Genomic DNA, 45,515 nt, shown 5'->3' on the forward strand with positions numbered 1-45,515 from the left:
GTCACTGGATTATCGAAATGTCGGAAATGATGGCAACCGCCAACGCCAAGAGCATTGAGGAAATCAAGTCATTTTTAAGCCGGCAGAAAGAGGTTTACAAGATACCCTATGAAACCCACCCGGCAGACCGCCCCCGTCAGTGCGTGTTTGGCGGCACTTCCAATGCCCTTGACTTCCTGCCCCTTGACCGTTCCGGCAACCGCCGCTTTATCCCCGTCATGGTGTACCCGGAGCAAGCCGAGGTTCACATTTTGGAGGACGAAGCTGCTTCCAGAGCCTATATCGAGCAGATGTGGGCGGAAGCGATGGAGATTTACCGAAGCGGCAGGTTCAAGCTGGCTTTCAGCCCCGCCATGCAGCGGTATCTCAAAGAACACCAGCGGGATTTTATGCCGGAGGACACCAAAGCCGGGATGATACAGGCGTATCTTGATAAGTACACCGGGAGTATGGTCTGCTCCAAGCAGCTCTACAAGGAAGCCTTGAACCATGCCTTTGACGAACCGAAGCAATGGGAAATCCGGGAAATCAACGAGATTATGAACCAGTGCATTGACCGCTGGCGGTACTTCCCGAACCCAAGAATGTTTTCAGAATATGGCAGACAAAAGGGCTGGGAGCGTGAAAACCCGGCAACGGACTCCGGCAACCCGTCTGAAAAAACGATGGACGGTTTTGTGGAGGTCACAGAACAGATGGAGCTTCCATTCTGAAAATGACAGCCCGTTGCACCCCCTGTTGCTATCCCGTTGACGAGCCGGTTGCCGGGGAAAATCCCGAAACTATCGGCTTTTCTCCCCTATGACAACCAAAACAACAGAAAAATAAAAGAAAAATATAAATAGTAACCATCGCCAGATTGAGATTGTTTGCAAGGTCTTTTGAAGCCCGTTGCCGGACTTCGTTGCCGACACCCTCTGTCTGGCTATTTTCATGCATGGAGGATAACTGCCTATGGCGAATAATAAGATGAATATTGAAGGAAAAAATTACTCGGATATTCCGGTGTGGCGTAGATATACGCTTACCATTGAGGAAGCAGCCAGATATTATCATATCGGCGAAGGAAAATTGAGAACGCTTATTGACACACATCCCAATGAGGATTTTTATGTGATGAACGGCAATCGTGCCCTCATTAAGCGTGAGAAATTTGAGAGGTATCTGGATCAGGCTACTGCTGTGTAAACAGAGCTGACAGATTTACCGATTTCACATGATATAACTATGCGGAGAGCTGGATTTGTGCTATGATAAGAGCGCAAGTCTGGCTCTCTTTTTTGAAAGGAGAGTTCACGATGAGTGAGAAAAGACGAGATAACCGTAATCGGATTTTGCGAGAGGGCGAGTACCAGCGTAAAGATGGGAGGTATCGGTTCCGCTATATTGATGAGGACGGAAAAGAGAAAAATGTATACAGTTGGCGTTTAGACAAGAATGACCCAATGCCAAAGGGGAAGAAGCGGGAGCCTTCCCTGCGTGAGAAAGAAAAACAGATTGAAGCGGATTTGTTTGACCGTATCGTAACCAACGGTGGCAACTATACTGTTTTGGAACTGGTAGAAAAGTATGTTTCATTGAAAACAGGAGTTCGTCACAATACGGTTGCCGGATATAAAACGGTCATCAATATGCTGAAAAAAGAGAGTTTTGGGAATCTGCGAATTGATAAGGTGCGTTTGTCAGACGCCAAGGCATGGTTGATTAAGCTCCAACAAATTGATGGGCGGGGATATAGTTCCATTCATTCTATCAGGGGAGTTCTCAGACCGGCATTTCAGATGGCGGTAGATGATGATTTGCTTCGTAAAAATCCATTTGAATTTGAGCTTGCCTCCGTCATTGTCAATGATTCTGTTACCAGAGAAGCGATCACCCGAAAGCAGCAGAGAGATTTGTTGAAGTTTATTCAGGAAGATAAACATTTCAGCAGATACTATGATGCAATCTATATTCTTTTTCACACAGGGCTTCGTATCTCAGAGTTCTGTGGATTGACGGTTTCAGAAATCGAGTTTGGAGAAATGCGTATTAAGGTAGACCATCAGTTACAGCGTACTGCACAGATGCAGTATGTAATTGAAGAGCCAAAAACTGACAAAGGCATCCGCTATGTGCCGATGACGGAAGCTGTCGCAGCGTGTTTTCGCAGAATCATTGCCAACCGCAAGACACCAAAAGTTGAACCGATGGTGGAAGGATATGCAGGATTTTTGTTTCTGGATAAAAACGATATGCCGATGGTTGCCCTTCACTGGGAAAAGTATCTGGAGCATATCATTCAGAAATACAACAGGATTTACCGTATCCAGATGCCGAAAGTTACCCCTCATGTATGTAGGCACACCTTTTGCTCTAATATGGCAAAATCCGGGATGAATCCGAAAACCTTGCAGTATATCATGGGTCACGCAGACATCAGTGTAACCTTGAACACTTACACCCATGTGAATTTTGATGATGCAAAGGAAGAAGTGTATCGGATAGCGAATAGTTAAAAAAGCCCGTTGGTAAGGACGCTTGCTTTACCAACGGATTTACCAAGATTGCAGGGAAAAACATAAGAAAATACGAGAAGATTTGAGAAGATACCTTGAAAAGAAAGGACAACTCAAAAGTCGGAAAACCCTGAAATATCAAGCGTTTGGGAAGAAATACAAGACTTAAATGGAGATATGAAAAGATGATTAAAGTACTATTTATTTGCCACGGCAATATCTGCCGTTCCCCTATGTCCGAGTTCATCCTCCGGGACATGGTTGCAAAACGCGGCATAGCGGATCAGTTTGAAATCGCATCGGCTGCGACAAGTCGGGAGGAAATCGGCAATCCGGTCTATCCGCCGGCGGTGCGGAAGCTGCGGGAGCATGGCATTGACCCGTCCGGGAAGCGGGCACGCCAGATGACGAAGCAGGATTACGAATATTATGATTATCTGCTGGCAGCGGAGCAGTATAATATTCAAAATATGCTTCGAATCGTTGGCGGAGACCCGGAGCATAAAATCCATCGGCTGCTGGATTACTCAAAGCATCCGCGCGATATTGACGATCCGTGGTACTCCGGGGATTTCGAAACCGCGTACCGGGACATCGTGGAGGGCTGCGAAGCATTCCTGGAGAGTTTCAAATGAACAAAAATGACTGCGAAGCAGCGGAAAGTATCGCAGATTCGTTTCTGCGAATGGCGTGTGTGAACTGTAACTTTGCAGATGCTTCAGGAAAGAGAACCTCAGATTCCCCTACCTATTTAAGGAAATGTATGCTACAATAAAAAAGATATCAGGATCAAAAACTCTTTTGCCTCTGATATCAGGACAACAGTATCCGTCGCGGGATGACTGATTATCAGATTGCTGTTCCAAGGGTGCTGCGGGCAGCGAATAAGATCGGAGTTTTTGAATGAGTATCAATTCCATGATTTTTCTGACGGCTTTTTTGCCGGTTGTATTTGTGTTGGACAGGCTGTGCGTGCGCAAAACAGCGCTGAAAAATATCCTGCTGCTTTTGGCAAGTCTTGTGTTTTATGCGTGGGGCGATCCGGTTTATATTGTCCTTTTACTTGTTTCGATTGCGGCAAATTACGGTATCGGACTGCTGCTTGGATGTCAGCGGGATGAAAGCGTGGCGGCGAAAGCCGTTCTGGCGGCGGGCATTTTGGTAAACCTGGGGATTCTTGGGTATTATAAATATTTTGACTTCTTTTTGCGGATTGTGAACCGGCTGACGGGAAGCGAGCATGAGATGCGCAATATCCCGCTTCCGATTGGTATTTCGTTTTTTACGTTCGGAGCGATTTCGTATCTGATGGATTTATACCGCGGTCATTATGAGGCGGAGAAAAATCCGCTCAATATGGCACTGTATCTGTCCTTTTTTCCAAAAATTTCAGTCGGACCGATTGCGCGGTATCGCGATTTTGCCCCGCAGCTGACAAACAGACAGGAAACCGTGGAAAAGACAGCGGAGGGAATCCGGCGCTTTGCCTATGGACTTGGTAAAAAGGTGCTGGTCGCAAACATTGTCGGCGCAAGTGTAGATAAGATCTATGCGCAGGACATTACAAATGTTACGGGCGTTATGGTGTGGTGCGCGGCGATTCTGTATGCGATTCAGATTTACTATGATTTTTCCGGTTTCACGGATATGGCCATCGGTCTGGGCAAAATGTTCGGATTCGATATTTGTGAAAACTTTAATTATCCATACCTGTCCGGTTCGATTCAGGAGTTCTGGCGCAGATGGCATATTTCCCTGAGCAGCTGGTTTAGGGATTACCTCTACATACCGCTTGGCGGAAACCGGAAAGGAAAGGCTCGGACATATTTGAATCTGGCGATCGTCTTTTTTGCGACCGGGTTATGGCATGGCGCGACGACAGCGTTTATCGCATGGGGCGCGCTGCACGGATTTTTCATCATTGTGGAGCGGATCGGCTTTAAGAAAATTCTGGACAAAATCGGCTTTTTGCGTTATGTATACACGGGGCTTGTGGTGTTGTTCGGCTGGGTGATTTTCCGGGTGGCAAATCTGCAGCCGGCGCTGCAGTACATCCGCAGGATGTTGACGCCGTGGCAGTATACGCAGAGCACCTATGCGCTGCGGGAGCTGGTCGGAAACCGCTGCATTGTGATGACGGTCATCGGCATCCTTGGCATGGGGCTGATACAGGCAGGCATCAAAAAGTTCTGCCCGGCAGCGGAGAAATTAAAGGGCGGCGTATTGGAACTGGTTTACTGCATGTTCCTGATCGCAGCGTCGATGCTGCTTTTGGTCAACGGAACCTACAGCCCTGCAATTTATCTGAATTTCTGAGTGGAGAATGCATATGAATAAAAAAATGGCGGCGGCATGGCTGATTTGCTTTGCGCTTTTGCTTTTGATGCCGGGAGCTGTGTGGGCGGTAACAAAGGATCGTTTCCAGACGGATGCGACGGAAAATACGGTTTCAACAGAGATTCCGAAGCTGACGAAGGACAATTACAGAGATTATCCGGGATTGGTGGAGAGCGCGTTTAACGCGGCGGTTCCGTTTCGGAGTCAGCTGATTTCCTTTTCCAGCCTGACAAATTTAAAGCTGTTTTGTGAAAAATCCATCAACGACAAGGTTGTGATCGGTTCGGACAACTGGCTGTTTTACAGCATGGAATCGGACATTGATGATTATAAGGGAACGAACCTGTTTACAGAAGGACAGCTTGCACAGATCGCATCGCAGCTTACGACATCGGAGCAGTGGCTTTCCAACCGGGGCAGTGAATTTGTCCTGATGATTGCACCGAATAAGGAGACGATTTACGGAGAAGAGCATCTTCCTTCCTATTATAAAAAGGCGGAAGAAACGCGGACAGATCAGCTGATCGCTTATCTGAAGAAGAATACAGATATCCGTATTGTATATCCGAAAGAGGAAATGCTGAAATATAAGAAGGAATATTCCCTGTACTGGCACTATGACACGCATTGGAACGCTGCTGGCGGCTATATTGGGGCAAAAGCGCTGTTAAAGGAGTTGGGAGACGAGCTTCCAGAGGTGGAGGACATTACCTTTACTCCGGATACCTTTTCCGGATATGATCTTGCAAGAATGATGAATCTGCAGAGCTACTACGAAAAAAATATGCCTGCGGAAGAAAATTATATCGTGACCGGTTACAACGGCAACAATTTGCAGGCAGTCTCTATTGACGATGCGACGGCTCTGGTGTATCATTCAGATGCGCCGGATACGAGAAAGCTGTTCATGGTGAGGGATTCCTTCGCCGGAGGAATGGCGGGACCGGTGGCGAGCAGCCTTTCAGACTGCTATATGGCTCATTGGAACGGATTTTTTACGCAATCTATGGTAGAAGAACAAAAGCCGGATGTTTTTGTTCTGGAGCTGGTAGAGAGACGGCTGGATTATCTGCTTTCTTTCTGCCTGACAGACTGAGCAGAAAGGTAACGGATGGGAACAAAAAATAAGGGAGAAGGCAGTTCCTTTGTAAAACAGGCCGGCATTTTGGCTGCTGCCGGCATTATCTGTCGAATTATCGGCCTATTGTACAGAAGCCCCCTGACGGGAATTATCGGAGAGACAGGAAACGGCTATTATGCGCCGGCGTATCGCTATTATCAGATGATTTTGCTGATCTCTTCCTATAGCATTCCGTCGGCGGTATCCAAAGTAATTTCACAGAGACTGGCAACCCACCAGTACAAAAATGCGCAGCGGATTTTTCACTGCTCGATTATTTATGTTGTTGTCGTGGGCGGAATCGCCAGTCTGTTTGCGTTTTTTGGAGCAGATTTTCTGATTCCGGGACGGGCGGCGATGGTGCTTCGGACGCTTGCACCGACAATTTTCTTTTCCGGTCTTCTCGGCGTTTTGAGAGGATATTTTCAGGCAAACCGAAGCATGGTGCAGACGTCCGTTTCACAGATTCTGGAGCAGATTTTAAATGCGGCGGTCAGCATGCTGGCGGCATGGGGGCTGATGCAGATATTTGCTGGGGAAGACGAGCTGACCCGTGCTGCGTGGGGGGCAGTCGGAAGTGCAGTCGGAACCGGTGTCGGCGTGCTGATAGCATTGGCGTTTATGCTGATGATTTACCATATGAACCGGAAAATAATCCGCCGCAGGATAGAGCGGGATCGTTCCAGAGATTTGCTGGAAACCGGCGAGATTTTCAAGATCATTCTGTTTATGGTAACGCCGGTTCTGCTGAGTACGTTTGCATATAATGCGAGCGCACTGATCAACCAGACCCTGTATCTGAATCTGATGCAATCGGTACACAACGCTTCTTATGATGATATTACGATTATTAACGGTATTTACGATACGGAAGCGGTCGGACTTTCCAATATTCCGATTGCAATCGCGTCTGCGATGGCTTCCGCGATCCTGCCGAGCATTGCAGGAAGCTTTGAGACAAAGAAGAAAAAAGACGTCCGGCACAAAATCAGCGTGGCAATCAAGACGATCATGTTTATCGCGATTCCGTCTGCAGTCGGCATGACGGTATTATCCAGACCGATCGTATGGCTGTTGTATAATACGAATACGGACAGCATCCGTCTGGGCGGATGCCTTCTGGCGGCGCTTGGTGCGAGCATCGTGTTCTATTCCCTTTCCACACTGAGCAATTCGATTCTGCAGGCAGTCGGCAAGGCGTCGAAGCCGGTTACAAACGCGGTGATTGCGCTGGCGGTGCAGACTGTGGTGGCGGCAGCCCTCCTGATCTTTACAGATATTGGTATTTACAGTTTGCCGATCGCCGTTACGGTATATTCTTTTATGATGTGCCTGTTAAATGGCATCGCGGTGAAAAAAGCGACCGGCTATCATCAGGAAATCGAGAAGACGTTTGTCCTGCCGCTGGTATCCTCTGCGATCATGGGGCTTGTGGTTGCAGGTATTTATTATGGGCTGACGCTGACAGTGCTGAAAGGATATCTCGGCAATGCGGTTGCACTGCTGCTTTCGGTGGCAATCGGCGGACTGACGTATTTTGCGGCGGCGTTAAAGCTTGGCGTCATGTCGAAAAAAGAACTGCTCGGAATTCCCGGAGGCAGTATGATTGTGAAATTTGCGGTAAAATTGCATTTGCTGAAGAATTAGGCCGTAAATTTGTAATAGAATTGTAATAAATGCAGAAAAAGGCTGGATTTTTACCGCCTGCGGGAGTACAATATTTAAACTAGGTTGGTTTAACCTTTTCAAAAAAGAAAAATATTCAGGAGAATGATATATGAAAAAAACCAGTTTGTTCTGTCTGGCGCTGGGATTATCTGCAGCATTATGTGCATGTGGCTCTGCAGCGACAGAAACAACCCCTGTACCTGAAACGGATTCAGCTGTTGCAGCAACGGAAAGCAACGATACAACCGGAACAGAAAATGCAGCAGCGGAGACGGAAAGCGTTGTTACAGAAGACGCAGTTCCGACCAGCTACCTGACCGGTCTGGAATGCACCGAAGAGGAACGCGAACAGCGCCCGATGGCAGTTATGCTGAACAATATTAAGGCAGGAACCCCGCAGGCAGGAATCGGACAGGCATCCGTGATTTATGAAGCGCCGATGGAAGGCGCGGATGTGACCCGTCTGATGCCGTTGTTTGAAAACTGGCAGAATCTGGATACGATCGGCTATATCAGAAGCAGCCGCGATTATTTTGTATACAGCGCACTGGAATTCGATGCGATTTATGCGCATTTCGGACAGGCTACCCCTTATGTCGGCGATCTGTTAAACAGCGATCTGGTGGACAACATCAGCGGCGCGGTTGCAGGAATTGACCGTCCGGCTTCCAAAGCGTTCATGCGGACGGATAAGCGGAAAGCACCCCACAATGTGTATACAACCGGTGAAGCGCTGGCAGAAGCGGCAGAGAAATTTGAATACAGCCTGACTTATCACGATACGCATAAGCAGAAATTTGCCTTTGCACCTCTGGGCGAAAAGGCAGACTATCCGGATAACGATACCGTTGTCCTGATGTATCCCGGCGGTGAAAAGACCGGTGTTGGAAACGGCTATTCCAATGTGCAGGCTTATTTTGAATATAACGATGAAGACGGAAAATATTACCGTTATCAGTACGGTGACAAGCATATTGACGAGACAACCGGCGAACAGCTGACAGTCGATAACGTTATTTTCCAGTATTGTCACGGCGAGTTCCGGGATTCCAAAGGCTATATGGCATTTGATGTGCACGGCGGCTGGGAGCCTGGTGCAGATCTGAACAATTACAAGGTTCAGGTATTTACCGGAGGTAAGATGGTAGAAGGAACCTGGTCAAGATATTCGGATACCGATCCGGCGCTGTATGTGGATGCAGACGGTAACCCGATCCGGCTAAATCGCGGAAAAACATGGGTTTGCCTGATCTGGAACGAACATGCGGATGACGTTGTACTGAAGTAATCCGAAAATCTGAGAGGTACACGATAGTATGAAAGAAGTTTGGGCAAGTTTTCGTCTGGCTTTTTCGATGTATTCGATTTTTCCTGCCAGGCAGATCAAAAAAACCCGTAGAAATATGAAGTATATTTTGATTTTCGTACCGCTAGTCGGCGCGATTATCGGGTTCATTCTAAAACAGTGGCAGGTGATCAGCCCGTATCTGATCGATAAAGATCTGCTGGGCGCGGTTATCTGTGCGATGCTTCCGATCTTTTTATCGGGCGGCGCGTTTCTGGATGGTTTCTTCCGGACAGTAGATGCGCTCAGTTCCCATCAGCCGAGGGAAGTCAAGCTGGAAATTCTGCGGGATTCCCACAGCGGATACTTCGCAATTATTATCTGTGTCTGCTATTTCTTCCTGATCGTCGGTCTTTGGAGCGAAATGCCGCTGGACAGCTGGCCGGTTCTTGCATATGGCTTCATACTTTCCAGAGCGCTCTATGGTCTTTCGATCGAATGCTTCCCGCATTCGCAGGAAAGCAAATGCTCCCTGTATGTCGGAAAAGGCAAAAGCAGAGGAATTGTGATCGCATTTATGATCGCTTATATCGTGATCTCTGTAGTGGGCATGCTGATGTGCGACATTCAGGTAGCGATTCCGTGTCTGGTCGGTGCACTGCTCGCATTTTTGTACTATTGCTATGTGGCGTTCCATCATTTCGGAGGAATTACAGAGGATATCGCATGCTTCTTTGTTCAGGTGTGTGAAATTATGATGCCGCTCGTTGTACTGCTGACCAGCATTGCGACGAGACTGGATATTGCAGGGGAACTGTAAACAATAGAATGCACGCTCTGAGAGCATTCTATTGTCATGAATTAAAAACCGTTACGAGCCGGTGCAGATGTTTTAATCTGTACCGGCTCGTTTATGTTGTAGAGCGTGCCTGCACCGCAGATTGCCGCAGTGTATCGCACCTGCCTTTCATTTTTTTAGTTTTGTCCGTTGTTCGCCGCGCTCAGCCTAAACTGCTCCTTCGCATAGACCGCTGCGCCCAGCATTCCGGCAGCGTCTCCGAGAACTGCAGTGACGATCGTACAGCAGCCATAGGGAATCCGCAATGCATGGGTATCCAGAATTTCACGGGTGTACTGAAGCAGGCGATCGCCCATACGGGACATGCCGCCGCCGACGATGATGATTTCCGGATTGTACAGGCTGAAAACGGCGCACAGACCGTAGCCGAGCAGCTCTCCGGTTTCTCTCATGGTCTCAATAGCAACAGCATCCCCGTCATCGTAGGCACGGGAAAGCATGTCTGCAGTGGCCTTATCAAGGTCATTATTTACCCAGTCACAGATGATGCTGTGCTGTCCCAGTTGGACTTTCTCCCGGAAGGTGCGCAAAATACCGAGGGCAGAAACATAGCGCCCAAGGCAGCCGGAGCTTCCGCAGCGGCATTCCCGTCCTTCACGGAACATATTGATATGCCCGATTTCGCCTGCGGAACCTGTAGCGCCGTAGATCACGCGTCCGTCGATGACCGCAGCGCCGCCAAGCCCGGTTCCGAGGGTGATCATCAGGACGTTATTGCGGTTTTTGCCGGCGCCGAATTTCCATTCCCCATAGAGATTGACACGCGCATCATTATCGATATAGGTCGGGATATGAAGATGGCTCTCCATCCAGGCGACGATTGGAACCTCCTCCCATTTCGGAAAATTCGGGGAAAAACGGGAAATACCGTTTTTGATATCGAGGATGCCGGGGACGCCGATGCCCATGCAGGTGATATCCTGACAGGTCAGGTGCAGCTCATCGAGAAGTGCCAGAACAGCATCATAAATGCGATTGAGGACGTGCTCCGAGCCGAAACGAACCTCGGTGGGGGTGCGTTTTTCCCCGAGCTTATGAAAAAAATCATCGAAAACAGAAATTTTGATATTGGTTCCACCGAGATCAAGCCCGATATAGGTTGCCATAAAATCCTCCTATTTACAGGTGCGTTTGCCGGAAAGCAGGAACTGCACCGTGGTTTTGACAGCTGAAAAACGTTTATATCCATTCTTTTTTCAGTATAACATATGCCCTGTGGAAGAAAAAGTGGAACTGTCAAAAATAGTGTGATAGAATATGGACAGATTTCAAACTCACAAAGATGCAGAAAAGAAGGATAATACTATGATTGCAGAACAATATCGAAAAATGCTGGATGCAAAGTCAGTGATCCGGCAGTTGTCCGAGAAGGCGACGAAGCGGGCGCAGATAATTGGTGCAGAGAATGTATTCGATTACAGCCTGGGAAATCCGTCCGTACCGGCACCGGCAGAGTTTAAGCAGGCACTGCTGGACCTGATTGAGAAGGAAGATCCGATGACCCTGCACGGCTACAGCCCGACGCTCGGTATCCCGTCTGTAAAGACGGCGATTGCGGAGTCCTTAAACTGCAGATTTGACATGAACTACGGACCGGAGCATATTTTCCCGGTTTCCGCAGCAGCGGCGGCAATCGCGCATGCGCTGCGTGCAGTGACTGTGCCGGGGGATGAAGTGCTGACCTTTGCTCCGTTTTTTCCGGAATATCATCCATATGTAGATCTGACCGGAGCCGTTTTAAAGGTTGTTCCGGCGGACACGAAGAGCTTCCAGATCAATTTCGAAGCGTTTGAAGAAATGTTGGGACCGAGGGTTGCGGCAGTGTTGGTGAATACACCGAACAATCCGTCCGGCGCAGTTTATTCGGCGGAGACGTTGACGAAGCTGGCGCAGGTTCTGACGAGAAAAGCAGAACAATACGGGCATGATATTTTCCTGATTTCGGATGAACCGTATCGGGAAATCGTATTTGACGGCAAACAGCAGCCGTATGTATCGAAATTTTATGCCAATACGATCAGCTGCTACTCTTTTTCCAAGGCGCTGTCGCTGCCGGGCGAGAGAATCGGCTATCTGGCGGTCAATCCGGCGTGTCCGTATGCGGCGGAGATCGTAAATATGTGCGGACAGATTTCGAGGGGAATCGGCCATAACTGCCCGACGTCCCTGATGCAGCTGGCGGTATCGAAGGTGCTCGACCTGACCTCCGATTTCTCCGTCTATGAAAAGAACCGCAACCTGCTCTACGAATGCCTGACGGACTGTGGCTTCGAGGTTGTGAAGCCGGAAGGAACCTTTTACATCTTCCCGAAAGCCCCGGAAGCAGACGCGGCGGCATTTTGTCAGAAAGCGCTGCAGTACGATCTGGTGCTCGTTCCGGCGGATTCGTTCGGTTGTCCCGGATATTTCCGCATGGCATATTGCATCGATACAGAGAAGGTGGAGCGTTCCCTGCCGGTGCTGCGCAAAATGATGAAAGAAATCTATGGTTGAATGGAAAGCCCTGATATCATAAAATGAGTGAAACGACAAATGAGACAGCAGGAGTTTTGCAGCAAGGAGGCGCATATCTATGATGTATCAGGCGGGATTGGTGCTGGAGGGCGGCGCGATGAAGGGCGTTTACACCGCCGGCGTGCTGGATTTTTTTCTGGATGCAGGAATCGACTTTGCCAAATGCTACGGCGTTTCGGCGGGAGCGTGCTGCCTGTGCAGTTATCTTTCCAGACAAAAAGGCAGACAATACAGCGTTTTTACCGACTATCTTGAGGATAAAAACTATTGGGGACTTTCGAGCTTGTTAAGGACCGGCGATTATTTCAATGTCCAGATGTGTTATCACGATATCCCGGAGCGCTTAAATCCGTTCGACTACGAGACGTTTGATAAAAATCCGAGTAAAGGATACGCGGTCGTAACCAACATTGAAACCGGACTGGCCGAGTATCTTCCGATGAAGAATATGCACAGGAATATCGATGCAGTGCGCGCATCGGCATCGATGCCGCTTGTGTCAAGGCCGGTAGAGATTAACGGAAAGCTGTACTTAGATGGCGGACTTGCGGATTCTATTCCACTGCTGCATGCCGTGACGGACGGATGCCGCAAAAATGTCGTTGTGATGACAAAAGAGACGGGCTATCGTCGTGTCCAGCCGAAGCATCTGGAACTGATCAAAGCCAGATATGCGAAATATCCGAAGGTATACGAGCTGATGGCAAACCGCGCAGCAGCCTATAACCAGCAGCTGGATTATCTGGAAGCGGAGGTAAAAAATGGCACTGCGTTTTTGATTCAGCCATCCCACCCAAATGAAGTGGGACGCATCGAAAAAAACAGGAAAAAGCTGCGCGCGCTTTATGAAGAAGGATATCAGGAAGCAGCGCGCCGCAAGGAAGAGCTGATCGCTTTTCTGGAAAAATAAAGGAGGCAGAAAATGTTATCATTTATTGAAATTTTAAAGGCGATTCTGTTCGGAATCGTAGAGGGCATCACCGAGTGGCTGCCCGTCAGCAGCACAGGTCATATGATTCTGTTAAATGAGTTCGTTCATATGAACGTTTCAGAGGAATTCTGGGATATGTTCCTGGTTGTCATCCAGCTGGGCGCGATTTTAGCGGTTGTGCTGCTGTTCTGGAAACAGATCTGGCCGTTTAATTTTACCGGAAGGTCCAAAACAAACGGCATTGTGAAAAAGGACATCATGAAAATGTGGTTCAAGATCATTGTTGCCTGCATTCCGGCGGCAGTAGTCGGTCTGCTGTTCGACGATATCCTTGAAAAATATCTTTACAACCCGATTACGGTTGCAGTGATGCTGATCCTGTTCGGTATCGGATTTATCCTTGTAGAAAATGGTCATAAAGGAAAACGTGCAAGAGTCCGCAGTCTGGCACAGCTTACCTATAAGGATGCGATTATCATCGGTCTGTTCCAGCTGATTGCGGCAATCTTTCCCGGAACCTCCCGTTCCGGAGCAACCATTCTGGGCGGCCTGATGATCGGTGTTTCCAGAACCGTTGCAGCGGAGTTCACGTTCTTTCTGGCGATCCCGGTTATGTTGGGGGCGAGCCTGTTAAAGGTGATCCGCTTCGGCTTTGCTTTTTCAATGGCGGAGGCAGTGATCCTGCTGGTTGGCATGGCAATTGCTTTTATTGTATCCGTGCTTGTGATTCGCTTCCTGATGGGCTACATCAAAAAACATGACTTCAAGGTGTTTGGCTGGTATCGAATCGTACTAGGTATCCTTGTGCTTCTGTATTTCTTTGTAATTAAATAATAGAATGCACGCTCTGCGAACATTCTATTGTCATGAATAAAAGATTGCAAAAGCTGCTTTGCGGCGGGCAATTGGTAGAAACTGATCTGAATTGTGGACTGTCCGGTGCGACAGTCCCTTTTTTTGTTCCTGATAATAGAATACATGCTCGTAAGAGTCACATCTTGCCGGGAAATGTAAAAAATTTTACATGAATTTTACAAAAACGGTGGGCAGATTTTACGGACGCCTGTTACAATGGGCTGGAAATGAAGATCAGATCAAAAAGGAGAGAGTTATGCAACTGGAAGGAATTTCGGTATTGTTTTCATTTATCGGCGGCCTGGGGATGTTTCTGTACGGCATGCATGTAATGGCGAACGGCCTGCAGCATTTTGCGGGCGGAAAGATGCAGCGGCTGATGAGCTTTCTGACACAGAACAGGCTGATGGCAATCCTGGTAGGAACCCTCGTCACGGCAGTGATTCAAAGCTCTTCCGCGACGACGGTTATGGTAGTTGGCTTTGTCAATGCCGGAATGCTGAATCTGTCGCAGGCAGTCGGCGTTATCATGGGTGCGAATATCGGAACAACGATCACCGCGTGGCTGGTATCCCTGAGCGAGTTCGGCAGTTTTTTGAACCCGGAATTTTATGCGCCCCTGCTGCTGGGGATCGGTGCATTTGTTATTCTGTTTACAAAATCAGAGAAAAAGAAGCAAATTGGTGAAATCCTGATCGGTTTCGCGATCCTGTTTATCGGACTTTCCTTTATGTCCGACGCGATTAAGCCCTATCGGGATTCCCCGGTGTTTTCCAATGCCTTTACGGTGCTCGGTAAAAATCCGGTATTGGCGATACTGACTGGTACGGTTGTCACTGCAATCATCCAGAGTTCTTCGGCTTCCGTCGGTATTTTGCAGACGCTGGCGATGAACGGGATCGTCAACTGGAGATCTGCGGTGTTTATTACACTCGGACAGAATATTGGTACTTGCGTGACAGCGCTTTTGTCCGGTGTTGGTTCTGACAGAAACGGCAAGCGCGCGGCGGTGATTCATCTTTTGTTTAATGTCATCGGCGCAGTGCTGTTTGGAGTGGCTATGTACGTGCTGTTTTTGATTTTCCCGGCATGGGGAGCGTCTACGATGAACAGTGTAGATATTTCCATTTTCCACACAGTATTCAACATTACCTGTACGGTTGTGATGCTTCCATTTGCAGAAAAGCTGGTATGGATTTCCGGAAAGCTTGTGCCTGGCAGCGACCAGACAGCAGGAGAACTCGAAGGCAGCGAAGCAAAAAAGATGGCGAAACGCTTAGACAGCAGAGTACTTGGAAATCCGCTCTTTGCGCTGGCAACGGTAGTGCAGGAGGTTTCTGTGATGGGGCATGCGACCTGCCAGAACCTGGAGCTTGCGCTTGCGGCCGTGTCAGAAGAAAATCCGCAGAAGGCGCAGAAGGTATACGAGCGGGAAAAAGATATCAACAGTATGGAAAAAATCCTGACGGAGTTTTTGGTAGAGGTAGATAATCTTTCCTTGACAGAGGGGCAGCAGGAGCAGGTGAAAAACCTGTTTTATACGGTCAGCGACATCGAACGGGCCGGCGATCATGCAGAAAATATCGCAGAGCTGGCGGAGACGCTATCGAAAAATTCCGGCAGTTTTTCCAAAAAGGGAAAAGCGGATCTGGAACTGATTTCCGCACAGGCGATGCAGTCCTTGCAGATTGCGGTAGAATCGAGGGAAACAGGTTCTGTTAAGTCTGCAAATGCAGTCCGTGTGCTGGAGCAGAGCGTGGATCAGCTGGAAGGGGAGATGCGGGAAAAACATATCCGCAGACTTTCTAAAGGAAAATGTGACCCGGAGAGCGGTGTGATCTTCCTGGATATTATAAGCAATCTGGAACGTATTTCTGACCATGCAGTCAATGTTGCAGACTATGTAAAGGCAGAAGCTGAGGCCGGGATACCGGCGATCCGGATCTAAGGCTGACGGTATGGCGGAGAAAGCAGAGCATATCACACAGATACCTGGCAGAGCTTATCGAACGGAGCTGAGATTACACTGTGCAGCACATCGTACACGACATGCGCAGCGGGTATCATGCATATAGGAGGAGAATCCGGAATGATCTATATTATAGAGGACGATGAAAATATCAGAAATCTGGTTCAGGTGGCACTGAACGGTTCCGGCTATGAGACTGCGGCATTTGAAACTGCGGAGGAAGCACTTGGCGCATTTAAAGTAAAGGCTCCCCAGCTGGCGATTTTTGATCTGATGCTGCCGGGAATGGACGGACTGGAAGCAATCCGTAAAATTCGCGCAAACGATGCATGGAAAAAGCTTCCGGTGCTGGTGCTGACGGCGAAGGATAAGGAATACGACAAGGTAGCAGGACTGGATGGGGGCGCAGACGACTATATGACCAAGCCCTTCAGCGTGCTGGAGCTGCTGGCACGGGTGCGTTCCCTGCTGCGCCGTACTAAAGAGGAGGAACCGGAACAGCCGAAGCTTTTCGACTGCGGTGCCCTGCATCTGGATCTGGAAACGCGGGAGGTAAAGGTAAATGGAAGTGAGGTTCTTTTAACCTACAAAGAATATGAGCTGCTTGTTTATCTGGCAGAAAATCAGAACCGTGTGGTATCGCGGGATGAGCTTTTGGATAAGCTCTGGGACTGGCGGGCGGACGTGGAGACGAGAACGCTCGATATCCATATCAAAACCCTTCGCCAGAAGCTGGGGGAAGAGGCGGGACACTACATTAAAACGGTGCGCAGTGTCGGCTACCGTTTTATGAAGCCTCAGGAATAGGAAAGCAAAAGGAAAAATGGGGAAATGAAAAAAATTATGATAAAAAATCCGGTACTGGTCCGCTTTGGCATGATCTTAGTATTGGCGCTGGCGATCAGCAGTATTGTTTCGTCTTTTTTTCTTGGAAGCCGGATGCGGCAGGAAAATGTGGAGATGATGGAAAAGACGATTTCCGTAGTCGAATACACACTCGATACGGATAAACCGTTGCAGGAGCAGCTACAGAAGGTTCATGCCTCTGCACTGGATGCGAATGTCCGGGTTACGATAATCGCAAAAGACGGGACAGTGCTTGCTGATTCTGATCTGAAAAATGTGGACGGTATGGAAAATCATCTTGACAGGCAGGAGGTAAAGGAGGCACTTGAAAAGGGTGAGGGCAGTTCGACCCGTTATTCTGAAAGTCTTGGTCAGGAGATGCTGTATGTAGCAAAGCTTTCAGAGGATGGAAAGGCTATTATTCGTATGTCGATTCCCTACACCGGCCTTTTCCGGTATATGATCGTAGTGCTTCCGCTTCTGCTTGTCGGAATGATGGTTGCGTTTGTTGTAAGCGTTGCAGTTGCAGCGAGATATTCCGGATATATCCGCTCTGATGAAATCAAACGGCAGATGGTGCAGATGGAGCGGGACCGTAAAATTCGCCAGGAATTTTTCAGTAATGCCTCCCATGAGCTTAAAACGCCGATTACGTCCGTGCGGGGCTATGCGGAGCTGTTGAGTCAGGATTTTGTCAAGGATGAGGCGACCAGGAAGGATTTCCTTGCGAGGATTTTAAAGGAAACAGAGCATATGACAAGTCTGATCGATGATATCCTGATGATCTCGCGGCTGGAAAGCAAGGATGCGGAGGTAACGCTGAGTAAGGTAAATTTAAAAAGTGTGATGGATGAGGTCCTGGAATCCCTGACACCACAGGCGGCATCCTGTAAGGTGGAAATTTCGGGCTCATGTGGAAATGTGATCCTCCAGGCAAGTCTGCAGCAGATGCGGGAGCTTTTATCAAATCTGATCAGCAATGGCATCAAATACAACCATCCGGGCGGACATGTCTGGACAAAAATCTGGCAGGAGCCAGAGGCAGTATATATAGAAGTAAAGGATGATGGCGTAGGAATCGATCCGGAGGATCAGAAACGTGTCTTTGAACGCTTTTTCAGGGTGGACAAGGGAAGAAGCCGAAAAATGGGCGGAACCGGCCTGGGACTGTCGATTGTGAAGCATATCACGGCGTATTATGGGGGCAGTGTAAGGCTTACCAGTGAGCCTGGAGCCGGAAGTACATTTTTTGTCGAAATTCCGATGTCCGGAATAAATAAAATGTAAAAATATTTTCTAAAAAGCGTTAATTTTTTCGGCGAAAACAGAGGAAAGGTTGACAATATCTGGTTTTAGAAGTAAACTAATCACTAAATTCAGGTAATTGCTAGATAATGATATGACAAGGAGAATGGATACCTGGGTGTTAAGGAGGAGATCATTATGAGAAAAAGCACAGTGAAGAAAACTGTAACAAAGGCACCCGTTAATAAAAAAGAAACCGTAAAAGCTGAGACTGTTGCGGCAGTAAAGACCGAGGAACCCAAGACAGAGGCTGTTGAAGCAAAGGCAGAAGAAAAAGCAGTTGAAGCAGAAGCAACAGCTGCAGCTAAAGCAGAGGAAAAGCCCGCAGCAAAGAAAACAGCTGCAAAGAAAACCACAACAGCAAAGGCAACCGCTGAAAAGAAAGCGCCGGCAAAGCGCGCAACAAAAGCAGCAGCTGTAAAGACTGAGGTAAGCGTTCAGTTTGCAGGCAAGGAATACACAACTGAGAGACTGGTTGAGATTGCCAAAGATGTATGGCAGTATGACCTGGGCAACGCACCGGAAGAGTTCAAGAGCGTTGAGCTGTATGTAAAGCCGGAAGAGAGCGCAGTATACTATGTGATCAACGGTACAACGAGCGGAAGCTTCGGAATCTAAGTGTCTGAGCAGACACCGCAATCGAAAGCAGGCGTCGCCATAATCTGAGCGGGCGCTGCAGAGTCAGAACGTACATAATACACAGAAATAAGAACAGCCGTATCGGGGACGAATCCTTCCCGGTGCGGCTGCTTTTTTCATAAATTCTCCATTCCGCAGGCGCTTTGCGCCGAAGGAATCGCGAGGCGAACGTCCAGTTCGGCTCTGCGATCCTAACTACTTTGTGACGCCTGTGGCACAAATAGCTGTGCGAAAAATAAGCGATCACGCTTATTTTTCACACTATCTTCACAAGTATTTTGGGAAAATCTGTTGACAATAGGATAGGGGAGTGGTAATGTAATCATCAGAAGGTGTTAGCACTCCAATTGATTGAGTGCTAACAAATCAGAAAGCAGGTGAGAACGTGGAACTCGATGAAAGGAAAAAGAAAATTCTGCAGGCAGTTATTCGGAACTATCTGGAGACAGGAGAGCCGGTCGGCAGCAGGACAATTTCCAAGTATACCGATTTGAATTTAAGTTCCGCGACCATCCGTAATGAGATGTCCGATCTGGAAGAGATGGGCTACATTTTACAGCCCCATACCTCTGCAGGACGGATTCCTTCTGATAAGGGTTACCGCTTTTATGTAGACACCATGCTGGGTGAGCGGGAACGTGAAGTGGAAGAGTTAAAAGGTCTGCTTCTGGAAAAGGATGAAAAGATGGACACTCTCTTAAAGAGAGTGGCGAGAGTGCTGGCGACCAACACCAATTATGCGGCGATGATCACCACACCCCAGTATCAGCGCAATAAGCTGAAATTCATCCAGCTTTCAAAAGTAGATGAGCATCAGCTTCTGGCAGTTGTTGTAGTAGAAGGCAATGTGATCAAGAACACGATGCTTCAGGTCGAAGAGGATCTGGATGATGCGACACTCCTGAAACTGAACATCCTGTTGAATACCCATTTGAATGGGCTGTCGATTGATGAAATCAATCTTGCAATGATTTCGGCGATGAAGCAGCAGGCAGGCGTTCACAGCGGCATTGTAAGTGGTGTGATTGATGCAGTTGCCGAAGCGATCCGGTCGGATGAGGATTTAAAGATCTATACCAGCGGAACCAATAACATCCTGAAATATCCGGAGCTGACAGATAACCGGGAAAAGGCAAGTGAGCTGATCAATGTTTTCGAAGAAAAGAAAGCATTGGGAGAATTGGTTCAGGATTCTCTTTCTGAAGAGAGCGGTACCGGTATTCAGGTTTATATCGGCAATGAGACACCGGTTCAATCCATGAAGGATTGCAGTGTTGTAACTGCAACCTATGAGCTGGGAGAGGGCATGAGAGGTACAATCGGAATCATCGGCCCCAAACGAATGGACTATGACAAGGTCATCGGTACCTTAAAAACACTGATGAGCGAGTTGGATACTTTATATAAGAAGTAGAAAGGGTGACAGGCGTGGCAGAAGAGAGAATGGAAGAGGAAGTAAAGCAGGACACATCGGAAACCGAAACGCAGGAAAAACGGAATACGGAAGAATGTGAAGAAACTGCGGAGGCTTCCGCAGAAAATACAGAAACCCCGGAAGATGGGGAAGCTTCTGAGGAAAAAGATAAAAAAGGCTTCTTTTCCGGAAGAAAAAAAGAGAAAAAGGAAGATGCCGTAAAGGCACAGATCAACGAGCTGCAGGATAAGGTAATGCGGCAGATGGCTGAGTTCGAGAACTTCCGCAAGCGCTCCGAAAAGGAAAAGTCTGCGATGTTCGAGACAGGCGCAAAGAGCGTGATCGAAAAGATCCTTCCCGTTGTAGATAATTTTGAAAGAGGACTTGCAACCGTACCGGAAGACGAAAAGGATGCTCCTTTTGTAGACGGTATGAACAAGGTTTACAGGCAGCTGCTGACAGAGCTTGAAAACCTTGGTGTAAAACCGATCGAAGCGGTCGGCAAAGAGTTCGATCCCAACTTCCACAACGCAGTGATGCAGGTGGAAAACGATGAGCTGGAACCCGGAACTGTAGCACAGGAGCTTTTAAAGGGCTACATGTACAGGGACACCGTGGTACGTCACAGCATGGTCGCTGTTGTGCAGGAATAAAAGCCTGCAGGCAGCTTTTCATAGATTTGAACAGAACATAAGACATTGCTTGAGATAGCCGATAAGGCAGAAGGAGAAAAGTTATGAGTAAGATTATTGGTATCGACCTTGGTACAACAAACAGCTGCGTAGCAGTTATGGAAGGCGGCAAGCCTACCGTTATCGCAAATGCAGAAGGAGCAAGAACAACACCTTCCGTAGTTGCATTCACAAAGACCGGTGAGAGACTGGTCGGCGAGCCTGCAAAACGTCAGGCAGTTACCAATGCAGACCGCACCATCGCTTCTATTAAGAGACATATGGGTACGGACTACAAGGTAGACATCGACGGAAAGAAATATTCCCCTCAGGAAATTTCCGCTATGATCCTGCAGAAGCTGAAAGCTGACGCAGAGAACTATCTGGGCGAGAAGGTATCCGAAGCAGTTATCACTGTTCCTGCATACTTCAACGATGCTCAGCGTCAGGCAACAAAGGATGCCGGCAAGATCGCAGGCCTCGATGTAAAGCGTATCATCAACGAGCCTACCGCAGCAGCTCTGGCATACGGACTTGACAACGAAAAAGAACAGAAGATCATGGTATACGACTTAGGCGGCGGTACATTCGATGTTTCCATCATCGAAATCGGCGACGGCGTTATCGAAGTTCTGGCAACCAATGGTGATACTCATCTGGGCGGCGATGATTTCGATAACAAGATCATTGATTGGATGGTTTCCGAATTTAAGGCTCAGCAGGGCGTAGACCTGTCTAAAGATAAGATGGCAATGCAGAGACTGAAAGAAGCAGCTGAAAAGGCGAAAAAGGAGCTGTCCAGTGCGACAACAACCAACATCAACCTGCCTTTCATCAGCATGAACGCAAACGGACCTCTGCACTTTGATATGGATCTGTCCAGAGCAAAATTTGATGAACTGACAAGCGATCTGGTAGAGCGTACTGCAATTCCGGTTCAGAACGCATTAAAGGATGCAGGCATTACCGCTTCCGAGCTTGGCAAGGTACTGTTGGTCGGTGGTTCTACCCGTATCCCGGCTGTACAGGATAAGGTAAAACAGCTGACCGGTCATGAACCCAGCAAGTCCTTAAACCCTGACGAGTGCGTTGCACTGGGTGCTTCCATCCAGGGTGGTAAGCTGGCAGGCGATGCAGGCGCAGGTGATATCCTGCTGCTGGATGTAACTCCTCTGTCTCTGTCCATTGAGACAATGGGTGGTATCGCAACCAGACTGATTGAGAGAAATACAACCATTCCTACTAAGAAGAGCCAGATCTTCTCTACTGCAGCTGATAACCAGACAGCCGTTGATATCAACGTTCTGCAGGGTGAGAGACAGTTTGCAAAGGACAACAAGTCCCTTGGACAGTTCCGTCTGGATGGTATCCCGCCTGCAATGCGTGGCGTACCGCAGATCGAGGTTACCTTCGATATCGATGCAAACGGTATCGTAAATGTATCCGCTAAGGATCTGGGCACAGGCAAGGAACAGCATATCACCATTACCGCTGGTTCCAACATGTCTGATGACGATATCAACAAGGCAGTGAAGGAAGCTGCTGAGTTCGAAGCACAGGATAAGAAGAAGAAAGACGCAATCGACACCAGAAACAGCGCAGACTCCTTCGTATTCCAGACCGAGAAGGCTCTGAATGAGGTTGGCGATAAAGTAGACGCAAGCGCAAAGGCAGGCGTTGAAGCAGATCTGAATGCACTGAAATCCCTGCTGGAGTCCACCAAGGATCAGGAGCTGACAGACAGCCAGGTAGCTGACATCAAGGCAGCTCAGGAGAAGCTGATGCAGTCCGCTCAGGCAGTATTTGCAAAGGTTTATGAGCAGGCGCAGGGCGCAGCTGGTCAGGCAGGTCCTGATATGGGTAATGCAGCAGGTGCAGGCAGCAATGCAGGTGCAGGCAGCAATCCGGATGATGATGTTATTGACGGAGACTTCAGAGAAGTATAAAATAATACCCGGTAAATCGGCACAGTGTCAGATGACGCTGTGTCGGACCGGAAGAATGTACAATGGGGGCCGGATTCTTTCAGGCCCCTATCCGTGTGTAAACGCATATCTGCAACCTATGCAGGACGGATGCTTTGCAGTATTTTTGCATATGCTGCAGATATGCGTTATATGAAGATAAGCTTTAATAGAGGAGTTTGAATTATGGCGGAACAGAAAAGAGATTATTACGAAGTCCTCGGTGTTGACAAAAATGCCGATGACGCCGCTCTCAAAAAGGCATATCGTGCTCTTGCCAAGAAATATCATCCGGATATGAACCCTGGAGATAAAGAAGCAGAAAAGAAGTTTAAGGAAGCATCCGAAGCATATGCTGTTTTGAGTGATCCCGAAAAGAGACGTCAGTACGATCAGTTCGGACATGCGGCATTTGACGGTGGCGCCGGCGGAGCTGGCGGCTTCGGCGGTTTTGATTTTAACGGCGCAGATTTTGGAGACATTTTCGGGGATATTTTCGGAGATCTCTTTGGCGGACGCAGAGGTTCTGCCGGCGCAAGAAGCGGTCCCATGAAGGGAGCAAACCTGCGCACCAGCGTCAGAATCACCTTTGAAGAGGCCGTATTCGGTACGGAAAAAGAAATCGAGCTGACGGTGAAGGAAGAGTGTAAGACCTGTCACGGCACAGGCGCGAAGCCGGGAACCAGCCCGGAAACCTGTCCGAAGTGCGGCGGCAAGGGTCAGGTTGTATTTACGCAGCAGTCTTTCTTTGGAACAGTCCGCAACGTTCAGGCGTGCCCGGACTGCGGCGGTACCGGTAAGATTATCAAAGAAAAGTGTACCGATTGTCACGGAAGCGGTTTTGTTCCGATGAAGAAACGGTTTGCAGTCACGATTCCGGCAGGTATCGACAACGGTCAGTGCAAGAGACTGGCAGGACAGGGCGAGCCCGGTATCAATGGCGGTCCGAGAGGTGATGTCCTGGTAGAAGTTATCGTTGGACAGCATCCGATTTTCCAGCGTCAGGATACCAACATCTACTCCACTGTTCCGGTTTCCTTTGCAGTGGCGGCGCTGGGCGGCGAAGTTGTCATCGATACCGTGGATGGTAAGGTGATTTATGACGTCAAGGCAGGCACCCAGACTGATACGAGAGTTCGTTTAAAAGGCAAGGGCGTACCGTCTCTGCGTAACAAGGATCTGCGCGGCGATCATTATGTAACTTTGGTTGTACAGACTCCCGAACATCTTTCTGCAGAAGCAAAAGAGCTGCTGCGCAAGTTTGACGAAGTGACAGAAGACAGCTTGCATGCGGCAGAACGCGTCAACAGCGGCGAAGCTCCGCATAAAGAAAAGAAAAAGCGCGGATTTTTCAACAAAGACAAATAACGCGAGTGGACTGTAACATGTAATTCAGGAAGTAGCAGGCGTTTTGTGCATTTTGCGGATGCACAAGCGCCTGTTTTTGTGTTATAGTAAAAACTGAGTTAGTGTGTTTTCGGGAGGTGTTTCAGATGAAGTGGAAAAAATTTAAAATAAAAACCGTGACAGATGCAGAAGATATTATTATCAGCACCCTGTACGATATCGGGCTGGAGGGTGCGCAGATCGAGGACAAGGTTCCGTTGACAGCGCTGGAAAAGGAGCAGATGTTTGTAGACATTCTGCCGGACGGTCCTGCGGACGACGGCATTGCATACCTGAGCTTTTTTGTGGAAGAAAAAGAGGACGGCAGTCTGGAATTAAACGGCGAGCCTGTGACCGAAGCGCAGATCTGCGAAAAGGTGAAGGAAGAGCTGGACGGTCTGCGCATGTTCTGTGAGATCGGGGAAGGCAGCATTGCGGTAGATGAAACCGAGGATATCGACTGGATCAACAATTGGAAGCAGTATTTCCATCAGTTTTACATCGACGATCTTCTGGTAATTCCGTCCTGGGAGGAAGTCAAACCGGAGGATCAGGGCAAGATGATCCTGCACATTGATCCGGGCACGGCGTTCGGAACCGGTATGCATGAGACAACGCAGCTGTGCATCCGTCAGCTGAAAAAATTTATCACACCGGAGACAGAGCTTCTGGATGTGGGAACCGGCAGCGGTATTCTGGCAATTCTATCTCTGATGTACGGCGCAAAGCATGCGGTCGGAACAGACCTCGATCCCTGCGCGGTGGATGCGGTTGCGGACAATATGGCAAACAACGGTATTGCACCGGAGCAGTTTGAAATGATGATCGGAAATATCATCAATGACAAGGCAGTCCAGGATCAGGTGGGCTATGAAAAATACGATATCGTCGTTGCGAATATTTTAGCGGACGTTCTGGTTCCGCTGACACCCGTGATTGTAAATCAGCTGAAAGAAGGCGGCATTTACATCACATCCGGCATCATCGATGATAAGGAAACGGTTGTAACGGAGGCGGTAAAGGCAGCAGGCCTGGAACTGCTCGAGGTAACATATCAGGGCGAATGGGTCAGCGTGACCGCACGGAAGAAGGAAACGCAGCGCGCTGATTCATGACAATAGATGCTCGCAGAGCGTGCATTCTATCGTTCATGACAATAGAATGTTCGCGGAGCGTACATTCTATTGTTTAAATGCAACACAGGTTGAAGCGCGTCGTACAGACGAAAAGAAACCAAAAGGGGCGTCAGGAATCAAATGTATCAGTTTTTTGTGGAGCCTTCCCAGATCCAGGGCAATCGGATTGTGATAACGGGAAGCGATGTCAACCATATTAAAAATGTGCTTCGGATGAAGCCGGGCGAAGAAATTGCAGTATCCAACGGTACAGACGGCAAGGAATACCGCTGCGGGATCGAAGAGCTTCTGGAGGAAGAAGTTATCTGTACGCTGCGGTTTATCAAAGAAGATGGGCTGGAGCTGCCGGCGCGGGTGACTTTTTTTCAGGGACTGCCCAAGGCGGACAAGATGGAATTTATCGTGCAGAAGCTGGTGGAGCTCGGCGCATACCGGATTGTGCCGGTGGCGTTGAAGCGCAGTGTCGTTCATCTGGATGAAAAAAAGGCGAAAGCGCGGCAGGCGCGCTGGCAGTCGATCGCAGAAGCAGCAGCGAAGCAGAGCAAGCGCCGGATTGTGCCGGAGGTTGGGGCAGTCTGCACTTTAAAGGAAGCGCTGGAACAGACGAAGCAGATGGATTTAAAACTGATTCCCTACGAACTTTCCGAAGGGATGATGCGGACGAGGAAGCTGATCGAAAGCGCAGCGCCCGGTCAGGAAATCGGTGTGTTTATCGGTCCGGAGGGCGGCTTTGAAGAGGCAGAGGTAGAGCTTGCGATGCAGTCCGGATTTATGCCGGTAACGCTGGGCAAACGGATTTTGCGGACGGAGACAGCGGGGCTGACCGTGATGGCGTGGCTGATGTACCAGTTGGAAGACTCCGGCATATCATAAAGCAGGGAACGGTTTGCCCCTGTGGCGACCGGGTTCAAACGGATTTTTTCGAGATTTTGGAAAAAGCAGGTGAAAGGTTATGGAATGTTATCTGGACAACTCGGCTACAACGCGGTGTCTGGACAGCGCGGCAGCGCTGATGGCCGGGATTTTATGTACGGACTACGGAAATCCGTCCAGTTTGCATCATAAAGGGGTGCAGGCGGAGGAATATGTCCGCCATGCGCGGGAAGTGATTGCAAAGACATTAAAGGTTACGCCCAAGGAGATCTTCTTTACCTCCGGCGGGACGGAGTCGGATAATCTGGCGCTGCGCGGTGCAGCGTATGCAAATGCACGGCAGGGCAAGCATCTGATTACGACATCGATCGAGCATCCGGCGATTCTCAATACGATGCAGTATCTGGAGCAGCAGGGCTTTGAGGTGACGTATCTGCCGGTCGATGAAAACGGAAAAATCCGTTTGTCCGATCTGGAAGCGGCGATCCGTCCGGATACGATTCTGGTTTCGATCATGCACACGAATAATGAGATCGGAGCCCTTGAGCCGATCGCAGAGGCGGGCGAGCTGATCAAACGCGTCAATCCGAACACGCTGTTCCACGTGGACGCGGTGCAGGGCTATGGCAAGGCAAAAATTCTGCCGAAACGGATGAAAATCGACATGCTGTCTGTTTCGGGACACAAAATCCACGGACCGAAGGGAATCGGATTTTTGTATGTCGGGGATCGCGTGAAAATCCGTCCGATCGTGTTCGGCGGCGGACAGGAGCGGGGACTGCGCTCCGGTACAGAAAATGTTCCGGCAATCGCAGGCATGGGAAAAGCTGCAGAGGAGATGTATCAGAACCTGGATACCGATCTGGATCGGATGTATGCGCTGAAACAACGACTTGCCGATGGTATTTCCACGATGGAAAACGTGCGGATCAATGGACTTTGCGGACGGGACAGCGCACCGCATGTGTTGAGCGTGTCGTTTGCAGGGGTGCGCAGCGAGGTGCTTCTGCATGCGCTGGAGGAACGGGAAATCTATGTGTCCGCAGGAAGCGCGTGCGCATCGAACCACCCGGATACGTCAGGAAGCGCGACGCTTCGGGCGATCGGTCTGCCGAAGGAACTGTTAAATTCGACGATCCGTTTCAGCCTTTCCGTCTTTACGACAGAGGAAGAAATTGATTATACAGTACAGGTGCTGCACGAGCTGGTTCCGATGCTGCGCCGGTTTACCAGAAGATAAGAGGATACCTCCGCTTTTGAGGTGCAGACGACCGGGAAAGCGGGAGAGCAATACGCTGCAGCCTGCCTGCGGCCGGAGGACAGACGGCAGGCAAATGCTGCGGATGAAGAAAGGAAATGAGCATGTATAAAGCTTTTCTGATTAAATATGCAGAAATCGGCGTAAAGGGCAAAAACAGGGATCTGTTTGAGGAAGCGCTGGTTCGCCAGATCAAGTATGCATTAAAGCGCTGCGAAGGAGAATTCCGGGTACGTCGAACGAGAGGACGTATCTATATTGATGTATTATCGGATGATTATGACTATGAAGAAACCATCGATAACTTGAAGACTGTCTGTGGCGTCAGCGCGATCTGTCCGATGGTTCAGCTCGAAGACGAAGGCTTCGACAAACTGTGCGAGAGTGCGGTTTCCTATATGGACGAGCACTATCCGGACAAAAACATCACCTTCAAGGTCAATGCGCGCCGTGCCCGCAAAAACTATCCTGTGGAGTCGATGGAGATCAATGCATCTGTCGGTGAAAAGATCCTGCAGGCGTTCCCCGAGATCCGCGTGGACGTCCACAATCCTGACGTGATGCTTTATATCGAGGTACGCGAGCATATTTATATTTATTCGATCGAAATTCCCGGTCCCGGCGGTATGCCGGTCGGCACCAACGGTAAGGCAATGCTGCTGTTATCCGGCGGTATCGATTCTCCGGTTGCCGGATTTATGGTTGCAAAGAGAGGCGTCAAGATTGACGCGGTTTATTTCCATGCGCCTCCGTACACCAGCGAGCGCGCAAAGCAGAAGGTTGTAGATCTTGCAAAGCTGGTAGCACGTTACAGCGGACCGATCTATCTGCATGTCATCAATTTTACGGAGATTCAGCTGGCGATTTATGAAAAGTGCCCGCACGATGAGCTGACGATCATTATGCGCCGTTACATGATGAAAATCGCAGAAGACATTGCGAAAAAGACGGAATGCCTCGGGCTGATTACCGGTGAGAGCATCGGACAGGTTGCAAGCCAGACGATCCAGTCCCTCGCGGTAACGAATGAAGTATGCACCCTGCCGGTATTCCGTCCTTGTATCGGGCTGGACAAGCAGGAGATCGTGGAGATTTCCGAAAAGATCGGTACCTATGAGACGTCAATCCTGCCGTTCGAGGATTGCTGTACGATTTTCGTCGCAAAGCATCCTGTTACCAAACCGAATCTCGCAGTGATCAAGCGCCATGAAGAGAACTTAAAGGACTGCATCGATGAAATGATGCAGCGTGCACTGGATACAGAAGAACTGATTGTGGTCGAGGCGCAGTAAGGCGCCTTTGGGGCGCGTGCGGCAAGTCGCATAAGCGACAAATTTCAAATTGCCGCACTGCGCATTCAGGAGGTATTGCTGCCAGTTCACCCGCGCCATTCGCAAAAGCGCATCTTCGATGCTCTCCGCTGCTTCGCAGCTCTTTTTGCTCATGAAATGGCGCTCCCTTCGTACCTTTCTGCAAGCAGATTTTCATGCGAGCATGAAATCTGCTCCCAGAAAGGTACGAGTGAACTGGGAGGGACAAATTAAAAAGCCCCCCGATCTCTCGGAGAGCTTTCTGATCCGTTTTGAATTAGATCATGTAGGGCTTAAGAACTTCCAGTACAGCATCAACATTGGTGTCTTCTGCATGGATGTTTAAGTCGATCGGCTTGGAAAGATCCAGGCTGAAGATACCCATGATAGATTTAGCATCGATAACGTATCTGCCGGATACCAAGTCGAAATCGTAATCGAATTTGGTAATGTCGTTTACAAAAGATTTTACCTTATCGATAGAGTTTAAGGAAATCTGAACTGTTTTCATGATAACTACCTCCTTTGGGTTCACACTTTCTGATCTTATATTAGCAAACTATCGTCACAAAAGTCAATTATCAAACGTAACAAAAATGGTGGAGAATAATATGAAAAGTGTTGCATTACATAATTTAGGTTGCAAAGTGAATGCGTATGAGCTGGAGGTTATGCAACAAAAGTTACAAGATCGGGGATATAAAATTGTGCCTTTTGATTCCGATGCGGACATTTATATTGTAAATACCTGTACCGTAACCAACATTGCAGACCGGAAGAGCCGTCAGATGCTGCACCGGGCAAAGCACAAAAATCCGGACGCGGTTGTCGTTGCGGTCGGGTGCTTTGTACAGGCGGGCGAGGAAAACAGAATGGACGACTGCATTGATCTGGCGGTGGGAAACCAGCATAAAAAGGATATCGTGGAGATTCTGGAGGCGTATCTGGAGGAGCATACTGCAGACGCCAGCGCCGTGACAGACATCGGCGCTGTGCGGGAGTATGAGGAAATGCGCATGGAGCAGAGCACGGAGCACACGCGCGCGTATATCAAGATTCAGGACGGCTGCAACCAGTTCTGCTCGTATTGTATTATTCCATTTGTGCGTGGACGCGTCCGGAGCAGAAAGCAGGAGGATGTGTTGGCTGAGGTAAGAGGGCTGGCGGAAAAAGGCTTTCAGGAGGTAGTCATCACCGGTATTCATTTGAGCTCCTACGGCATGGATTTTATCGGAGAGACGGACGGAGATTACCTGAAAAACGGAAAAGATCTGCGGGGAACGGCGTTTGAACGCGCCTATCTGGTTTCTTTGCTGGAGGAAATCGCAAAGGTGGACGGCATCCGCAGAATCCGTCTGGGTTCGCTGGAACCCCGTATCATCACAGAAGAGTTTGCCGGACGGCTGGCGGCGATTCCGCAGCTTTGTCCGCATTTTCACCTGTCCCTGCAGAGTGGCTGCAATGAAACGCTCAAGCGGATGAATAGACACTATACGGCGGAGGAATACTATGAAAAAGTGCAGATTCTCCGCAAGTATTTTGAACATCCTGCGATTACGACGGATGTAATCGTCGGTTTCCCTGGAGAAACTGCGGAGGAATTTGCGGTGACGAAGACATTTCTGGAAAAGGTTCATTTCTTTGAAATGCATATTTTCAAATATTCCCGCAGAAAAGGTACGGTTGCAGACAAACTGCCCGGACAGCTGACGGACGCTCAGAAGACGGAACGCAGCGGACAGCTGCTGGCGCTGGAAAAGGAACAGTCCAGAGAATTCCGTGCGCATTATCTGGGACAGGAAGTGGAAGTCCTGATCGAAGAACAGAAGGAGATCGGCGGAAAGGTATACTGGCTCGGTCATACGGATACCTATGTAAAGGCTGCGTTTGCGGCGGACAGTGCAGAATGCATGGATTATTCGAACCGGCTGGTGCACGGACGAGCGGTTTCTTTCCTGTCGGACGAGGTTTTGGAAATTGCATTGAATTTTTAAGAGAAGTAGGGTAAGATAAGATATAGAGCTTTGAACAAAGGACGTGACAATATGCAGGATTTGGAAAATACACAGTATTTTAAAGTAGAAGTAGAACCGGAAAATGGCGTAAAAATGATCCTTTCTGAAGTGTATGAAGCACTTTCTGAAAAAGGCTATGATCCGGTGAGTCAGATTGTCGGCTATATTATGTCCGGAGATCCGACCTATATTACCAGCTATCGCAACGCACGCGGTCTGATCGGACGGGTGGAGCGCGACGAGCTGGTAGAGGAAATGCTCAAGGAGTACATCGAGAAGAATCACTGGAAGCGCTGAGCGACCAGAGGAACAACAAGGAGAAGCGGGATGCGAGTGATGGGGCTTGATTTCGGTTCCAAGACAGTGGGAGTTGCCATCAGCGACCCGCTTTTTGTGACTGCCCAGGGAATCGAAATCATCAGAAGAAAAGAAGAGAATAAGCTGCGCCATACGCTGCAGCGAATTGAAGAACTGATCGGAGAATACGAGGTCGGGCAGATTGTGCTCGGTCTTCCGAAAAATATGAACGCCACAGAGGGAGAGCGCGTGGAGAAGACGAAGGAATTTGCGGATAAGCTGGCACGCAGAACCGGACTTCCGGTGGCATTTATGGACGAGAGACTGACGACGGTTGCAGCGGACCGGACGATGATGGAAGTCGGCGTGCGCCGGGAAAATCGGAAGGAATATGTGGATATGATTGCAGCTGTGCTGATTTTACAGGAATATCTGGACAGACAGCGGATGCAGACAGAGAACGGACAGGAGAATTAAGCTTTGGAAAAGATTACATTTTGCCCGGAGGACGGGGAAGCCGTTGAATTTTTTGTGCTGGAACAGACCAGACTCGGCGGAGTTGATTATATTCTGGTAACAGACAGTGAAGACGACGATGCGGAAGCGCTGATTTTAAAGGACGTTTCTGCGCCGGAGGACGAAGAAGCCATTTACAGCATCGTAGATGACGATAAAGAAATGGATGCAGTGGCTGCGATTTTTACAGATATGCTCGAGGATATTGAGCTTGAAAAGGAATAAATGCGAGCACCTTTTACGTGCAGCACAACGTGATTTATCCCTGCTATAAAAATAAAAATGGAGGTAATTTTGCTTGAAAAGAACAAAAAAAGTGAATATTGACGGCCCCAGCCTGAAGATTATACCATTGGGCGGACTGGAGCAGATCGGAATGAACATTACTGCCTTTGAATACGAAGACAGTATTGTTGTAGTTGACTGCGGCCTTTCTTTCCCTGATGACGATATGCTGGGAATCGATCTGGTGATTCCGGACGTGACTTATTTAAAGGAAAATGCGGATCGGGTAAAGGGCTTTGTGATTACGCACGGTCATGAGGATCATATCGGAGCACTTCCGTATGTGCTGCGGGAGTTGAATATTCCGATCTATGCGACCAGACTGACGATGGGACTGATCGAAAACAAGCTGCGCGAGCACAATCTGCTCGGTCACACGAAGCGTAAGGTGATCAAATTCGGACAGTCCGTAAATCTGGGACAGTTTAGGATCGAATTTATCAAGACGAACCATAGCATCGTAGACGCGGCCGCACTGGCGATCCATTCTCCTGCGGGAACGGTTGTCCATACCGGTGACTTTAAGGTGGACTATACTCCGGTATTTGGTGAAGCAATCGATTTGCAGCGGTTCGCGGAGCTTGGCAAAAAAGGCGTGCTGGCGCTGATGTGTGATTCCACCAACGCGGAACGGAAAGGCTTTACACAGTCTGAGCGGACGGTAGGACATACCTTTGATACGATTTTCCATGAGCATCAGGGCTCTCGGCTGATCATTGCGACGTTTGCATCCAATGTGGACCGGGTACAGCAGATTATCAATACGGCGCATAAATATGGACGAAAAGTCGTGGTTGAAGGCCGCAGCATGGTAAATATCATTGATACAGCCATGAACCTTGGCTGCATCAACATCCCGGAGAATACGCTGGTGGATATTGACCGCCTGAAGGATTATCCGGACGACAGAACCGTTATTATTACAACAGGAAGCCAGGGTGAGAACATGGCGGCGTTGAGCCGTATGGCATCGAGCGTTCACAGAAAGGTTTCCATCGGACCCAACGATACGATTATTTTCTCCTCGAATCCGATTCCCGGGAACGAAAAAGCTGTAACGAGAGTCATCAACGAGCTGGAGATGAAGGGTGCAGAGGTTATTTTCCAGGATGTCCATGTTTCCGGACATGCATGTCAGGAAGAGATCAAGCTGATTTATACGCTGGTTCATCCCAAATACGCGATTCCGGTGCACGGCGAATACAAGCACCTGAAGGCGCAGGCTGGCATCGCGCAGGAGCTCGGAATCCAGAAGGAAAATATTTTCATCCTGCGCTCCGGCAATGTTCTGGAATTAAATGAGGAAAAGGCTGGCGTGACCGGACAGGTTGCGGCTGGCGCAATTCTGGTAGATGGTCTTGGTATCGGTGATGTCGGAAACGTTGTGCTGCGCGACAGACAGCATCTGGCAGAGGACGGCATCATGATCGTTGTTGTTGCATTGGACAGCATCAGCGGACAGATCGCAAGCGGTCCGGATCTCGTATCCAGAGGCTTCGTTTACGTCAAAGAATCCGATGCACTGATGGACGAGGCACGCGACCTGATGGAAAACGTTATGGAGGGCTGCGTGAGCAGAGGCTGTACCGACTGGGGCAGAATCAAGACCGCGATCAAGGACAATTTAGGCGACTTTATCTGGAAAAAGACGAAGAGACGTCCGATGATTTTACCGATCATTATGGAAGTGTAAAGTAAGGGGAAACATGAGCAGAGTTGAGACAGCTTTGGAGGAACTGATTGCCGCGGTAATCGCTTCTGAAGAATACAGAGAATATGACAGACAGAAACAGATCATGAAGGAGCAACCGGAATTAAAAGCCCAGATCGACCGGTTCCGGCAGGAAAATTTTGAGCTGCAGAATTCGGTTCAGTCGGATGAGCTTTTTGACAGGACGGATGAATTTTCGAGGCGCCTGGAGGAGTTCCGCAAAAACCCGCTGGTGGACGCATTCCTGAACGCAGAGCTGGATTTTTGCAGGATGATTCAGGAGATCAACGGAAAAATCGTGGAGGCAGTGAACTTTGAGTAACAAGAAAAAAGCAAAGCATCAGTCGAAAAAAAGCTCTGTGGCCAAAAATATTGCAGGCGGTGCGGTCGGAACGATTTTTAATGTGGTTCTGATCATTGTCGCTGTGATGCTGATCTACTATTTCGCAGTTTCCGCGTATCAGTACGGTGTGCGGATTTACGGGGAGCCTGCAATTTCGGAGGAACCCGGAACCGAAATAAACGTAACAATTACGGACGGAATGGATTTTAAAGGGATTGCGAAGCAGCTCTGCGAAAAGGGCCTGGTCCGGGAAGAGAGACTGTTTTATATTCAGGAGCGCTTATCCAACTATTCAGAGGACGGCTTTGTGGCGGGCGACTATGTGCTTTCCACTGCGATGACGCCGGATGAAATGATGGATGTGATGGGCGCAGGCGGAGACGATAAATGATTGTAGAAGAGAGAATGCGAACGTTTATCAATTCTCTGGACCCCGGAGAGCCTGCATGGCTGGACGAGATTCGCAGCAGTGCGCTGCAGGATAACGTGCCGATTATCCGGATGGAGATGGGAAGTCTGCTGCGTTTTCTATTGACTCTCAGACGGCCGTCTTCTATCCTTGAGGTAGGGACGGCCGTTGGTTATTCCGCTCTTTTTATGAGCGAATACATGCCGGAGAATTGCCATATTACGACGATTGAAAAATATGAAAAACGGATTCCGATCGCAAAACAGAACTTCAAAACAGCCGGTCGGGAGGACAAGATCACGCTGCTGGAGGGCGATGCAGCAGAAATTCTGGCAGAGCTGTCGCAGCCGTTTGATTTTATTTTCATGGATGCGGCGAAAGGACAGTATATGCACTTTTTGCCGGACGTCCTGCGCCTGCTTGCGCCGGGCGGTCTGCTGGTTTCGGATAACGTGCTGCAGGAAGGCAATATCATCGAATCCCGCTATGCGGTGTGCAGACGCGATCGGACGATTCATGCGAGGATGCGGGAATATTTATACACCCTGACCCACCATGACGAGCTGGAAACAGTCGTGCTTCCGGTGGGAGACGGAGCGACGCTGAGCGTGAAGCTGCCCGAAAAAGAGCAGAACGCGCAGCCGTGAAATGGAGAATGAGGAGAGCAAATCAGATGAAAAAACCGGAATTGCTGATTCCGGCCGGCAGTCTTGAGGTGTTAAAGACTGCGGTCAATTTTGGAGCGGATGCAGTTTATATCGGCGGAGAGGCGTTTGGACTGCGGGCAAAGGCGAAGAATTTTTCCCCGGAGGATATGGCAGAGGGGATCGCCTATGCGCATGATCGGGGCGTTAAGGTCTATGTGACAGCGAATATTTTAGCGCATAACGGAGATCTGGAAGCGGCTTCGGATTATTTTATGGAACTGAAGCACTTAAAAACAAAAGACGGCAGACCGGTTCCACCGGATGCGCTGATTATTTCCGATCCCGGACTGTTCATGATTGCGAAGCGAGTGTGCCCGGAGATCGAGCTGCACATTTCCACGCAGGCAAACAGCACGAACTACGAGACGTGGCTGTTCTGGTGGAATCTGGGCGCAAAGCGTGTGGTTTCCGCACGGGAACTTTCCCTGGCAGAGCTGAAGAAAATCCGCAGCCATATTCCGTCTGATATGGAAATTGAGAGCTTTGTACACGGCGCGATGTGTATTTCCTATTCCGGCCGCTGCCTTCTGAGCAATTATTTTACCGGACGGGATGCCAACCGCGGCGCATGTACCCATCCGTGCCGCTGGAAATATGCGGTGATGGAGGAATCCAGACCAGGCGAATATCTGCCGGTTTATGAAAACGAAAGAGGAACGTTTATTTTCAATTCCAAGGATCTGTGTATGCTCGAGCATATTCCGGATCTGCTGGATGCGGGAATTGACAGCTTTAAAATAGAAGGACGGATGAAGACAGCGCTGTATGTGGCGACGGTGGCGCGGACATATCGGAAAGCGATTGATGACTGTCTGGAATCCGAAGAAAAATACCGCGCCAATATGGACTGGTACCACCGCGAAATTTCACGCTGTACCTATCGACAGTTTACGACGGGCTTTTATTACGGAAAGCCGAATGAAGAATCTCAGATTTATGATTCTAATACCTATCAAAGCGATGCAGTTTATCTGGGCACTGTTTACGAGACGGATCATAAGGGCCGTGCAAGAATCGAACAGCGCAATAAATTCTGCGTGGGCGATGTGATCGAGATCATGAAACCGGACGGAAGAAATGTGGCATGTCAGGTGCTGCAGATCCAGGACGATCAGGGGGAAAAAATGGAGAGTGCGCCTCATCCGAAGCAGGAGCTGTGGCTGACGCTTTCGGAGGCCGCAGAAACGGGAGATTTACTTCGTACAATTGTCGAAAAGGAGACGGACGAATGAGTGAAGTGCTGAATGTGGAAAAGCTGTTTGGAGAAAATGTATTCACCCTTGGAAAGATGCAGGAGCGTCTTCCTAAAAAAGCGTTCGCAGAAGTCAAACGCGTCATGGAGCATGGCGGTGAGTTAGACAACGCGACAGCGGACGTTGTGGCAAAGACGATGAAGGACTGGGCAGTGGAGCATGGCGCGACCCATTACACGCACTGGTTCCAGCCGCTGACCGGCATCACGGCGGAGAAGCATGATTCCTTCGTGACACATCCGGATGAGAACGGAAAGATGCTGATGGAGTTTTCCGGTAAGGAGCTGATTAAGGGCGAGGCGGACGCTTCGTCATTTCCCTCCGGCGGTCTGCGTTCCACATTTGAAGCGAGAGGTTATACGGTATGGGATATCACTTCCCCTGCGTTTTTAAAAGAAGATGCGACGGGTGTGATTCTGTGTATCCCAACGGCGTTCTGCTCCTTTACAGGTGAGGCACTCGATAAAAAGACTCCGCTGCTTCGCTCGATGGAAGCAATTTCCGAGCAGGCGATGCGAATCGTTCGTCTGTTCAACAAAAACACGACGGCGACAAAAGTTACTCCGTCTGTCGGCGCGGAGCAGGAGTACTTCCTGATTGACCGGGCAAAATATTTACAGAGAAAAGACCTGATTTTTTCCGGCAGAACGCTGTTCGGCGCGCCCGCACCGAAAGGGCAGGAGCTGGAGGATCATTATTTCGGCGTGATCCGCGAGCGGATCGGTGCGTTTATGAAGGATTTAAACGTGGAGCTGTGGAAGCTCGGCGTGACGGCAAAGACGCAGCACAATGAGGTTGCACCCGCGCAGCACGAGCTTGCCCCGGTCTATGAAACTGCGAACATTGCAATGGATCACAACCAGCTTGTCATGGAGACGATGAAAAAGGTGGCAGAGCGTCATAACCTGCGCTGCCTGCTGCACGAAAAGCCGTTTGCAGGCGTTAACGGCTCCGGCAAGCACGACAACTGGTCGATTACGACGGATACCGGCATGAATCTGCTCGATCCCGGTGAGACGCCCAATGAAAATATCCAGTTTTTATTGGTGCTTGCCTGCGTTATCAAGGCTGTGGATACACATGCCGACCTGCTGCGCAGAAGCGCCTCCAACGTCGGTAACGATCTTCGTCTCGGTGCAAGCGAAGCGCCTCCGGCAATCGTTTCCGTATTTCTGGGCACACAGCTCGAGGATGTGGTAAGACAGCTTGTGGAAACCGGCGAAGCCCGTTCCTGCCTGGAGGGTTCTACATTACATACCGGCGTTTCCACTGTGCCTGATCTGCCGATGGATGCGACGGACAGAAACCGTACTTCTCCGTTTGCCTTTACCGGAAACAAGTTCGAGTTCCGTATGGTTGGCTCTTCGGATTCGATCGGAAGCCCGACGACGACGATCAACGCAATTGTCGCAGAGGCGTTCTGCGAAGCTGCCGACCGACTGGAAGCTGCCGGGGAAGAAAATTTCGATATGGCGGTGCACGATCTGATTAAGGAATATATGACGGCACATCAGCGCATTCTTTTCAACGGAGACGGTTATTCGAAGGAATGGGAGAAAGAGGCGCAGCGCCGCGGCCTTCCGGTATTCCCGGGTATGATCGATTCGGTGGAGGCACTGACGACCGATAAGGCGATCCGGTTGTATGAGCGTTTCGGCATCTACAACCGTGCAGAGCTGGAATCCAGAAAAGAGATTGTTTACGAAACCTATGTCAAGACGATTCATATTGAGGCAAAGACGATGATCGATATGGCGTCGAAAGATATTCTTCCTGCCGTTATGCGGTACACAAAGACGTTGGCGGATACCATCGCTTCCCTGGAATCAGTCGGTGCAGACAGCAGCGTTTCAAAAACGCTGTTGAAGGATACCTCTGCTCTGCTGTCTCAGGCTTCCGCCGCGCTGGAAGACCTGAAACAAAAGGAAGCAGACGGAAACGTGCAGAAGAAAGATGCGAGAAAGCAGGCATTTTTTTATCGGGACGAGATCGTTCCTGCAATGGAAGCCCTGCGCGCACCGGTAGATGCGCTCGAGATGAAGGTAGACCGTTCGTTCTGGCCGATGCCCGGATATGCGGATTTGCTGTTTGAAGTGTAAAAACGCGTCAGCGGATTCGACGCAGGAAATCCTCGTGAATCCGCTGACGAAGCGGCAGGTGGATCTGGAAAAAATAAAAAATAAAAAATTTAAAAAAAGGCTTGCATTTTCTGTGAATGTGTTGTATATTAAATAAGCGCTGTGAGACAGGGAAACAAAATCACAGAGAACAAGACTTAGGGCTATCGCCAAACGGTAAGGCAACGGACTCTGACTCCGTCATTTTCCAGGTTCGAATCCTGGTAGCCCTGCTACAAACCCCGAAGGAAAATTCCTCCGGGGTTTTTGTTATAACGGCACAAAAAGGATGTCGGGTTGCCGAACCAAGTGATTCCTGCTATAATAATTGCAAAAGAGAGCACAGCCAGTACCGGAGGAAAGACGGATATGTATACATTTGACAGCAGAGTGCGCTACAGCGAAACCGGGGAAGACGGATTACTGAGCCTGCCGGCGATCGTGGATTATTTTCAGGATGTTTCGACGTTTCAGTCGGAGGATCTCGGAATTGGCATTGATTTTCTGAAAGAAAAGGATCTGCTCTGGGTGATGAGCGCGTGGCAGGTGGTTGTACACCGCTATCCGGCGCTCGGAGAAAAAATCAGGATCGGGACGATTCCATACGAGCTGCGCGGCTTTATGGGACTGCGTAATTTTTTTATGGACACGGAAGACGGAGAGCGGCTGGCACAAGCAAATTCGGTCTGGTCTCTGATCAATCACAAAAAGGGCGTTCCGGTGCGGGTGCTGCCGGAGATGGTCGAAAAATACGACGTGAAAGAACGTTTGCAGATGGACTATGCGCCGCGTAAAATTGCAGTGCCCCAGGGCGGCATCAGACAGGAGCCTTTCCGAGTAGAAAGACAGCACTTAGATGGCAACCACCACGTAAATAATGGACAGTACATTTCGATGGCGATGGCGTATTTGCCGGAAAATTTTGCAATCAGACAGATGCGGGCGGAGTATAAAAAATCCGCACTGCTTCACGATATAGTGGTTCCGATCATTGTGACGGAGGCAGACCGCGTAACCGTTTCCCTGTGCAGCGAGGACGAATCTCCGTTTGTGATCGTCGAGCTGACAGGAAGATAAAGGAAAATAATATGCTGGAAATTGGAACAATTCAGAATTTGACAGTAGTAAAAAAAGTGGATTTCGGTGTTTATCTGGCAGAGCCCGGAGCAGAGGATAAAAGAGTGCTTCTTCCGGCAAGACAGGTTCCGCCGCAGACCTCGGTCGGGGATCAGATTGAGGTTTTCTTATATAAAGATTCGAGCGACCGGCTGATTTCAACAACGGCGCGCCCGAAGCTTTTGCTGGGTGAGGTTGTAGAGCTTACGGTTGCGCAGACTGCGAAAATGGGAGCATTTCTGGAATGGGGACTGGAAAAAGACCTCTTCCTTCCATTCAAGGAGCAGACCAGAAAGGTAAAAGAGGGCGACCGTTTCCCGGTTGCTTTGTATGTGGACAAGAGCGGGCGGCTCTGTGCGACGATGAAGGTGTATCATTATCTGCGCACCGACAGCCCTTATCATAAGGATGACAGAGTGAGCGGCTGTCTGTATGAAATCAGCCGCCAGTTCGGCGCGTTCGTGGCAGTGGACAATCAATATTCCGCGCTGATTCCTCCGAAGGAAATGTACGGGGAATTAAAGGTCGGTGACCATGTGGAAGCCAGGGTTGTCCGGGTACATGAGGACGGCAAGCTGGATTTGAGCGTGCGGGAAAAGGCGTACCTGCAGATCGAGACGGATGTAGAGAAGGTCATGAAGCTGATCGACAGTTTCGACGGCGTGCTTCCGTTTACCGACAAGGCTTCTCCGGAGGTCATTCGCAGGGAGCTTGCGATGAGCAAAAACGAGTTCAAGCGTGCGGTCGGCAACCTGCTGAAAAACGGCAGGATTGAGATCACAGAAAAAGCGATCCGCAGGATATAAGGCGGCGGGTACGCTCCGTGGGGGCGGAGAGTGACGAAGCTGATACAACGGGGATGCGTTTCAAAGGCGTTTCGTTGTGAGAAAAGAAGTGAGTAGAGGGTTATGAGAAGGTATTCAGTTCTGGGAATTTCCTTAATGGATGTTTCCGCAAGAGAGAGCCTGCGCAAAGCGGAGCATTTTTTGCAGACCGGGGCACTCAATACAACAAGCTATATTAACGCGCAGTCTCTGTCGATGGCGTCCAGGGACGAACAGGTCAAGGAGTATCTGGAAGAGACGGATCTGATGTTCTGTCTGGAGCCGGATATTTTGGAGGCAGCAGGAATCGCATCTCCCGGCAGGGTTCGGGAAATCGAGGACCGGATGTTTTTGCGGGAGTTTTTGAAAAGACTGGCAAGACAGCATGACAAGGTTTATCTGCTGGGCGACACGGATAAACAGGCGCAGGAGCTGCAGGAGATGCTTCTAAACGCGCAGGAAAATTTAAATATCGTGGATGTGCGCGGCTACGAGGAATTTGAGTATCAGCCTCAGCGACTGATGAACGCGATGAACGAAGCTGCGCCGAAGGTGATTTTTTCCCGGATGACATATCCGCTGGATCTGGAGCTGATGCACAGCGGCCGCAAATTTTTAAACGCGGAGCTTTGGGTGGCGTTGCCGGAGACGAAATTAAAAGAAAAGGTGAGAACGACGTTCTGGAGAAAGGTGCGGAAAAAGATTTTTCAGAAAAAAGTTAATGAATATAATCTGGAAAAGGCGGAGCAATAAGTACTTCGCCTTTTATAGTTCCAAACAAAAGAACGTCTGGAATTCTGCTGTTATAGGTTTTGCATAAATTTTTTGCGATTTCCTATAGCTTTTTTTGTGGTTTTCTTTTAGAATATAGGTTGGGCATAGTAAAAATCGCAGGAGACAGACTGGTTTTTTTGTCGAAGAATGCGCGAAGTGAAGGAGACGGGGTTTATGATATCGAATCAGATTTTACAGAGTACACTGGATGGCCTGAAGGCGATTGCCAGAGTCGAATTATGTGTGATTGATGTGGATGGAAAGACCGCTGCGACGACAGCAGACGGACTGGAAGAATATCTGCCGCAGGCGAGAGCCTTTGTGGATTCCCCTGCAGACAGCCAGGAGGTTCAGGGAAATCAGTTTTTTAAGATCTATGACGAGCAGCAGCTGGAATATATTCTGATTGTAGGCGGCGCCGGTGAAAATATTTATATGATCGGAAAGATGGCTGCATTCCAGATTCAGAACCTGCTTGTGGCGTATAAAGAGCGCTTCGATAAGGATAACTTTATCAAAAACCTGTTGCTGGATAACCTGCTTTTGGTGGACATTTACAGCAGGGCGAAGAAGCTCTATATTCCGGTGGATGCGCAGCGAGTTGTCCTGATTATCGAATGCAGCGCGGGACGGGAGGATAACATCCTGGAGCAGATGCGTCCGGTATTTGGTAATAATAACCGGGATTTTATCACGGCAGTGGATGAGAATAACGTGATCATCGTGAAAGCGCTGACCGAAAACGATGAAATGAAGGAGATTGAGCATTACACTGCAAACCTGATAGAATGGCTGGAAACAGAGGGCTATTCCGAAAGCCGCATTTCCTACGGTACAATTGTACAGGAAATCAAAGAAGTGAGCCGTTCCTACAAAGAAGCCAAGATGGCAATGGATGTCGGCAAGATTTTCTTTGACGAGAGAAGAGTAATCGCATACAGCGAGCTGGGCATTGGCCGTCTGATCTATCAGCTTCCGATTCCGCTTTGTAAGATGTTTATCCGAGAGATTTTCGGTGGAAAGAGTCCGGACGATTTTGACGAGGAGACGCTGACGACCATCAGCAAATTCTTCGAGAACAGCTTAAACGTATCGGAAACGAGCCGTCAGCTGTTTATCCACAGAAATACGCTGGTATATCGTCTGGATAAGCTTCAGAAGTCTACCGGGCTGGATCTGCGCGTATTTGAGGATGCGATTACATTCAAGATCGCACTCATGGTTGTAAAGTACATGAAGTACATGGAATTTTTTGAATATTAGGATGGTGACAAGGTTTGGTACAAAACGATAAGAAAAAAAAGAAGAAGCGGGAAGGCTCAGATGCGGTCATCACGCTGGATCGCGTGAGCAAATCGTATTCGAGCGGCTCTCCGGCTTTGGATAATGTGAGCCTGACGATCAAAAAGGGGGAATTTGTTTTTATTGTAGGCGACAGCGGCTCAGGAAAATCGACCCTGATCAAGCTGCTTTTGCGGGAGCTGACGCCCACGAGCGGCCGTGTTATCGTAAATGGTGCCGATGTGGCGCGCTTAAAGCGCAGACAGGTGCCGAAATTCCGCAGAAATCTTGGAATCGTGTTCCAGGATTTCCGTCTGCTGAATGACAGAAACGTTTATGAAAACGTTGCGTTTGCACAGCGTGTTATCCAGATGCCGACGAAGCTGATGCGTAAAAATGTTCCGAACGCGCTGGCAGAGGTAGGTCTGGCAGGCAAATACAAAGCGAAGACCAAACAGCTCTCCGGCGGTGAACAGCAGAGAGTTGCACTGGCGAGGGCGCTGGTAAATGAACCGCCGATTCTTCTGGCAGATGAACCGACAGGAAACCTCGATCCGAAGAATTCCTGGGAAATCATGAAGCTGCTGGAACGCATCAACGAAGAAAGAGGCACGACGATTCTGGTCGTTACGCACAACCGTGAAATTGTAAATGAAATGAAGAAACGCGTAATTACGATGAAGAAGGGTGTCGTTATCAGCGACGAAGAAAAAGGCGGTTATATCGATGAGGATTAGTACATTTTTTTATACGTTGAAACAGGGCGTAATCAACATTTTCCGGAACAAGCTGTTTTCCCTTGCTTCCATTGCGACGATTTCTGCCTGTCTGTTTTTGTTCGGACTTTTTTATGCGGTCATTTTAAACTTCCAGAACGTCGTGCGCACGGCAGAAGAGGGCGTTTCTGTTACCGTATTTTTTAAGGACGGGACGACCCAGGAAGAAATGGAACAGATCGGCGCGCAGATCCGGGCGCGCGACGAGGTGTCCGAGGCGAAGTTTATTTCTGCAGATGAAGCGTGGGCAGAGTGGGCTCCCGAAAATATCGGAGAAGATTACAACGAGATCTATACCGAGAACCCGCTGGAGGGCATGGATAACTACGAAATTTATATGAACGATGTTTCGAAGCAGGAAAGCCTGGTAAGCTGGCTGGAATCCATCCCGCAGGTGGATGAAGTACGGCATTCCGAGGTAGCGGCGACGACGTTGACCGGCGTGAATGCGCTCGTGGCATACACTTCGGTCGGCATTATTGCAATTTTGCTGGCAGTTTCCGTATTCCTGATCAACAACACGGTTATGATCGGTATTTCTGTTCGCAAGTCAGAGATTGAAATTATGAAATATATCGGTGCGACGGACTTTTTCGTACGTTCCCCGTTTGTAATAGAAGGTATTCTGATCGGATTGATCGGTTCGTTGCTCCCGCTCGGTCTGATCTATGTCCTTTATAAAAAGGTCATTGATTATGTCATGATAGAGTTCCCGTCGCTTTCCGGGCTGATGCAGTTTTTGCCGGTTTCGGAGATTTATCGGACGCTTCTTCCGGTTTGTCTTGGACTTGGCGCAGGAATCGGTTTCCTGGGAAGCTTTATAACAGTGCGCAAGCATCTTCGCGTATGATGAGGAAGACAGCATGAGAATTGGGAAAAAAAGAATCACAGCCTGCCTTTTATCGGCAGCGCTGCTTCTTTTTACATCGATGATTCCTGTTCAGGCATCCACTGCGCTTGAGGAGAGCATCAAGCAGAAGCAGCAGGCGATCAGCGACGCGCAGTCGGAAAAAAAGAAGATCCAGTCCAACATTTCCGATATTAAGTCGATGGTAAGCCAGCTGCAGAAGTCGAAGAAGGATCTGGAAACATATGTGGCGCAGCTGGACGGTCAGCTGGATGATCTGGAAAATAAGATCGAAGATCTGAAAGAAGAGATCACAGCCAAAAAAACGGAAATTGAAGAAACGAAAGCGGATATTGAACAGGCGCAGGCGGTTGCAGATCAGCAGTATGAGGATATGAAAACCCGGCTGCGCTATCTGTATCGAAACGGCAAGGGCAACGGATACCTCGAGCTTTTGGCGAATGCAGGCTCGTTTGCAGATATGTTAAACCAGGCAGGTTATGTGGAACAGCTAAGCAGCTACGACAGCCGCAAGCTGGAAGAGTACCGTCAGAGCGTGGAATATCTGGAGCTGTGTAAACAGACACTGGAAGAGGAAGAAGACGTTTTAAACACCGCACAGGCGAGCCTGGAAAAGGAGCAGCAGGCGGTCAATACGCTGATTTCCGAGAAAGAGCAGCAGATTGTGGCATATCAGGGCGATATCAGCAATAAGGAGGCTGCAATCAAGGAATACGAGGCGGATATTTCGGCACAGAATGCGACGATCGCTGCTCTGGAAAAGGCAGTTGCGGCGGATAAGGCAAAGCTCGAAGAGGAAAACCGCTTAAAATATGACGGCGGTATGTTCCAGATGCCGTGTCCGGGCTATACCAGGATTTCGGATGATTACGGCAACCGGATGCACCCGACGTTGAAGGTTCAGAAATTCCATAACGGCGTGGATTTTGCGGCACCGAGCGGAACGGCGATTCTGGCGGCATACAGTGGAAACGTAGTAGCGGCGTCTTACAACAGTTCGATGGGCAATTATGTCATGATCGACCACGGCGATGGATTGTATACAATTTATATGCACGCGTCGAAGCTATATGTTTCAACGGGACAGTCTGTGAGCAAGGGTGAGACAATCGCGGCGGTCGGCTCGACCGGACGCTCGACGGGACCGCATCTTCATTTTTCTGTGAGAAGCAACGGCAGCTACGTCAGCCCGTGGAACTATTTGAAATGAGCCGAGGGAACGGCGAACATAAAATGGATGCTTGCATCCAATTTTATGTCTGACGTTCCCGTTAAATCATGAGAAAGTAGCGATTTACGCAGTAAATCAGCGGATTTCGAATGATTTTGGCGAACATAAAATGGTTATTGTTCACCCGCGCCATTCGCAAAACCGCGTCTTCGAC

Annotated in this window: 43 protein-coding genes and 1 tRNA gene; 42 read left to right on the forward strand and 2 right to left on the reverse strand. The window is 49.2% G+C overall.

Annotated elements, in window-relative coordinates:
• The 9 genes from OCV62_RS15735 to OCV62_RS15775 all read left to right on the forward strand — a co-directional run.
• A partial coding sequence (locus OCV62_RS15735) for a virulence-associated E family protein (RefSeq protein WP_262587880.1) occupies nucleotides 1-713 on the forward strand: 713 nt, incomplete at its 5' end.
• A gap of 241 nt (nucleotides 714-954) precedes the next feature.
• Nucleotides 955-1,188, forward strand: a complete 234-nt coding sequence (locus tag OCV62_RS15740) for an excisionase (RefSeq protein ID WP_016218019.1) — start codon at nucleotides 955-957, stop codon at nucleotides 1,186-1,188.
• A gap of 110 nt (nucleotides 1,189-1,298) precedes the next feature.
• Nucleotides 1,299-2,498: a site-specific integrase gene (locus OCV62_RS15745; protein ID WP_008703747.1), complete on the forward strand. Its 1,200-nt coding sequence runs from the start codon at nucleotides 1,299-1,301 to the stop codon at nucleotides 2,496-2,498.
• 185 nt (nucleotides 2,499-2,683) lie between these two features.
• Nucleotides 2,684-3,133 (forward strand): low molecular weight protein-tyrosine-phosphatase, encoded by a 450-nt coding sequence (locus OCV62_RS15750; RefSeq protein ID WP_262587886.1) that lies wholly within the window; start codon nucleotides 2,684-2,686, stop codon nucleotides 3,131-3,133.
• Nucleotides 3,134-3,401: 268 nt separating this feature from the next.
• On the forward strand, nucleotides 3,402-4,814 hold the full coding sequence (locus tag OCV62_RS15755) for an MBOAT family O-acyltransferase (RefSeq protein WP_262587888.1): 1,413 nt from the start codon (nucleotides 3,402-3,404) through the stop codon (nucleotides 4,812-4,814).
• A gap of 13 nt (nucleotides 4,815-4,827) precedes the next feature.
• Entirely contained in the window at nucleotides 4,828-5,931 is a 1,104-nt protein-coding gene (locus OCV62_RS15760) for an alginate O-acetyltransferase AlgX-related protein (RefSeq protein WP_262587890.1), read from the forward strand.
• A gap of 15 nt (nucleotides 5,932-5,946) precedes the next feature.
• Nucleotides 5,947-7,602 carry a putative polysaccharide biosynthesis protein gene (locus tag OCV62_RS15765; RefSeq protein ID WP_262587892.1) on the forward strand — a complete coding sequence of 552 codons (1,656 nt, stop codon included), beginning with the start codon at nucleotides 5,947-5,949 and terminating at the stop codon, nucleotides 7,600-7,602.
• Between the two features lie 130 nt (nucleotides 7,603-7,732).
• Complete coding sequence (locus OCV62_RS15770; protein ID WP_262587894.1) at nucleotides 7,733-8,911, forward strand: DUF3048 domain-containing protein; 1,179 nt, start codon at nucleotides 7,733-7,735, stop codon at nucleotides 8,909-8,911.
• A gap of 67 nt (nucleotides 8,912-8,978) precedes the next feature.
• The gene (locus tag OCV62_RS15775; RefSeq protein WP_262587959.1) at nucleotides 8,979-9,728 is read left to right on the forward strand and encodes an adenosylcobinamide-GDP ribazoletransferase; all 750 of its coding nucleotides are present in this window, start codon (nucleotides 8,979-8,981) and stop codon (nucleotides 9,726-9,728) included.
• Between the two features lie 155 nt (nucleotides 9,729-9,883).
• Here OCV62_RS15775 and OCV62_RS15780 read toward each other — a convergent pair whose 3' ends face one another.
• Nucleotides 9,884-10,873, reverse strand: coding sequence for an ROK family protein (locus OCV62_RS15780; RefSeq protein ID WP_262587895.1), 990 nt, complete (start codon nucleotides 10,871-10,873; stop codon nucleotides 9,884-9,886).
• A gap of 199 nt (nucleotides 10,874-11,072) precedes the next feature.
• Here OCV62_RS15780 and OCV62_RS15785 point away from each other — a divergent pair, with 199 nt between their 5' ends.
• The 15 genes from OCV62_RS15785 (at nucleotide 11,073) to thiI (ending at nucleotide 28,820) form a co-directional block, all read left to right on the forward strand.
• Nucleotides 11,073-12,260: a pyridoxal phosphate-dependent aminotransferase gene (locus tag OCV62_RS15785; protein WP_021914791.1), complete on the forward strand. Its 1,188-nt coding sequence runs from the start codon at nucleotides 11,073-11,075 to the stop codon at nucleotides 12,258-12,260.
• Nucleotides 12,261-12,339: 79 nt separating this feature from the next.
• A complete protein-coding gene (locus tag OCV62_RS18190; protein WP_021914790.1) occupies nucleotides 12,340-13,191 on the forward strand; it encodes a patatin-like phospholipase family protein in 852 nt (283 codons plus the stop codon).
• Nucleotides 13,192-13,203: 12 nt separating this feature from the next.
• The gene (locus tag OCV62_RS15795; protein ID WP_021914789.1) at nucleotides 13,204-14,046 is read left to right on the forward strand and encodes an undecaprenyl-diphosphate phosphatase; all 843 of its coding nucleotides are present in this window, start codon (nucleotides 13,204-13,206) and stop codon (nucleotides 14,044-14,046) included.
• Nucleotides 14,047-14,323: 277 nt separating this feature from the next.
• Nucleotides 14,324-16,015 carry a Na/Pi cotransporter family protein gene (locus OCV62_RS15800; protein ID WP_021914788.1) on the forward strand — a complete coding sequence of 564 codons (1,692 nt, stop codon included), beginning with the start codon at nucleotides 14,324-14,326 and terminating at the stop codon, nucleotides 16,013-16,015.
• A 141-nt stretch (nucleotides 16,016-16,156) separates the two neighbouring features.
• Nucleotides 16,157-16,843 carry a response regulator transcription factor gene (locus OCV62_RS15805; RefSeq protein WP_021914787.1) on the forward strand — a complete coding sequence of 229 codons (687 nt, stop codon included), beginning with the start codon at nucleotides 16,157-16,159 and terminating at the stop codon, nucleotides 16,841-16,843.
• A 24-nt stretch (nucleotides 16,844-16,867) separates the two neighbouring features.
• Nucleotides 16,868-18,169, forward strand: coding sequence for a sensor histidine kinase (locus tag OCV62_RS15810; protein WP_262587900.1), 1,302 nt, complete (start codon nucleotides 16,868-16,870; stop codon nucleotides 18,167-18,169).
• A 156-nt stretch (nucleotides 18,170-18,325) separates the two neighbouring features.
• Nucleotides 18,326-18,805, forward strand: a complete 480-nt coding sequence (locus tag OCV62_RS15815; protein ID WP_262587902.1) for a DUF6465 family protein — start codon at nucleotides 18,326-18,328, stop codon at nucleotides 18,803-18,805.
• Between the two features lie 406 nt (nucleotides 18,806-19,211).
• The gene (gene hrcA, locus OCV62_RS15820) at nucleotides 19,212-20,240 is read left to right on the forward strand and encodes a heat-inducible transcriptional repressor HrcA (protein ID WP_021914784.1); all 1,029 of its coding nucleotides are present in this window, start codon (nucleotides 19,212-19,214) and stop codon (nucleotides 20,238-20,240) included.
• Between the two features lie 29 nt (nucleotides 20,241-20,269).
• Nucleotides 20,270-20,893, forward strand: a complete 624-nt coding sequence (gene grpE, locus OCV62_RS15825; RefSeq protein WP_021914783.1) for a nucleotide exchange factor GrpE — start codon at nucleotides 20,270-20,272, stop codon at nucleotides 20,891-20,893.
• A gap of 83 nt (nucleotides 20,894-20,976) precedes the next feature.
• Nucleotides 20,977-22,857: a molecular chaperone DnaK gene (gene dnaK / locus OCV62_RS15830; protein ID WP_021914782.1), complete on the forward strand. Its 1,881-nt coding sequence runs from the start codon at nucleotides 20,977-20,979 to the stop codon at nucleotides 22,855-22,857.
• 204 nt (nucleotides 22,858-23,061) lie between these two features.
• Complete coding sequence (gene dnaJ, locus OCV62_RS15835) at nucleotides 23,062-24,243, forward strand: molecular chaperone DnaJ (protein WP_021914781.1); 1,182 nt, start codon at nucleotides 23,062-23,064, stop codon at nucleotides 24,241-24,243.
• A 125-nt stretch (nucleotides 24,244-24,368) separates the two neighbouring features.
• On the forward strand, nucleotides 24,369-25,376 hold the full coding sequence (gene prmA, locus OCV62_RS15840; protein WP_262587905.1) for a 50S ribosomal protein L11 methyltransferase: 1,008 nt from the start codon (nucleotides 24,369-24,371) through the stop codon (nucleotides 25,374-25,376).
• A gap of 141 nt (nucleotides 25,377-25,517) precedes the next feature.
• Nucleotides 25,518-26,270 (forward strand): 16S rRNA (uracil(1498)-N(3))-methyltransferase, encoded by a 753-nt coding sequence (locus OCV62_RS15845; protein WP_118763268.1) that lies wholly within the window; start codon nucleotides 25,518-25,520, stop codon nucleotides 26,268-26,270.
• A gap of 79 nt (nucleotides 26,271-26,349) precedes the next feature.
• A complete protein-coding gene (locus OCV62_RS15850; RefSeq protein WP_021914778.1) occupies nucleotides 26,350-27,510 on the forward strand; it encodes a cysteine desulfurase family protein in 1,161 nt (386 codons plus the stop codon).
• A gap of 122 nt (nucleotides 27,511-27,632) precedes the next feature.
• Nucleotides 27,633-28,820, forward strand: coding sequence for a tRNA uracil 4-sulfurtransferase ThiI (gene thiI, locus OCV62_RS15855; RefSeq protein WP_117961430.1), 1,188 nt, complete (start codon nucleotides 27,633-27,635; stop codon nucleotides 28,818-28,820).
• Nucleotides 28,821-29,115: 295 nt separating this feature from the next.
• On the opposite strand, the gene OCV62_RS15860 is transcribed toward thiI, so the two are convergent.
• The gene (locus tag OCV62_RS15860) at nucleotides 29,116-29,349 is read right to left on the reverse strand and encodes an HPr family phosphocarrier protein (RefSeq protein WP_021914776.1); all 234 of its coding nucleotides are present in this window, start codon (nucleotides 29,347-29,349) and stop codon (nucleotides 29,116-29,118) included.
• Nucleotides 29,350-29,449: 100 nt separating this feature from the next.
• On the opposite strand from OCV62_RS15860, the gene mtaB reads away from it, so the two are divergent.
• From mtaB to OCV62_RS15950, 18 genes are all read left to right on the forward strand, one after another.
• Nucleotides 29,450-30,832: a tRNA (N(6)-L-threonylcarbamoyladenosine(37)-C(2))-methylthiotransferase MtaB gene (gene mtaB / locus OCV62_RS15865; RefSeq protein ID WP_118497152.1), complete on the forward strand. Its 1,383-nt coding sequence runs from the start codon at nucleotides 29,450-29,452 to the stop codon at nucleotides 30,830-30,832.
• Nucleotides 30,833-30,883: 51 nt separating this feature from the next.
• A complete protein-coding gene (locus OCV62_RS15870; protein ID WP_021914774.1) occupies nucleotides 30,884-31,150 on the forward strand; it encodes an IreB family regulatory phosphoprotein in 267 nt (88 codons plus the stop codon).
• Between the two features lie 30 nt (nucleotides 31,151-31,180).
• On the forward strand, nucleotides 31,181-31,627 hold the full coding sequence (gene ruvX / locus OCV62_RS15875) for a Holliday junction resolvase RuvX (RefSeq protein WP_021914773.1): 447 nt from the start codon (nucleotides 31,181-31,183) through the stop codon (nucleotides 31,625-31,627).
• Between the two features lie 3 nt (nucleotides 31,628-31,630).
• Nucleotides 31,631-31,891 (forward strand): DUF1292 domain-containing protein, encoded by a 261-nt coding sequence (locus OCV62_RS15880; protein WP_021914772.1) that lies wholly within the window; start codon nucleotides 31,631-31,633, stop codon nucleotides 31,889-31,891.
• Nucleotides 31,892-31,964: 73 nt separating this feature from the next.
• A complete protein-coding gene (locus OCV62_RS15885; RefSeq protein WP_021914771.1) occupies nucleotides 31,965-33,644 on the forward strand; it encodes a ribonuclease J in 1,680 nt (559 codons plus the stop codon).
• Nucleotides 33,645-33,657: 13 nt separating this feature from the next.
• Nucleotides 33,658-33,984: a YlbF/YmcA family competence regulator gene (locus tag OCV62_RS15890; RefSeq protein WP_021914770.1), complete on the forward strand. Its 327-nt coding sequence runs from the start codon at nucleotides 33,658-33,660 to the stop codon at nucleotides 33,982-33,984.
• Complete coding sequence (locus OCV62_RS15895; protein ID WP_262587912.1) at nucleotides 33,977-34,396, forward strand: endolytic transglycosylase MltG; 420 nt, start codon at nucleotides 33,977-33,979, stop codon at nucleotides 34,394-34,396. Before OCV62_RS15890 ends, OCV62_RS15895 begins: the two co-directional genes overlap by 8 nt.
• The gene (locus tag OCV62_RS15900; RefSeq protein WP_262587914.1) at nucleotides 34,393-35,061 is read left to right on the forward strand and encodes an O-methyltransferase; all 669 of its coding nucleotides are present in this window, start codon (nucleotides 34,393-34,395) and stop codon (nucleotides 35,059-35,061) included. The genes OCV62_RS15895 and OCV62_RS15900 overlap by 4 nt, the downstream gene beginning before the upstream one ends.
• A gap of 26 nt (nucleotides 35,062-35,087) precedes the next feature.
• Entirely contained in the window at nucleotides 35,088-36,353 is a 1,266-nt protein-coding gene (locus tag OCV62_RS15905) for a peptidase U32 family protein (protein WP_118497150.1), read from the forward strand.
• Nucleotides 36,350-38,473, forward strand: coding sequence for a glutamine synthetase III family protein (locus tag OCV62_RS15910; protein ID WP_262587918.1), 2,124 nt, complete (start codon nucleotides 36,350-36,352; stop codon nucleotides 38,471-38,473). The genes OCV62_RS15905 and OCV62_RS15910 overlap by 4 nt, the downstream gene beginning before the upstream one ends.
• Nucleotides 38,474-38,651: 178 nt before the next feature.
• Nucleotides 38,652-38,724: transfer RNA gene (locus tag OCV62_RS15915), tRNA-Gln, on the forward strand.
• 136 nt (nucleotides 38,725-38,860) lie between these two features.
• The gene (locus OCV62_RS15920) at nucleotides 38,861-39,568 is read left to right on the forward strand and encodes an acyl-[acyl-carrier-protein] thioesterase (RefSeq protein ID WP_262587920.1); all 708 of its coding nucleotides are present in this window, start codon (nucleotides 38,861-38,863) and stop codon (nucleotides 39,566-39,568) included.
• Nucleotides 39,569-39,579: 11 nt separating this feature from the next.
• The gene (locus tag OCV62_RS15925; protein ID WP_021914764.1) at nucleotides 39,580-40,413 is read left to right on the forward strand and encodes a CvfB family protein; all 834 of its coding nucleotides are present in this window, start codon (nucleotides 39,580-39,582) and stop codon (nucleotides 40,411-40,413) included.
• Between the two features lie 102 nt (nucleotides 40,414-40,515).
• The gene (locus OCV62_RS15930; RefSeq protein WP_262587948.1) at nucleotides 40,516-41,184 is read left to right on the forward strand and encodes a WecB/TagA/CpsF family glycosyltransferase; all 669 of its coding nucleotides are present in this window, start codon (nucleotides 40,516-40,518) and stop codon (nucleotides 41,182-41,184) included.
• 195 nt (nucleotides 41,185-41,379) lie between these two features.
• A complete protein-coding gene (locus tag OCV62_RS15935) occupies nucleotides 41,380-42,468 on the forward strand; it encodes a PucR family transcriptional regulator (protein WP_021914762.1) in 1,089 nt (362 codons plus the stop codon).
• A gap of 14 nt (nucleotides 42,469-42,482) precedes the next feature.
• A complete protein-coding gene (gene ftsE / locus OCV62_RS15940) occupies nucleotides 42,483-43,223 on the forward strand; it encodes a cell division ATP-binding protein FtsE (protein WP_021914761.1) in 741 nt (246 codons plus the stop codon).
• On the forward strand, nucleotides 43,213-44,112 hold the full coding sequence (gene ftsX, locus OCV62_RS15945; RefSeq protein WP_262587951.1) for a permease-like cell division protein FtsX: 900 nt from the start codon (nucleotides 43,213-43,215) through the stop codon (nucleotides 44,110-44,112). Before ftsE ends, ftsX begins: the two co-directional genes overlap by 11 nt.
• A gap of 13 nt (nucleotides 44,113-44,125) precedes the next feature.
• A complete protein-coding gene (locus OCV62_RS15950; RefSeq protein WP_262587953.1) occupies nucleotides 44,126-45,340 on the forward strand; it encodes a murein hydrolase activator EnvC family protein in 1,215 nt (404 codons plus the stop codon).
• Nucleotides 45,341-45,515 lie beyond the last annotated feature (175 nt).

Origin of the sequence: Gallintestinimicrobium propionicum (assembly GCF_025567525.1) — a bacterium.
Classification (GTDB): domain Bacteria; phylum Bacillota; class Clostridia; order Lachnospirales; family Lachnospiraceae; genus Gallintestinimicrobium; species Gallintestinimicrobium propionicum.

Excerpts from the sequence above, each read along its gene's own strand:
- OCV62_RS15795 (WP_021914789.1), top strand. The coding sequence starts at position 13,204 with ATGTTATCATTTATTGAAATTTTAAAGGCGATTCTGTTCGGAATCGTA.
- OCV62_RS15765 (WP_262587892.1), top strand. The coding sequence starts at position 5,947 with ATGGGAACAAAAAATAAGGGAGAAGGCAGTTCCTTTGTAAAACAGGCC.
- OCV62_RS15750 (WP_262587886.1), top strand. The coding sequence starts at position 2,684 with ATGATTAAAGTACTATTTATTTGCCACGGCAATATCTGCCGTTCCCCT.
- OCV62_RS15935 (WP_021914762.1), top strand. The coding sequence starts at position 41,380 with ATGATATCGAATCAGATTTTACAGAGTACACTGGATGGCCTGAAGGCG.
- OCV62_RS15805 (WP_021914787.1), top strand. The coding sequence starts at position 16,157 with ATGATCTATATTATAGAGGACGATGAAAATATCAGAAATCTGGTTCAG.
- dnaK (WP_021914782.1), top strand. The coding sequence starts at position 20,977 with ATGAGTAAGATTATTGGTATCGACCTTGGTACAACAAACAGCTGCGTA.
- mtaB (WP_118497152.1), top strand. The coding sequence starts at position 29,450 with ATGAAAAGTGTTGCATTACATAATTTAGGTTGCAAAGTGAATGCGTAT.
- OCV62_RS15810 (WP_262587900.1), top strand. The coding sequence starts at position 16,868 with ATGAAAAAAATTATGATAAAAAATCCGGTACTGGTCCGCTTTGGCATG.
- OCV62_RS15950 (WP_262587953.1), top strand. The coding sequence starts at position 44,126 with ATGAGAATTGGGAAAAAAAGAATCACAGCCTGCCTTTTATCGGCAGCG.
- OCV62_RS15905 (WP_118497150.1), top strand. The coding sequence starts at position 35,088 with ATGAAAAAACCGGAATTGCTGATTCCGGCCGGCAGTCTTGAGGTGTTA.
- OCV62_RS15775 (WP_262587959.1), top strand. The coding sequence starts at position 8,979 with ATGTATTCGATTTTTCCTGCCAGGCAGATCAAAAAAACCCGTAGAAAT.
- OCV62_RS15910 (WP_262587918.1), top strand. The coding sequence starts at position 36,350 with ATGAGTGAAGTGCTGAATGTGGAAAAGCTGTTTGGAGAAAATGTATTC.
- dnaJ (WP_021914781.1), top strand. The coding sequence starts at position 23,062 with ATGGCGGAACAGAAAAGAGATTATTACGAAGTCCTCGGTGTTGACAAA.
- OCV62_RS15740 (WP_016218019.1), top strand. The coding sequence starts at position 955 with ATGGCGAATAATAAGATGAATATTGAAGGAAAAAATTACTCGGATATT.
- OCV62_RS15930 (WP_262587948.1), top strand. The coding sequence starts at position 40,516 with ATGAGAAGGTATTCAGTTCTGGGAATTTCCTTAATGGATGTTTCCGCA.
- OCV62_RS15900 (WP_262587914.1), top strand. The coding sequence starts at position 34,393 with ATGATTGTAGAAGAGAGAATGCGAACGTTTATCAATTCTCTGGACCCC.
- ftsX (WP_262587951.1), top strand. The coding sequence starts at position 43,213 with ATGAGGATTAGTACATTTTTTTATACGTTGAAACAGGGCGTAATCAAC.
- OCV62_RS15920 (WP_262587920.1), top strand. The coding sequence starts at position 38,861 with ATGTATACATTTGACAGCAGAGTGCGCTACAGCGAAACCGGGGAAGAC.
- prmA (WP_262587905.1), top strand. The coding sequence starts at position 24,369 with ATGAAGTGGAAAAAATTTAAAATAAAAACCGTGACAGATGCAGAAGAT.
- OCV62_RS15925 (WP_021914764.1), top strand. The coding sequence starts at position 39,580 with ATGCTGGAAATTGGAACAATTCAGAATTTGACAGTAGTAAAAAAAGTG.
- OCV62_RS18190 (WP_021914790.1), top strand. The coding sequence starts at position 12,340 with ATGATGTATCAGGCGGGATTGGTGCTGGAGGGCGGCGCGATGAAGGGC.
- OCV62_RS15745 (WP_008703747.1), top strand. The coding sequence starts at position 1,299 with ATGAGTGAGAAAAGACGAGATAACCGTAATCGGATTTTGCGAGAGGGC.
- ruvX (WP_021914773.1), top strand. The coding sequence starts at position 31,181 with ATGCGAGTGATGGGGCTTGATTTCGGTTCCAAGACAGTGGGAGTTGCC.
- OCV62_RS15845 (WP_118763268.1), top strand. The coding sequence starts at position 25,518 with ATGTATCAGTTTTTTGTGGAGCCTTCCCAGATCCAGGGCAATCGGATT.
- OCV62_RS15755 (WP_262587888.1), top strand. The coding sequence starts at position 3,402 with ATGAGTATCAATTCCATGATTTTTCTGACGGCTTTTTTGCCGGTTGTA.
- OCV62_RS15890 (WP_021914770.1), top strand. The coding sequence starts at position 33,658 with ATGAGCAGAGTTGAGACAGCTTTGGAGGAACTGATTGCCGCGGTAATC.
- OCV62_RS15815 (WP_262587902.1), top strand. The coding sequence starts at position 18,326 with ATGAGAAAAAGCACAGTGAAGAAAACTGTAACAAAGGCACCCGTTAAT.
- OCV62_RS15760 (WP_262587890.1), top strand. The coding sequence starts at position 4,828 with ATGAATAAAAAAATGGCGGCGGCATGGCTGATTTGCTTTGCGCTTTTG.
- OCV62_RS15770 (WP_262587894.1), top strand. The coding sequence starts at position 7,733 with ATGAAAAAAACCAGTTTGTTCTGTCTGGCGCTGGGATTATCTGCAGCA.
- OCV62_RS15870 (WP_021914774.1), top strand. The coding sequence starts at position 30,884 with ATGCAGGATTTGGAAAATACACAGTATTTTAAAGTAGAAGTAGAACCG.
- OCV62_RS15850 (WP_021914778.1), top strand. The coding sequence starts at position 26,350 with ATGGAATGTTATCTGGACAACTCGGCTACAACGCGGTGTCTGGACAGC.
- OCV62_RS15800 (WP_021914788.1), top strand. The coding sequence starts at position 14,324 with ATGCAACTGGAAGGAATTTCGGTATTGTTTTCATTTATCGGCGGCCTG.
- OCV62_RS15860 (WP_021914776.1), bottom strand. The coding sequence starts at position 29,349 with ATGAAAACAGTTCAGATTTCCTTAAACTCTATCGATAAGGTAAAATCT.
- thiI (WP_117961430.1), top strand. The coding sequence starts at position 27,633 with ATGTATAAAGCTTTTCTGATTAAATATGCAGAAATCGGCGTAAAGGGC.
- grpE (WP_021914783.1), top strand. The coding sequence starts at position 20,270 with ATGGAAGAGGAAGTAAAGCAGGACACATCGGAAACCGAAACGCAGGAA.
- OCV62_RS15780 (WP_262587895.1), bottom strand. The coding sequence starts at position 10,873 with ATGGCAACCTATATCGGGCTTGATCTCGGTGGAACCAATATCAAAATT.
- OCV62_RS15785 (WP_021914791.1), top strand. The coding sequence starts at position 11,073 with ATGATTGCAGAACAATATCGAAAAATGCTGGATGCAAAGTCAGTGATC.